Source organism: Acinetobacter towneri, from assembly GCF_001758345.1.
Classification (GTDB): Bacteria; Pseudomonadota; Gammaproteobacteria; order Pseudomonadales; family Moraxellaceae; genus Acinetobacter; species Acinetobacter towneri_A.
In genome coordinates, this window is record NZ_MKQS01000005.1 from 1 (window position 1) to 57,671 (window position 57,671).

The following is a 57,671-nucleotide window of genomic DNA, read 5'->3' on the forward strand; positions in this document are numbered from 1 at the left end:
TTTTAAATTTGGTACTCGACGGGATTTATTGATCAGTGCGTCAATATCACCAGACTTCACTAACTCTTGATAGCGATAAAATGTATCTCTTGAAACACCCATCACTTTGCATGCTCTGGATACATTCTGAAGCTCTTCAGCTAAATTGAGCAGACCTACTTTGTGTTTAATGATTTGATTGTTAGTATGCAACATAAGAAAGTTACCTTTGTTTGATTAAGATTTCGACACCTTTATCAAAACGGGTAACTTTCTCTTTTTCAAGAAGAATGTACGATCAAGTCTGAACTAATACAGTTCAAACAAGTGGGACCACCTCTGACTATAGTTTCTGACTATTATCCTCATCTTAGTAAAGCCGAAGCATTGAGAAAGGCGAATAATCAAGAATTCCCTTTCTCTGTATTTAAAATAGATCAGAGTAAACGTGCACCATTTCTAGTACACGTAAAAGATTTAGCAGATATTTTAGACAAAAAGTATTCAGAAGCTTCTAAAGACTATGCTACGTTTCATCGATGAGGCGTAGCACCTCTTCAAATTGAATAACATCTCTTCTTGCCTTCACTGATACATATCGCTGTAAACTACTCCAAGAATCATGCAAACTTACTTTCTGAATTTCGGGAATAGTCATGCTCTGCTCAGCTAATCGAGTACAGCCTTCATGCCTCAAGTCATGAAATCGTAAATCTTCAATCCCCAACATTTTACAAGCTTCTCTAAACTCTTTGCCTAAACTTTTAGGGTTTAACGGTAATAGTAAATTTTCATCATGTCCAAGTTTTAACATCCGTTCTCGAACTTCTGAATGCTTTAATCTTTTGATCAGTTCCTTACAAGGATCAAGTACATCAAATGACTTATGATTACCTTTAGAACCATTAGGATTTTTTAAATCATGCACTTTCCACGTTGAATGATGTGGGTCATAATCTCGAAGATACAATCGTGTTAATTCAGCTTCACGTCTGCATGAGAAAATTGCAAACCACATAATCAAATGCATTGGGTATTTAGAGCCATAACGATTTAGCTTCCATCGTTCTGCAAAATACTTCGTCAATGCAATCAATTCATCTCTCGAAGGCAGTCGGTCTCTTTTTTGACTGGAGGATATTTGACGTGTTTTTCTTAACTGAGCAGTAGCCTTATCAAAGCTATTTAAATCAATATCCATTTCCCACATAACAGCAGCATGAGAAAGAACACCTCTGATATGTAAAAGCTCATGTTGCAGTGTACTAGTCGCAATAGGTTCAAGATCGAGGTACGGAATTCCACCCTTCCTTAAAGCCACATGCTCGGCCAAATGTACTGATTTTATTTTTGTGATAATATTGCGCGCAATTGGTAGCTTCTTAATTAAGAGCAGAGAATAGCGTTTCGTCCTTCCGTACTCGCTCCCGACTTCATCCAAATATTTATCTATGGCATCTGATAAGGTCAGATCAATCAACTTTTCTTTGCCAAGCAAAATATCAGGATTTTCTTGAATTTCGACTTCTCGTTTCTTAATCCAGTTTTCAGCTAATTTCTTTGAGTGAAATGTTTTACTTTCAGAAAAAGCAGGAAAGCCCTTTCGAGTGATTCGAATCGCAGCACGATAGTTAACTTTACCATCTGCACCTTTCCTTGCTGTAATTGAACCCATAATTTACACCAAAAGCTATTTTTTCTATTATGGTGTAAAATTTGGTGTAAATACAAACGGATTCACCCACCTAAACACAGGTTCAAACAAATTCTCGCAGGTTGCAGAATATAGATTAAAGGTATGATTTTTAATGACTATTAACAAAAACATTGAAAACACTCAATCTCCGAGAATCAGCGTAGCCCCGATGATGGATTGGACTACCCGTGATTACCGTTTTTTTGCACGTTTATTTAACCCCAATATCATTCTGTATACCGAAATGGTGACCACAGGCGCGATTTTATTTGGTGATGCTAAGCGTCATTTAGATTACAGTAAGGAAGAACATCCTATTGTCTTGCAGCTTGGTGGTTCAAATCCAAAAGACCTTGCGACCTGCAGCAAAATGGCACAAGACTGGGGTTATGATGAAATCAACTTGAACGTTGGCTGCCCAAGTGATCGAGTACAAAACAATAAAATTGGCGCGTGTTTAATGGCAGAGCCAGACTTGGTGGCAGAATGTATTGCCGCCATGCGTCAAGCTGTTGATATTCCTGTAACCGTAAAACATCGAATCGGGATTGACGACATGCACTCTTATGCAGAGATGCTCCATTTTGTGGATTCCGTGGCTCAAACAGGTTGCAACAACTTTATCGTGCATGCCCGAATTGCCTTATTACAAGGTTTATCACCTAAAGAAAACCGTGAAGTACCACCGCTGCGTTATGAAGATGTGTATCGTCTAAAACAAGACCGCCCTGAATTGTTAATTGAAATTAATGGTGGAATTAAAACGTTTGCCGAAACCCAACAACACCTCAAGCATGTCGATGGGGTAATGATTGGTCGCGAAGCCTATCACAACCCTTATTTACTGGCAGAGCTTGGACAATTATGGGGATTAGAATTGCCTGATCGTTTTGAAATTATGCAGCGCATGTTGCCGTATATTGAACAACGTCTACAACAAGGTGCACCACTTTCTGTCATCACCCGCCATATTTTAGGTTTATTCCAAAACCTGCCTGGGGCACGTAAATGGCGTCAAGCACTAAGTGGCGGCAATGCCAAAACATTTGCCGATGTAGAGCAAGCACTGGTGAATATTCAAGCAGCAATGCAACGTACAGAAGACTATTTAAAAGAGCAGCAGCTACAACGACCTAATGAGTAAACTCATTGGAGATAAGAAAAATCAAAGAGAATTTTTCTAAGCCATGCCTTGCATGGCTTTGATTTATGAATTTTTAGCTTGTAAAGCATCTAACTTTTTTAGCACTTCTGCCACCGCCACCATCGCAAAACTGGAGGTAACCACGACTGACGAACCATAACCGCCACAGCGCAAGCCTGCACTAGGGCAAACATTTGCACTGGAAAATGGATTGTCGATAGAGTACACACAAGTAATCCCAAACTTTTCTTTTGGTTTTTTACAAATACCTTTGCTGCGTAATTGAGCACGTAATTTTGCCAACATCGGGTCTTGTTCAGTTTTAGATAAATCTGCCACTCGAATTTTCAGCGGATCTAGCTTGCCACCTGCACCACCCGACACAATCAAAGGAATCTTGTTAAAACGGCAATGCAGCATTAAAGCCAGTTTGGCTTTTACATCATCAATGCAATCTAAAATCAAATCTGGTGCCGTCGCCAATAAGACTTTGACATTGTCTGGACTGAGGTAATCATCGACCAAATTAATTTTGATACGTGGATTAATAGAACGACAACGTTCTGCCATGACATCAATTTTTTCACATCCCAAAGTTGAACTCATGGCAGGTAATTGACGGTTAATATTAGATGCAGCGACCACATCCATATCCACCAGTGTCAGCTCGCCTATACCTGTACGTGCCAATGCCTCAACAGCCCAAGAGCCGACACCGCCAATTCCAATCACCATGACATGACTTTGGGCATAATGCTGAAAAGCACTGTCGCCATAAATTTTGGCCACACCTGCAAAACGGCGTTCATATTCATCATCTTGAAGAAGGTCTGTCATGCTGCAATCTAATCTAATTTCAAATTGTGGGCATTTTACTGCGTTTCGCAGACTTCGTGTTGTTTCATCTAGAGTTTCGGCAAGTCTAATACTTGAACACTATTCTGCCAAAGCTGTGCGGCTAAAGTCTGCGGTGCAATTTCTAAACAATCCGCTAAACCTTCAAGCACATAAATTAGATTCGCAGGGGTATTACGGGTGCGTGATTGGGCATCCGTCTGACAACATAAAGGCGTCATATCGGGGCAGTCGGTTTCCAAAACCAAATGTTTAGCACCAATTTCCTGCACAACACGGCGCAGTTTTTTTGCATTCGGATTGGTAATCTGACCTGTCACACCAATTTTAAAACCCAATTTGATCAGTGTTTTGGCTTCTTGCACCCCACCACTAAAAGCATGTGCGATGCCACCAAACTGAAATTGTTGCTGTTTGAGTATTTTTAAGGTTTCGGCATGAGCCTTACGAATATGTAGCAGTACAGGTTTATGTTGCTGACGAGCGATTTCCAATTGCGCGGCAAAAAAATCTTGCTGCTTTTGAAACGCTTCGGGCTGTTTATGTTCAGCTAAAAAAGTATCTAAGCCAATTTCGCCCACAGCGACACAATGCTGTTGTTGCAAAAACTGCTCTAAATCTTGTAGATGTTGGCTTTGATGCTGTTCAATATAAAAAGGATGCAAGCCTGGTGCAAGATGACTTTGTGGCACCTGCTCAAGTTGATTTAAAAACTGTTGTGTGGCGATTAAATCCTGAAAACGGGATTGTACAAAGCCAATCAGCACCAAATGTTCTACGCCTGCTGCATTCGCCGCATACGCCAATTGCTCCCGATCTGAGTCAAAATCAGGTACATCAAAATGGGTATGCGTATCAAACAGCGCAATGCTCATATTAAGATTTCGCTTTGGTTGTTGCCGTTGTAGCACTGGCTTCGGCAGGTTGTGCTGATGCTTCAGAGGCTGCTTCTGTTTCAGGCAAATATGCAGCTTTTAAAATTCCCTGTAGTTCTGCATACGGAATGGTTAAACGCGGCAAACCAACAACATAAGGACCAATTTCATATTCTGCATATTGCAAAATTAATCCTTGTTGACCCAAATAGTAATTTTCCGATAGCTTAAATTTCCACGCTTGCTCATATTCTTCCACATTGGTAGAAAGTTCAGATGCAATGACCCATTGTTTAAACGCTTCATAAGCTTTACGCTCTAATTGTGGGCGCTGCTTCTCTAACAAAATGTCATTTAACAATACTAATTTTTTCTTCTCTAAATCAAAATTATAGTATTGCTGTGCCGATGCACCATGTGCTCCGCCCAAATAACTACTGCTATTTAGTACTACTGTTGCCAAAGGCTGATCTGCATTTAAAATTTTAGGCTTAATCATCAAACTGATTTTATGATTTGAGCTTAAAGCTTTCAGTTCCTGATCAAGTGCCAAAAAGCTTTGCACATAAGGCACAGTTTGTTTTTCTAATTTTTGCGCCAAAGTTTCCACTTGTGCAATGGCTGCGATAGTAGGGTTACTGGCAGGTGTATCTGCAGCACTAGCTGCTGTATTTTCACTGGCTGCATGGTCAATTGCAGCAGCTTCAGAAGCCGCCTGCTGTGGTGCAATTTCTAAAATTTGTGCCAATTCTTGAATAATTTTCTGATCAATAAAATGGTCGATAAAGGCCTGATTGCTATTCAAACGTTCAATTGAGATTTCAGGGCAGTTTTTTCCATCACATTTAGGCAACGATAAATTCAGTTTTTCAATATCGCCGACCAGTTTTAGGCTTTGCTGTTCTGTCTGCGTTTGCTTAGCCTCGACCGCTTCAGGTTCTGTTTTCTTTGGCTGACATGCAGTGATCCCTAAAGTTGTAATTAAAATACTAATCGCCAAAATACTTCTATTTTTCAACATGGATACAACCTTGATTTCATCAATTTTTGCTTATCATCGTACTCATCTACTAAAACATAGATGGATAGATCTCTGCTTTTAAAACTTGTTGTGTTTGTGCTTTGCTTAGGTAAATGTCTAACTGCGTGCCATTTTTGACAATTTCATGGGTGCGGTAATGCAATCCTAAACCCTGATCATCAAAAAACCAATCTGCCTGCCCCCAGTATAATTTGGCAGGTGCTACTTTTTTCACGTCACTGCTTTGTGTTTTGAGCCAATCCTGATAGGCCTGCTGTACAAAAGTATTCATACGGGTTTGTTGTTTGGCATCAATCACATCTAAAACAGACAAGGCTTTTTGCTGCTTCCGATCTGCGACAAAGAAATAATAGCGTTCTTTGACCTGGGTGTCTTCCTGTTTGCTATCCACCCCGACTTGCAACAAGACATATTGATTGCGTTGATATGCTATACGGGTATATATCGCTAGTTCATAAGCTTTGTTTTGATCTAATTGCGCCTGCCAAGCATCGGATTTTTTCACATAGGCATCTACGGCTTGCTGCAAACTCATGTTTTGTTTTAAGCCGATTTGGTCTTGAATCACCATAGCCTGATTTTTAGCAATCCAACTGTTGAGCCATGCGTCTTGGGTATTTAAAGTTTGCACCTCTAATTCAATACAATTTTTATTTTCACAAAAAGGCAAGGCAATATCTGCCGCCTGTTGTTTGATATTTAAATAAGGTAAAACTTCAGCCTGATCTTTCTTAAAAATAGAGGTTTGCTCATCTGCATTTTTATTTTGTTGAGATGAGTCACAGGCGCTAAGCAAAAACATCCCGCTTAAAATTGCACCTAGATAAACCATTTTTAGCTGCATGATTTCCCCAATTCATTTATTTAAATGAATTTTAACTTTTATCACCCATAATAAAACAGCTTCGTGATGAAGCTGTTTTATTTTTGAAAGCTTGAACTTAGTGCTCACGCGTATTTCTAAACTCAATATCAGGATAACGCTCTTGCATTAACTGTAAATTCACGCGGCTTGGTGCGAGATAAGTTAAGTGGCCACCCCCATCGACAGACAATTGGTCGTGGGCTTTTTTCTTAAACTCGTTAAATTTTTTCTCATCAGCACAAGACACCCAACGCACAGTATTGATGCTGACAGGCTCATACATACAATCAACCTTATATTCTTCTTTCAGGCGATAGGCGACTACTTCAAACTGCAGCACACCCACAGCACCTACGATTAAATCATTGCTGTTTTGTGGCATAAAGACTTGCGTTGCACCTTCTTCTGAAAGCTCCTTAAGACCTTTTTGCAGCTGTTTGGACTTCAATGGGTCTTTCAAACGCACACGACGAAACATTTCAGGTGCGAAGTGAGGAATACCTGTAAATTGTAGCTTCTCACCCGAAGTGAATGTATCGCCAATTTGAATAGTGCCGTGGTTATGCAAACCAATAATATCGCCTGGCCAAGCTTCTTCTAAATGTTGGCGGTCACCTGCCAAGAAAGTTAAAGCATCACTAATACGCACATCTTTATCAATGCGTACATGTTTCATTTTCATGCCTTTTTCATACTTCCCTGAACAAATTCGCATGAATGCAATACGGTCACGGTGTTTCGGATCCATATTGGCCTGAATCTTAAATACAAATCCACTAAAGCCTTCTTCATCGGCTTCTACAACACGCTCTTGAGTTGGATGTGCTTTTGGTGGCGGCGCATATTCACTAAAAGCATTCAGTACATGATCTACACCGAAGTTACCCAAAGCAGTACCAAATAATACAGGGGTTTGACGACCTGCCAAGAATTCTTCACGGTCTAATGGCTCATTCGCCATTTGTACCAATTCAAGTGACTCTTCAAATGCTGCCCATGCCAATTCACCGACTTTTTCACGTAAGTCTGCATGGTTATAGCCATCACGTACTTCTATCTCGGGAATGATTGAACCGAAGCCTGATTTATACACATAAAATTTTTCTTCGATGAGGTTAAACACCCCTGCGAAATCACGGCCTGTACCCATTGGCCAAGTAATTGGCACGCACTTAATTTTGAGGACATTTTCAATTTCATCCAACAACTCTAGTGGCTCACGAATTTCCCGGTCCATTTTATTAACAAATGAAATGATAGGTGTGTCACGCATACGACACACGTCCATTAATTTAATGGTACGGTCTTCGACMCCTTTCGCACCATCAATCMCCATCAGTGCGGAATCTACCGCCGTTAAAGTACGGTAAGTATCTTCAGAGAAGTCTTCATGCCCCGGGGTGTCGAGTAGGTTAATCATTTTGTCTTTATATGGGAATTGCATCACCGAAGTCGTAATGGAAATACCACGTTCTTTTTCCATTTCCATCCAGTCAGATGTAGCACCACGATCAGACTTACGGCTTTTCACCATCCCTGCAACCTGAATAGCCTGTCCCCATAACAGCAGTTTTTCTGTCATAGTGGTTTTACCAGCATCAGGGTGGGAAATAATCGCGAAAGTACGTCGCTGTGCGACCTGCGCCGCTAACTCATCTTTAAAACTCATGCAAGACACCTACTGCAGAACCGCAGTGTATAAGATCAAAATAATCAATATGAAAAATTGGCGTAATTGTAGCAGATTTAAATCAATTTTATTGATTGTTGATATGTTCTAATTTATGCACAATTGAAAGTATTGTTATCTTTTTAATCTATATCTTTGCTTCGGACTTTTCGGCTTATCAGGAATGGTACGTTTAATCAGACCAGCTTCTAATGCAGGATTTTACTAATTCTTTTGGAACGTTGCTCGATGAGTTAATCCGACCAATTGCATCAACTCAGCGAAAGTACTGTCTCCTTGCTTCATTGCTGAAATTAACCTTTGAACTTGATCGCTCACTTGAACGGTAGCATGATTGCTAACTTAAGCCGAATGTTTAAACAACTCTTCTAAACGCTCAACATCCATAGGCAAGCCTAATAAATAACCCTGTAATTGCTGACAGCCTAAACGGGTTAAAATTTCTGCTTGCAATGGTCTTTCCACCCCTTCAGCAGTCACAGTTAAACCTAGTTTAATCGCCAATTGAATAATACTTTCTAAAATTAATTCTTCTTTACTGTCCGAACACAAATCTAAAATAAAAGCACGGTCAATTTTCAACTCATCGACTGGCAATTTTTTCAAATATAAGAAGCTCGAATGTCCTGTACCAAAATCATCAATCGCCAATTGAATCCCCATTTGACGCAAACGCTCAAAACTACGAATACTCGATTCAATATGATGCATTGCCGTGCTTTCAGTCACTTCAATCATCAGGTGTTGGGGTTGAATCTCATAGCGTTTAAACAAGTTTTCTAAAGTCGAAAATAAATGCTTATGTTCAAACTGCACTGCCGATAAATTCACAGCCACAGGGAATAACGGTGCGCCCGATCTTTCCCAAATTTGAATTTGTTTAAAGGCTTCTTCTAGCGTCCAATAGCCAATTTGAATAATCAACCCCGTCTTTTCAGCCCCTTTAATAAACATATTTGGTGTAAGTAAACCATGCACGGGATGATACCAACGAATTAAAGCTTCTACGCCACAAACTTTATGGTCAGTGGCTTTAAACTTTGGCTGATAGAACAGCTTCAATTGTTGTTGTTCAGCTGCTTTATATAAATCATTAATCAACTTACTTTGGCTTTTGGTCTCAAGTAACTCTAGATCATAATTAAAGACTGAACTGGTGTTACGCCCCTGATATTTAGAGGTCAGCATCGCCGCATCGGCATTCATTAAAATATCTTGCAAATTGGTGCCATGCTCTGGATACATCGCTATGCCAATACTGCCTGAGATATTAATGACCTTATCCTCAATTATGAAACTTTGCTGAATCAATTCCAATATTTTTTCAGAAATAACGGTGGCTTCGGCAATATCGGTATGTTCTATCACTAAAAGAAATTCATCGTCACCAATTCTTATTAACTGGGTATTTTCACCTAAGTGGGATTGCACTCGTTTAGACAACTGAATCAGCAATTGATCGCCAACATGGTGCCCAAATACATCATTCACCGCTTTAAAGCGGTCTAAGTCGATATATAAAAACGCAATTTTAGTATTTTTTTGCCTATGCTCAGAAAAAAGCAATTGTGCATATTCAGCTAAATATAAACGGTTGGGCAATTTGGTCAGATTATCTTTGAGTGCCTGATCGGCTAATTCTCGATTAGCCAAAGACAATTGTTTGCTTTTTTCTTCTAAGCGCAGCTCCAGCAGAGATACGCCCACCGCAGCAGCAAAAATCAGACTGGTCACTAAAATAACCACCAACAGGGCTGGTTCTTGCTCGATCTGGAAATGACTTGATTGAGGCAAATCGGCTGTAGAGTAAAAATGCAGTGCTTCCATGCCTATATAGTGCATGGCAACAATGCTCAGACTCATGAGCACCGCGATGAAAATTTTATATTGTGCCTGACGCTCCATTCTGCACTTGGAGCGAAACATAAACCAAAAGGTAAGTATTGCTCCACCAATCGCTACTAATACAGATAGCAAAACAATCGTGGGATCATAATAACTACGGTAACCTTCTACCTGAATTCCCATCATGCCCGTATAGTGCATGCCTGAAATGCCCAACCCCATCAAAATGCCGCTAAGGATCAAACGCGCCACAGGCAAGGTCGATTGTGTGGTCAGCCAAACCGCACACGTAGAGGCGATAAATGCAATAACAAAAGACAGGGTCGAAAAGCTAAGATCAAACTGATACGGCGCAGGTAATTGGCAGGCTAACATGCCCACAAAGTGCATACTCCACACTGCCGCACCTAGCAGCAAACCACTCATGATTAATGCTATTTTTTTTAGTTGTTGTTGTACATTTTGAAAGAGCATTTGCTCAACAGACACTGCAAAATAACAGGCCAATACTGAGATTGCTACCGAGCCAATTACCAAGCTTAGATCATAATGTACATGCATTATTAGATGTGTCCATCTCTGTCATATTTTATTGTTTTTTGGTTACTCAATCTCACACTCTCTTATAAATAATAACTAAAAAGCAACCTGAACGGCGGATTGATCTAGCAAAGACCGCATTGATTTTAGAATCTAATACTATTCTGCTTTGGTCAATAGTCAAATAAATAATATATCGTCATGAAATAATGGCAATTTAAAACTGCGTATAGCTGTCTAACTCAAAACTATAAGCAGTTTGCCATTTTACTTTTAGCTTGAGGATAAAAAACCAGCAACTTTTAGTTGCTGGTTCTATTTTATTAAGATTGTAGCATTTTTTTATGGTTGATTCGGCTCAGATACACCTTTTTGTAACATGGCATAATCTTGCAACACCTGCGCTGCTTCAATCACAAAAGCTTCTTCCTCAGGCAAGGCAGGACGTTGTGCCGCCTTCATTTTGGCACGCGCTTCTGCCAAAGCATCAATGGATGCCTGATAGCTCTCCCAATTGGCAAATGGTTTCAAACCTGTTGCCTGACGGCGTTTGTTTTCCGCAGTCAGTGTTTGTTGTTCCAAAGCCAGCAACTCTGCTCTGCGTTGTTCAATATCTAACACAATGCTTTTGCGATCTTCAGTTTGTTTGGCAATTTGCTTACGTTGTTCCAAATATTGAAATTGCGGATCAAGCGTGACACGTTGCTGTGACAATTGACCCAACTTGGTGATGTACGGCTGTACTGAACCTTCACGCTTAAATGGCGCAGTTGGAATGGTATCCCACTTCAAGGCATTTTTAGCTTTACGCTCACCAAACTCCTCATTGTAAATATCCACCAGTTTAATATCTGGAATCACACCTTTGTTTTGGGTACTTCCACCTGTAATACGGTAGAACTTACGTTGAGTTAAGGTCGCCTGCCCATAAGCTAAGGTGTCGAGWTGTACCTGCGCTGTACCTTTACCTGTGGTGGTGCTACCAATCACAATCCCGCGCTGATAGTCCTGAATTGCAGCAGAGTAAATTTCACTGGCCGAAGCAGAAGCAAGGTTAATCATCACTGCCAATGGGCCTGCATAAGTCTGTGCACCACCATCGTCATCTTCAAATACGCTCACGTTGCCATTGCCATCACGAATTTGCACCACAGGGCCTGATTTGATTACTTGCCCAAGCATACGTGCCACTTCTTCCAATGAACCGCCAGGGTTGTTACGTAAATCAATAATAATCCCTGCGACATTTTTGGCCGCCAAACTTTTCAGGGCATTGTTGGTATCTTCCGACACCGAGCGATATTCATTACCTGCACGACGCGCACGGTAATTCAAATAAAACGATGGAATTTCAATCACACCATAGGTATAAGTTTGACCATCACGTTTGATGTCAATCGTTCGTGAGCGAACTCCCGCATCTTCTTCCTGAATCACATCACGCACAATGGTCACATTACGCGCCTGATTCATCGCCGCACCCGCACCCAACAAACGCACAGTGACTTTGGTGCCACGTTTACCGCGAATCAGCCCCACAATTTCATTGCTCGGCCAACCCACAACATCCACCATTTTTTCGCCATCTTGCGCCACACCAATAATGCGGTCACCCGATTTCACCTGCCCTGTTTTACTGGCAGGGCCACCTTCAACAATGGTTTCAATTTTGGTGTAGTCTTCATTGCCTCGTTCAGGACGAATCGATACCCCAATCCCCTCAAGCTGCAAAGTCGTTTGACGATTCAGCTCCATCGCATCGACAGGTGGGAAATAATTGCTGTGCGGATCATAAGTCAGCATCATCGCATTCAAAGTTTTATCCAGCACATCATCGCTCTTTAAACGATCCATACGCTCTAACTGGCGGGTATAACGCTTAGTTAGAGTCTGAACTGGAGTCAAATCTTCTGGACTTGCCAAATCCTGACCATTGGTCAATTCAGGGTTGTCTTTAATGGCTTTTTGTTTTGCCAATTCTTCTTCTTTGCTAATGGTCAGATTAATGAGCTGCGACACCAGCATTTTTTGCCAATGTGTACGCATTTCTGCTTCAGTATTAAAGAACGGTGCTTTTTCACGATCTGTTTCAATCGTGACATTTGGCTGTTTTAAATTTTGTGGTTTTTTCAGCTCTGCCAACATGAAATGATAAAACTGTTTTAAGCGTTCACGATACTGGGCATGAATTTGATACGGCCCCGCCAAGTTGCCTGCTTTTAAAGAAGCACCAAAAGTTGAGGCATATTGTTTGCGGTATTGCTCAACTTCTTTAGCCAAAAACAAAGTATGATCAGGGTCTAAACTGTCGATATAAAAATCAAAAATGCGCTGCGACGTCGCGGCATCTAAACGCTGATTTAAATAATGCTGACGATCGACCAAAGTCGCCAATTGACGCGAAACCAAAGCTTGTTCCTGCGTCGGCACAATACTGTTAGCAACAACAGCAGTATTATTGGCTGCAATTGCCTCGTTAATGGCGTGAGAAAAGAAAAAACCGCCAGTTGCTATTGCAACCGCACAAGCGATGGTTTGAAGTTTCATAAAAATATTTACGTCCTTGGTTTTTGACCAATCTCTGCTTTTCACAATGAATTGAGCAGATTCAAAATCTTATACAACTTAATTTGGGTCTGTCGTGTAGTTTTATCATAATCTGTGCTGTCAAAATGTAGCAAATCATTGCAGAATTCAGGTATTGTTTTTTTAATTGATAAAAATCGAATACGGACACCCAATATGATTGGCGCATTGATGCTCGACATCGCTGGCACAGAACTTACTCAAGAAGATATTGAACTATTAAGCGCTCCGCAAGTCGGTGGAGTTATTTTATTTGCCCGAAATATCCAATCTCCTGCGCAAGTACGCGCCCTGACTGATCACATGCGTCAGGTGCGCCCTGATATTTTAATTGCAGTCGATCAGGAAGGCGGACGCGTACAACGCTTAAAACAAGGTTTTACCCTATTGCCTGCTATGGGTAGATTTGGCGAGTTATACCAAAACGAACCTGAACGTGCCTTAGATTTAGCCGAAGAATGTGGCTGGTTGATGGCCACCGAAGTATTAGCCGTAGGCATTGATTTTAGTTTTGCACCTGTTTTAGATCTAAATGGTGTCAGTGATGTGATTGGAGATCGTGCTTTTGCTACGTGTCCTACCAATATTATTGCTTTGGCAGAGGCTTTTTTACGTGGAATGCATCGTGCGGGAATGGCAACGACAGGCAAGCACTTTCCTGGACACGGCTCAGTTAAAGCTGACTCTCACGTTGCTGCTGCAATAGATTCACGTTCTTTTGCTGAAATTCAGCAACAGGATATGCAAACCTTTATCCAACTGCAAAATCAACTGGATGCCCTCATGCCTGCACATGTTATTTATGATCAGGTCGACCCGAACCCTGCAGGTTTTTCTGAATTTTGGCTACAGCAAGTGCTTCGCAAAGATTTGGGCTATGATGGTGTACTCTTTTCGGACGATTTAAGCATGCAGGCGGCTTGTGTAGCAGGCGATGCCGATGCGCGTATTCAAGCCGCTTTGCTCGCAGGATGTGACATGGGGCTGGTCTGCAACAACCGTGCAGCACAACGATTGGCTTTAAGTGCGATTGCCGATTTACCCTTGCCGAATCAGGCACGTTTAGAACGCATGCGCGGTAAAATCCCTAAACTTAATGCGGAGTTTAAGATTACTGAAGTTTTGGATTTAGGCGATGAATGGCGAAGCGTCCGTGATCGTATCTTGGCATTTAAAGAACAAAGTGCCGCGCTACTCGCAGCGCAAACCAGTCACGACCCGACCAATTATTCAAGTGCCACTAAAAACGCTGCAACTTGAGATCACCATAAACTAACCACACGCCTTCACTTTTTCAACAGCATTTATACGACAAAGGAACACGACAGCGTGTTCCTTTTTGATTATGATGAATTTATTCTATTTTAAGTATATGCCTGACACCGCAGCTTGAGTGTCAAAGCATGCCTAAAAAGACAACGACCACCATACAAACAATTAAGGTCTATACGAAAATGACAAAAACATTGCTGAACAGCAAAATCACGACAGAAAAAAGGACTGAAATGCACAACTCAGATGCCAAGCCAACTCACTCAGACACGACTGCATTGTCCAAACATCGGCATATTTCTTTTACCGCACATTATACGGGGTACATCTGGTATCAAATGGGGATTTCACATCCTGTATTTGCGACCCGAAAAGGCAAGTTTTTAGCCACATTGGTACATCCTTTAGAAAACTGGGCAGAACGGCACGTGGGCGGCAGTATGCGCAGCACCCTCAAACAACGTCATCAAATGATTGATGCTCACTTAACCGCACTAATTCAACAACATCCGCAATTACAAGTGCTCGAAATTGCTTCAGGACTGTCACCACGTAGCTGGAATTTTCGACAAAAATATCCTGAACTGAATTACCGTGAATTGGATTTGCCCGATATGGCGCAAATTAAAACCCAAGCGTTACGAGAAATTGACCACGATGCACCCGCAGTGCTCACCGCCGATATTTTTAGTGACTCCTTTCAACAAGTCTTTGAATATTTTGACCACTCGCAGCCCTTAGTAATTATTAGCGAAGGTTTAATTAACTATTTTACCAAAGACATGTTAAAACAGCTGTTAAATGGCATGTGTAACTACACCCAAGACTTTCCAGAACTGCATTATTTAACTGACATTTACCCTGAACCCGTCAAGAACAAGCTCGCCAGCTTTATTTGGAACTGCAGCCGTTTATTGAAATTGATGTCACGCAGTGCTTTCACTTTCCACTTTCAAACTCCGCAGGAATTAACTCATTTTTTTCAAAGCGCAGGTTTTGAGCAAGTGCAGCTACAACAACCACAACTGTATTTTTCAAATACCTCTTTAGAAAAAACAACGACAGAACATTTAGGCGATTTAGTTTGGATGATTCATGCCTCCAAAAAAAATAGCGTGGTTTAACACGCTATTTTGATTCTATTTACTGTGAAAAATTTCAAAATCACCCAACTATTGCTCCGACTCATAACAGGCGTATTGCAAATTTTGCGCAGCCACTTTTTGACGTTCCACATAACGCACCAAACGCTCTGCCACCTCAAAACTACCATGCTTAAATAATGCACGTAGTTGTTGCCCATCGCTTTCAAAAATTAAGCATTCAATGCTAAAACTACCTTCTTCATCCTGTAACTCTATGGCCAGATCTCGTTCATACTGTGCTGCTTGTGCCGCCAACGCTAGATTTTCAAAATTAAGCAATACACCAAAGAAGTTTAAATCCACAATGTTTGTAGCAATCTTCAAATCAGAATGACGATATTGCAAATGGCATTGCGGATTTTGCACCCGAATACGCGCCTCACCACGACGTTCCATCGTCAACAACTGCGCACGTGTCAGAGGAATGATGCCATCTAAGTCCTGAATAGATTCATCGCTTAAAAAGGTCGCAAACAAATTCATGGTTTCTTTACGGCGCTGTAGTTGCGGCACATGATCTGCATTGGCAATCATGGCAAACTCCATATTCGGGCACTGTAAAGCGAAATTGGCATTTTCATGCGGTAAGGTAAAACTGTCATATTGCCCACACGCCACCAGAACCTTACATTGTGGAATAGGCACATTAGTTAAACGCAATAAACGGTTGCAGTTCACATCGTAGCGATCTTGCTCTGTGGCGGTAAAGTCGACCATTTGTCGGTAAAACAAACGCTTTGCAGTCGGAGACATGCGCGTTTGTTCCATTTTGGCATGATTGACCAAGTACAAAATCACCGCCTGACCAAACTCATCCATGCGCTGCTCTTTCATTAAATGCAGCGATTCTTCAAGCAACATGCGCCAACTTTTACGGGTCTTTTGCATAACCCCCATTAAAATCATGCGGTCAATCAATTCAGGACGCTGATCTGCCAGACACGATGCCACCACCGAACCCAATGACATGCCCATGACGGACACTTTATCTAAGCCGACAATCTCTAGCCAGTCACCCAACATCTGACCTAAGTCGTGCAGTTCCAACTTTCCTGCCGACTCACCTGTTTCCACATTGGTCATTTGCTGATTGGCGCCCATAGATGGCATATCAATTAAAATAATTGGCCCAGCACGAAAGAGCTGTTCCACACAATATTTATATGAATTAAAGTTTTGGAATGCACCGCCAATAATCACAATTGGGGTTAAATGTGCGGTTTCTGGCTGAGCAATTGCCATGTATTCCACTTTCCAACCATTGATCCAAGTGGTACGAGCGGGTTGTTTAAAGCTGTGCTTATCGTAAATATCAAAAAAACAGACATGCGAACTTGCGTCCTGTACATCCGTGTCCATCTGGATCATGGAATTCATATTCCTTACCTCCATGCGCATTTTATTTTTATTGTGCAAGTGTTCGTAATTGAACGATTACCCACTTATCTGAATTAAAGTGGCATCCTGCTTATTGTTGTAAATGACATCAATGTCGTTATCGCATCATTCTATACAGGTGCTGATTTTATACGCAAGATTTTCTATGACCGCTCATCTACTTTTAAATCATAAAGCATTTCAAAATATTTATTTTAAAGATGAAAGCATTGAAAAATATGTAAAGATTGAACAATTTAGTCGATTTTCTGCCGAGATACTTCATTGTGCAGGCACAGACTGCTAATATCGAGATGAAATTTCTAAGTGATCAAACCGCTATGCAAGAGTCAATTGAACAATATATGCAAACGGTAGGACAACAAGCACGCCAAGCCTCTCGTGTCTTAGCAAGCGCTTCTACCCAATCTAAAAACAATGCGTTATCGGCTATTTATACGGCATTGGAAAATAGCGAGTCCGCTATTTTAGCTGCCAACCAAATTGATATGACCAAAGGTCGTAACAACAACTTGGATAGCGCACTGCTTGATCGCTTAGAACTTACCCCCGCACGCTTTAAAGGCATGCTACAAGGTCTAAAAGATGTGATTGGTCTCATGGATCCAATTGGTGAAATTACTGATATGGCTTACCGTCCATCAGGTATTCAATTGGGTAAAATGCGGGTGCCACTAGGTGTGGTGGGTATGATTTACGAATCACGTCCCAACGTGACCCTAGAAGCGGCGTCTTTAGCGTTAAAGTCAGGCAATGCGATTATTTTACGTGGTGGTTCTGAAGCTCTGGAATCGAACCAAGCGATTGCTGCTGCAATTCAACACGGTTTAAAAACTTCGGGTTTGCCAGAAACATCAGTGCAAGTGATTAACACTTCAGATCGTGCTGCTGTTGGGCAATTAATTACCATGTCTGAATATGTAGATGTGATTGTGCCACGCGGCGGTAAAAGCCTGATTGAACGCATCAGCAATGAAGCACGTATTCCAGTGATTAAACATTTGGATGGTAACTGTCACGTATTTGTAGAAGCACAGGCCGATTTACAAAAGGCCCTGCCTATTGCGCTGAATGCTAAAACTCACCGTTATGGTGTTTGCAATGCGATGGAAACCTTGTTGGTTGACGAAGCTGTTGCTACACAATTCTTGCCACGCATTGCCGAACTGTATGCAGAAAAACAAGTCGAATTACGCGGCTGCCCTGCAACCCAAAAGATTTTGGGCACAAGTGTCAAAACAGCAACCGAAGAAGATTGGTACACCGAATATTTAGGCCCAATTTTGGCAATTAAAGTGGTTGCAGGAATTGATGAGGCAATTGACCATATCAATAAATATGGTTCACATCATACCGATGCCATCATTACTGAAAACTTTAGTTTAGCGCGTCAATTCTTGGCTGCAGTAGATTCAAGTTCAGTCATGATTAACGCTTCTACCCGCTTTGCTGATGGTTTTGAATATGGTTTAGGCGCTGAAATTGGAATCTCTACCGATAAAATTCATACCCGTGGCCCTGTTGGTTTAGAAGGTTTAACCTCACAAAAATGGGTGGTGTTTGGTGATGGTCAAATCCGCCAATAAAATCAATCTGTAATTTTGTAATAGCCAAACATAATGTTCAGTTTTACAGAAAGCTGAACATTATTCCATTCTTTTGAACACACTATTTTAAGACACAGTTCCACTACACATTTCTATCTCGCGCTCACTTAAAATAAAAAACACCATCAAGATTAAAAAAATCATCAAAAAGAGTGGCGATGCTTATGTTTTATTATTTGATTATTAGTACCTTTGCTTTGGCTCTGCTGGTGTCATTCATTGTCATGCGTTTGTTTTCTAACTCCATCAATGCAATTTTGGCGCGTATCATTCACGACCCAATTCATGAAGCATGGGCAAAGTACACTAAATTTGCAGGCATGGTGGTCGGTACATCTTCAGGCATTCGTATTTACGATATGGAAAAATACATTACGCCACTTACTTATGCCGAAAATGACAAAAAAATTGTGATTGAGCTGACGCAAGAACGCTGGGTACTGGAAATTTACCGCACGATTATTGAAACCTTACAAGGCTTGGCGTGGATGATGTTGGTGTTTTTTATGGTGGCGCTGATTGCTTATGTGATTGTCCGTTGGTCAGAAATTAAATACGCTGCCAAATCAAAATAAACTGAGAAAAATTGAGGAAATAATTTAAAACAGTTTGCCACACGCTTAAAGAAAGAAGTGTGCTATGTTAAGAGAATACAACAGAAATTAAGCAGTAATTAAAACCATCATTTCATGAAAAAATGAAAGTTTCGGACTGATAAATTTTAATTATTTCTGATTTCATGGTCGATAATGCTTAAGTCTAATCTCCTAAAGTCTATCTAGGAGCAATAAAAAACCCATGATAAAACATACGTCATGATCAAGTTTACAGCGTATTAGATTGCTATTTGCATAACTTGCAATGCAGCTTGATTGACTAGGGATAACTTCAATTAGAATTCGGGTACATAAAAGTGACTACATCAGTATTAGTGATTAACTGCGGATCTTCTTCTATCAAATATGCGCTTGTATCTGAAAGCGTTGGAGATCGTATCTTTGGTTTGGCAGAAAATCTGGGTTCTGCTGATGCGCGCATTAAAGGTATTACTGCAGGTGGTGAGCCGCTCGAACTCTCCATTCCACATGCTGACCACGAAAAAGCACTGGAAACTATTCTTGGTCGCTTATCTCAATATAAGCCTGAAGCCATTGGTCACCGCGTTGTACACGGCGGTACTTTAACTAAAGCAGAATTATTAACCGAAGAAATCGTGCAACGTATTCGTGAAGCAACTCCGCTTGCACCCTTACACAACCCTGCACACTTGGTAGGTATTGAGGCAACAATGCGTTTGTTCCCTGAACTTCCGCAAGTGGCTGTATTTGATACTGCATTCCACCAAACCATGCCTGCACGTGCATACCGTTATGCAGTACCTAAATTCTTATATACCGACCACAACGTACGTCGTTATGGCTTCCACGGCACAAGCCATGCTTACGTTTCAGAGCGTGGTTCAGAGTTGGCTGGCAGCTTTAAACAAGGTGGTTGGTTAACTGCTCACTTAGGTAACGGTAGCTCGACTTGTGCAATTTGGAATGGTCAAAGTGTAGATACGTCTATGGGCTTAACCCCACTTGAAGGCTTGGTGATGGGTACGCGTAGTGGCGATGTAGACCCAAGCTTGCACAGCTTCCTTGCAAGCAACTTAGGTTGGGATATTTACAAAATTGACAAAATGCTGAACAGCCAAAGTGGTTTACTTGGTTTGTCAGGCTTATCAAACGACATGCGCACCCTCATTGAAGCATCTGAACAAGGTAACGAAGATGCAACGCTTGCCATTGAAGTATTCTGCTACCGTTTAGCTAAATCTTTAGCTGCACTTAGCTGTGGTTTACCACGCTTAGATGGCTTGTTCTTCACAGGCGGTATTGGCGAAAACTCTGCTTACATCCGTGAAAAAACGGTATCTTACTTGCCACACTTCGGCTTTAATTTCAGTAAAGAACGCAATGACAGCTTAAAACGCGGTACTGAAGGTCGTATTGATGCAGGTACGGGCGGCCCACAAATTTGGGTTGTACCAACTGACGAAGAAGGCCGTATTGCGAAAGAAACTGCGCAAGTTGCAGAGGAGCTAAAGTTAGCTGCAAAAAAGTCTGAATGTGACGCTGCGATTGCTTAAGCAATCGTAGTGCTCAGCCACTTTCAATCAGTCCCTTTACGATTTAGAAAAAATTATGAAAACAATACTTTTGGTTCCTACAGAAATTGGTGTTGGTTTAACATCGGCATGTTTAGGTTTAATTTACGCTTTGGAATGCCAAGGCGTAAAAGCAGGTTTCTTAAAACCTTTTTCACAAGAATTACAACCTGAAGCAGACCGCACGACTGCGTTGTATCGTCACCTGTTCAAGCATGAAACAGTTGAACCGATTTCTTATGCTGCACTGACTGAGCGTTTAAAAAATGATGAAAATGACGAATTGCTTGAAGATGCAGTTCGTTTACATCGTGAAATTTCTAAACATCACGATATTATTATTGTCGAAGGCGTGTTGCCAAACGGACGTGATCCATTTGCAACTGAATTGAATGCAAATTTGGCCAAAGCACTGGATGCAAAAGTCATTATTGTGAGCAATGCCGACATCAACAATCCTGTTAAAACAGCGTCAAAAGTAGACAATCAATTCCGTTTCTTTGGTGGTGCGTCTGGTGAACGTACTGCGGGCGTATTGTTCATGCGCACCAAAGGTTTGCCTGAAGGTTCTGCACAAATTCCTGTTACGCTAGATCCAAATTTACGTTTAATTAGCGACACCAACCAATTTGTCAGCAAAATTCAKACCACACATCCAATGATTGGTAAAGACTGCATGCCAGTGATTGGCTTAGTGCCTTTTAGCAACACTTTAAGTGTGCCACGCATGTCTGACTTAGCTGCGCACATTTCAGCAGAATGGATCAACCAAGGTGAAGCAACACAGCGTCGTGTATTACACAGCAGCTTAATTGCATCAAATATTGAACACGAAATGCATAAATTTGTGGCAGGCGAACTCATTGTTAGTGGTGCTGATCGTGTCGATGTATTGCTTGCCAGCAGTTTAGCTAGCAGCAATGGCATTCCACTTGCAGGTTTGGTGTTAACTGAACAAAAAGCGCCAAGCGCAGCAGCATTAGAATTCTGCCAAGCAGCTATGAAAAATGGCTTGCCAATTTTACATACTAAATTAAGCACATTTGAAACAGCGCAACAGTTGTTAAATCTTAGCAACGAAATTCCTGTAGATGATACTGAACGAGCAGAACAAGTTACACGTTTTGTAGCTAGCCACATCAATCAAGAGTGGTTGTCTCATTTAATTAGCGATTCGTACAAACCACGTTTATCACCTTCTGCATTCCGTCATGAATTGGTGCAAAAATCAATCGCAGCTAAAAAACGTATCGTGCTTCCAGAGGGTGATGAGCCACGTACCGTTCAAGCCGCAGCGATTTGTCAATCACGTGGTATTGCTCACTGCATATTATTAGCAAAACCAGAAGCGGTAGTTGATGTTGCCAAAGCACGTGGTATAGAGCTTCCACACGACTTAGAAATCATTGATCCTGACTTGATTCGTGAAAATTATGTCGAAAAAATGGTGGAAATGCGTAAAGGCAAACTTACTGAAGATCAAGCACGTGAACAACTGCAAGACACCGTCGTATTAGGTACGATGATGTTAGCACTTGATCAGGTTGATGGCTTGGTGTCTGGTGCTGTACATACTACAGCCAATACAGTTCGCCCTGCGTTCCAGCTCATTAAAACTGCACCTGATTATTCATTGGTATCTTCAGTATTCTTTATGCTGTTACCTGATGAAGTCTATGTGTACGGTGACTGTGCGATTAACCCAGACCCAGATGCAGAACAATTGGCTGAAATTGCGATTCAGTCTGCAGACTCTGCAAAAGCGTTTGGTATTGACCCACGTATTGCCATGATTTCTTACTCAACGGGTACTTCAGGTGCAGGTGCTGACGTCGAAAAAGTAGCGAAAGCGACTGAAATTGCAAAACAGCGTCGTCCTGACTTACTGATTGATGGTCCATTACAGTACGATGCGGCATCGGTTGAAAGTGTTGGTCGCTCTAAAGCACCGAACTCTCAAGTTGCAGGTCGCGCCAATGTGTTCATTTTCCCTGACTTGAACACAGGTAACACGACATATAAAGCAGTACAGCGTTCTGCCAATGTGGTGAGTGTTGGTCCAATGCTACAAGGCTTGAATAAGCCAGTGAATGACTTATCCCGCGGTGCATTGGTAGATGACATTGTGTTTACCATTGCATTGACTGCGATTCAGGCAGAGCAACAAGCAGCTCAATAATTCGTAAAGTTAAGTTTTACAAACCACCTGATTGAAAAATTGGGTGGTTTTTTTATCCCTCTCTGTAGATTCATAGATCACTACAAATAAATCGCTACAAAAATTGATTAACGCCATCCAATGAATTTTTCAAAACCTCTGCGCCAACCACACCGTATGTCCTGCACAATCCTGATCTTCCGCGAGCATTTTCACAACTTTAAAGCCATGATCTTTTAACAATTGTCGATACTCATCCTGCGACAAACTGGCATGATAAAGTGCCTCACCAAACATTTCCCCAATCGCCTCGCCCGCAGCAGGTCCACTGCTAAACATTAATACTGTATTGCTGGTAGACCACAGCGCAAATTTCTCGACCATGCAGCGCTGATCGTTTGGCGTTAAATGAAAAAAGCTATCCCACGCCAAAATACCATCAAAGCACTGATTCAAATTCACTGAGCGCATATCGGCTTCAATCCAACACTGTGTAGGAAAATGTTCACGTGCCATTTCCAGCATGGTGTCTGAACTATCTACCCCTGTAAGTTGATGCCCATGTTGCAATAGATACGCAGCAATTGGACGCCCCGAACCACAGCCTAAATCTAAAATTTTGGCCTGCGCAGGCAAAAGGCCAAGAAAACGATCTAGCCAAGTTTTTTCATATAACAACTGACCACGCAAGTCCGTCCAAGATTTTGCATACCGTCGATAAATAGAGATAATCTGAGCAGCTAAATACGAGGAATCATTCATATTTACCTCAATCACTATTGTAAAAAAGTCCTTTAAATAGCTGAATTTGCACAAACAAAACAACAAAATCATAGTGCGTTTGAGCGATATGAATTGATGGATATTTCACAAATACTTTGAAGCTGATCAGTGTTATTAAACTTTCGCCCAAAGCTTGATCAAAGTGCCCACAATTGCTGCATTTTGTCTTATAATTTAGCCCGCTAGCTATCCGCCCGCTCAAGAGATTTTTGATATGACAACTATTATCAAGCAAGATGACTTGATCACTTCGATTAAAGACGCGCTTCAGTTCATTTCCTATTATCATCCACAAGACTTCATCCAAGCGATGAGCCGTGCTTATGATCGTGAAGAAAACAAAGCTGCGAAAGATGCGATTGCACAGATCTTAATTAACTCACGTATGTGTGCAGAAGGTCATCGTCCAATCTGTCAAGATACTGGTATCGTAAACGTATTCCTTGAAGTGGGTTTAGACGTTAAATTTGATTTAACCATGAGCTTGGACGATGCGATCAACGAAGGTGTACGTCAAGGTTACCTAGAAAACTCAAACGTACTTCGTGCATCGGTATTGGCTGATCCTGCATTTGGTCGTAAAAACACCAAAGACAACACCCCTGCAGTAATTCACTACAAACTCGTTCCGGGTAACAAAGTAGATATTACAGTTGCTGCCAAAGGTGGCGGTTCAGAAAACAAATCTAAATTGGCGATGTTGAACCCATCTGACTCAATTGTAGATTGGGTACTTAAAACTGTTCCGACTATGGGCGCAGGCTGGTGTCCACCGGGTATGCTTGGTATTGGTATTGGTGGTACTGCCGAAAAAGCCATGATGCTTGCAAAAGAAGCACTCATGGAAGAAATCAACATGGACGAATTATTACGTCGCGGTCCACAAAACAAAATGGAAGAACTCCGTATCGAGATCTTCGAGAAAGTGAACGCACTTGGTATTGGTGCACAAGGTTTAGGTGGTTTAACCACAGTTCTTGATATTAAAATCAAAGACTACCCTTGCCACGCTGCAGGCAAACCAGTGGGTATGATTCCAAACTGTGCGGCAACTCGTCACGCACACTTCCAGTTAGATGGTTCAGGTGTAGCGCATATTCAAGCGCCTAAACTTGAGGACTACCCAGAAGTAACTTGGGATTCATCTAAATCTAAACGTGTAGATTTAGACAACATTACCCAAGAAGAAATGAACTCTTGGCAGCCGGGCGACACGTTGTTATTAAACGGTACGATTTACACAGGTCGTGATGCTGCACATAAGCGCATGGTCGACATGATCAACAATGGTGAAGAATTACCAGTCGACTTAAAAGGCAAATTCATTTACTACGTTGGCCCTGTCGATCCTGTTGGTGATGAGGTCGTTGGCCCTGCAGGTCCAACAACGGCAACCCGTATGGACAAATTCACCCGCCAAGTCTTAGAACACACTGGTTTGTTCGGTATGATTGGTAAGGCAGATCGTGGTCCTGCAGCAATTGAAGCCATCAAAGATCACAAAGCGACTTACCTCATGGCTGTAGGTGGTGCGGCTTACCTCGTATCTAAAGCAGTACGTGAAGCAGAAGTGGTTGCTTTTGAAGACTTAGGTATGGAAGCAATCTACAAATTCAAAGTTGAAGATATGCCTGTATCTGTTGCGGTAGATGTCAATGGTACATCTATCCACGCGATTGCACCAAAAATCTGGCAAGCTAAAATTGGCAAGATTCCCGTTGTAGATGCTGCAGCAGAATAATATTCCAATTTAGTAATAAGCGAAAAAGCACCCAACATTGGGTGCTTTTTTATGCTTACTGGAAATAAATAAAAGCAATGCATGAGATAAAGATGCAAAACCTTACCACGTTCTCGGATCCCACAATTTAAAGGGTTGGGTTAAGTGCACATCTTCCGCAGGGTCATATTTCTCATGCTTGATTTTTTGTGGCTTTTTACGCAACTTACCTGTGGTTTGATCTTCCGCGACAAAGTTATAGCTTTCGGTTTTCAATTGAGTAAACGCTATTTCCTGTTGTGCCGTACTTGAAGGCATAAGAATTAAAGGCCCTGAAACCTCTTTGCGGGTACTCAAGTTTTCTTCATCATATTTAATAAAATACGACTGCCCTGCCTGTACCTGAAAATCCAAATACTTTGGTTTTTGGAAATGTAATGCACCCAAAGGACGACTCACACTCAGACGATACGCGCCCGGTGCCAGTTCAACCCAGTAATAATGATTGTGCAATAAACTTGGAATCCGATGTTTGTTGATAAACATACTAGCCGCGACAATTTCCTGTCTATTCCATTTAGAATCTGGACGATATAAATACACGATGGCAGCATCGGCATGTTGTGCCTGAACAGGTTTAAAATTTTGCCCTAGTTTTTGATTGACCCAACCACCAATGGTCATCATGCCCAAACGGTGTTGTTCTACAAAACCAGGTTTTTGTTCTAAATCTAAAACTTTTAAGGTACTAGGTGGTTGCGTTTGTTGCACCACGTTTTTTTTGCCATGACATCCCAGCAACATTAAACTGGTCACGACCAAGATTGCGACACCACGCATGTCTATCCCTCACTGCGTTTCTTATTTTTGTAAATCACGTTTTTGAAATCACGCTGCAAATTCATTTTGCAATTGTTGTTTTGAATAATGGGCATCCACGCCTAGGTCTAAGATTAACACTGCCTTGATTTTTTTGACAATAAAAAACGTGCCGAAACCTAGCGTTTCGGCACGTTTCAGACGAATAGCGTATTAAGCAGTTTTGCTGTCTAATACTTTTAAGTCAATTTTTTCTGCTGCAGGTTCTTCTGTTTGAGGCTGACGTTCGGTCTGAAATTCAGGTTTAGCACCTTCTTCAATCACCGCTTCAGTCACTACCACTGTGCCAACATCGGTACGGCTTGGCAAGTCGTACATGGTTTCGAGCAAGGCATTTTCCAGAATTGAACGCAAACCACGCGCACCTGTATTACGTTCAAGGGCTTTTTTCGCCACTGCACGTAATGCTGCATCTTCAAAGACTAAATCGACATTTTCCATCTCGAATAAGTATTGATATTGACGGGTTAAGGCATTTTTCGGCTCGGTCAGAATTTGCATCAATGCATCTTCATCTAGCTCGTCTAGCGTTGCAATTACAGGCAAACGACCAATGAACTCTGGAATTAAGCCAAATTTCACCAAATCGGTTGCTTCTACCTGACGAAATAAATCAGACAATTTCTTGCCTTCATCTTTTTTCTTCACGTCTGCCGTAAAACCAATGCCGCCTTTTTCTTGGCGTTGCTGCACAATTTTCTCTAAACCAGAGAATGCGCCACCGCAAATAAACAAGATATTTGAAGTATCAATTTGAATGAATTCTTGCTGCGGATGCTTACGTCCACCTTGAGGCGGAATAGAAGCCACCGTGCCTTCAATCATTTTGAGCAAGGCTTGCTGAACACCTTCACCAGACACATCACGAGTAATTGATGGGTTTTCAGACTTACGCGTGATCTTGTCAATTTCATCAATGTAGATAATGCCTTTTTGTGCTTTTTCTACATCGTAATCGGCTTTTTGCAACAGCTTTTGCACGATGTTTTCGACATCTTCACCCACATAACCCGCTTCGGTTAAAGTCGTGGCATCTGCCATTGCAAAAGGCACATCTAATAGACGTGCTAAGGTCTGTGCAAGTAAGGTTTTACCCGAACCCGTTGGACCTACCAACATGATGTTACTTTTTGAGATTTCGACAGCATCGCCTGCTTTATGCGCCTGATTGCTCACTTTTAGGCGTTTGTAATGGTTATATACTGCAACCGATAAGGTTTTTTTCGCAGTATCTTGACCAATTACATACTGATCAAGCGCAGCACGAATTTCATGTGGTTTTGGCAATGGACGTGTTGCCCAATCACCCGACTCAACTTGTTGACTGGTCTGAACCAAGTCTAAGCATACGTCCACACATTCATTACAGATGTATGCGTCCTCGCCTGCAATCAGCTTCCCGACTTCAGACTGCGTTTTACCGCAAAATGAACAATGTTTTTGTCCCTGAGGATGTTCGGACATAGTCACTCCAATATCTCAATCTTTAAAACTTATGGACGTTTTGTTAAAACTTCATCCACAAGACCGTATTCCTTCGCTGCCTGCGCAGTCATGAAGTTGTCACGGTCGGTATCTCTTGCGACAGTTTCATAGTCCTGACCACTATGTTCTGCCATTAAACGGTTCAAACGCTCTTTAATGAATAGAATTTCACGCGCATGAATTTCAATATCTGATGCCTGACCACGGAAACCACCCAATGGTTGGTGAATCATAACGCGGGCATTCTCAAGACAGTAACGCTTACCTTTTGCGCCTGCATTTAACAGGAATGCACCCATAGATGCTGCTTGTCCCATACAGTAAGTCACGACGTCTGGTTTAATAAATTGCATGGTATCGTAAATTGCCATACCTGCAGTCACTGAACCACCTGGTGAGTTAATGTAAAGGTGAATATCTTTATCTGGGTTCTCAGCTTCTAAAAACAACATCTGCGCCACAATTAAGTTGGCCATATTATCTTCGACTTCACCCGTTAAGAAAATGACACGTTCACGTAAAAGACGTGAATAAATATCAAAAGAACGCTCACCACGAGATGATTGTTCGACCACCATGGGTACTAAAGCATTTTCAATTGTTGGAACATACATAATGGTTATTTATTCCTAAATTCTTGTGACACGACTCATGTTCACAATATGAGGGATAATTGTCTAAATTGCAAAATATTCACGGCTTAAATCGTAGATATTTTGAGTTAAATGCGATCAATCTCTGAAAAACTGAAAACCGCGATGCAATAAAAAAGGCGCACGAAGCGCCTTTTTGTATCAAAGCAAATTAGCCTTGTTGACGAGCTTGCTGCTCTTTCAATAAGTCTTCATAGCTTACAGTTGTATCTGTAACTTTTGCAGAAGCTAAGATGTGATCTACAACCTGGTCTTCTAAAACAACAGCTTCAATTTGTGAACGTTGTTGTTTGTCGTTTTTGAAGTATTCAATCACTTCGCTTGGATCTTCATAAGAAGAAGCCATGTCTTCGATGTAAGCATCTACACGCGCTTGATCTACTTCAAGTTTAGCATTTTCTAATACTTTGCTAACCAATACGCCAAGTTTTACAGATTTTTCAGCTTGTTCTTTGAACAATTCATCTGGAAGCATGCTTGAGTCAAATGCTTTTGCACCTTGCGCACCAAACTGCTGTGTGAATTGCTGAATCATTTGTTGACGTTGACGGTCAATTTCTTGAGCAACCATTGCAGACGGAATTTCAACTTCGTTTGCCGCAACGAGTGCATCAAAAGTTGCACCTTTTACTTGGTTACGTAAACCGTTTTTCACTTCACGTTCCATGTTTTTACGAACGTCAGCTTTTAACTTTTCTACGCCTTCTTCTTCAGAAATACCGAAGATTTGTAGGAATTCAGCATCAATTTCTGGAAGTTTTTGCTTTTCAACCAGCTTCAATGTGATTTTGAATTGTGCTGCTTTACCTGCAAGGTTCGCTGCTTGGTAGTCTTCAGGGAAAGTTACATCAATCACTTTCTCTTCGCCTTTTTTCATGCCCACGATACCATCTTCAAAACCAGGAATCATGCGACCAGAACCAAGTACCAGTTTAAAGTCTTCAGCTTCACCGCCTTCAAACTTCTCGCCATCTACAGTGCCTTCAAAGTCAAAAGTCACTTGCATGTCTTTTTTCGCCATGCCTTTGGTTTCAACCCAAGAAGCACGTTGCTTTTGAAGGTTTTCAAGCATTTGTTCAACATCGCTATCATTTACTTCAGAAGACTTGCGTTCAACTTCCAAACCGTCAAATTTCACTTCAACTTCTGGATAAACTTCAACAGTCGCTTCATATACTAAAGCGTCGTCTTTCATTTCAGTTTTTTCGATGTTTGGCATACCCACAGCATTGATTTTTTCTTGTTGGATTGCTTCAAACACGGTGTCACGAATAATGTCGTTGACCACTTCTTGATAAATACCCGCACCGTATTCACGACGAACAACGTTTAGAGGCACTTTACCTGGACGGAAGCCGTTGATCTTCACAGTTTTGGCAGTGCGTTTCAAGCGAGCTTCAAACTGCTCGTTAATACGGCTCGTCGGTACAGATACATTTAAACGACGGGCAACGCCCGAAACCGCTTCAGAAGTTACTTGCATGGCTTCCTCGATATAGTTAGTAATAACAGTTTATAAAAAAGTGCCACATTATATGACAACATTAAAGGATATACAAAATACGTTCTGATCTCGACTGAATTTTTTTAATCGTCACGCTATTTTCTGTAAATTTTCAACTTTGTGTATATTTCTTGTTGTAAATAAGAATCCTTATCATTATTATTAACCAACTCCTTCATGAATGATTCTAATTACCATATAGGTCTGAATTAGGATCATTGATTCATATTAGAGATATAATTTTATGGCTAAGTTCAACCTACACCCGCTGTGTCTTGCATTACTTGGGGCAACCTCTACTGCTGTTTTCGCAAATACCTCTACCGATTCGACTTCAACCCACCAACTTTCCACAATTGTGGTTTCAGCGGCAGGTTTTGAACAAAAAATTAAGGATGCGCCTGCATCAATTACGGTCATTAGCGCAGAAGATTTAAAAAATAAACGTATCAACTCCATTGCTGATGCCTTAGTTGATGTGGAAGGGGTTGATATTAGTCCAACAGCAGGAAAAACAGGCGGACTAAATATTCGTATTCGCGGGATGGATGCTGAATACACGTTGGTACTGATTGATGGCCGCCGCCAAAACAGTACAGGTGATATTACCCCTAATGGTTTTGGTGAATCGAATAACAGTTTCATTCCGCCAATTTCTGCAGTTGAGCGAATTGAAATTATCCGAGGACCCGCTTCTACCCTTTATGGCTCAGATGCCATTGGCGGTGTCGTTAATATTATCACCAAAAAAGTTTCACCAGAATGGACAGGTGCTGTCACACTCGAAGGGACAATTAACCCAAACTATTCAGATTTTGGCAATCAACGCTCAGTAGATGCCTACGTTACTGGTCCATTAATTCAAAATTTACTTGGTATTCAATTACGTGGCCGTAAAGCGGAGCGTGATCAATCTCATATAACCCCAGATGCCAATTCAGATACCGAGTTATCTCAAGGTAACAGCCCAACCAAATCTGATTTAGAAACTCTTGGTGTTCGCCTAACACTAACACCTAATGATAATCATGATATTTCTGCTGAATATGAGCAAACCGAACAATGGTATGACAATAGTAAAGGGCAATTGGGTACTTTAGGTGCAGATGGAGGATATAACTCCTCTCAAGAATATAATCGTGAAAAAGTAGTTCTAGCTCATACTTGGCGTACCGATATTGGTACTTTGGATTCAAGTATTAGCAATACTCAGACCGAAACTGTAGGACGTTTAATTCCAGCACGTGCTCAGAATTTGTCAAAAACTGTCACACCTCGCTTACTTGAGAGTGAAGATACTATTTTTGATACAAAGTTCACCACACAACACTTTAGTGGGCACAACATAACACTAGGCGGTCAATGGTGGGATGCAAGCATTAAAGACGGCTTACGTGTGAATAAAGAAGTTTCTTTTGATCAACTCGGTTTGTTTGCAGAAGATACTTGGGCATTAACGGATAGCTTAGCTCTGACTTTAGGTCTACGTTTTGATGATCACAGCACTTTTGGTGATTTTTGGACACCTCGTGCGTACCTCGTTTGGAATGCAAATGACAATTGGACATTTAAAGGCGGATATTCTGAAGGATATAAAGCACCACGTTTAGAACGCTTAACCAATGGTATTTATAATGTCAGCGGCCAGGGACGTAACCCAGTTTTTGGTAATCCTAATTTAAAGCCAGAAACGAGCAACAACTTTGAGTTAGCTGCATATTTCAATAATAACGATAATTTTGATGCCAACATTACTGCCTTCTATAGTCAGGTAGAAGATAAAATTGTAAATGGTAATGCTGAACTAAAATGTGACACAGATACCAATAAAGCAGCTTGTGAAGCATTTATGGACTCCATTGGAACACCGTGGACCATGGATTATTATAAAAGCAAAGGGCAAACACGAGCAGACTCATGGAATGTTACTCGTCCAACTAACGCAGAAGAAGCCGAGGTTTATGGAATCGAAACTGGTTTCAATTGGGAGTTTATCCCTGCTTGGAAATTTGGTCTAAATTACACTTGGACAGAAACCGAAATTAAAGATTCCAAGTTGGGTAATCCACCTTTAAACGATACTCCTGAACATATTGTAAATGCTTCTTTAAAATGGCAAGCAGCTGATTACGTGAATCTATGGGCTCGTGGTGAATACCGAAGTGAGCGTGCTCGTTTTACATCAACTTATGAAAACTTAACTGCTGCCAACCAAAAGGTTTATGATGAATTAGGTGACTTTAAATCTTATGCCTTATTCCATATTGGCTCTAATTTTACCGTAAACGATAATTGGGATATTGGTGTCGCACTGTACAATGTTTTTGATAAAGACTTTACCGATTACGAACTAATTGATGGCAGTTATTACAACCGCCACAGCAACACCCAAGAAGGTCGCCGTGTTCAATTGAGTACAACCTTTAAATTCTAAACTCGCTTTATATTTCTCAAACCCTGCTTCGGCAGGGTTTTCTGTCTTTATTCCCAAGCCTTTCACGTTTACATCGTTTTATTAAATAAAAATATTGATAATGATTATTATTTTCAAATAAGAATCAAAAGAAAGTGTCATCCCACACATTGTTGTTGATAATGATTCTCAATACAATTAGCAACACTTGTTATAGACGTCATAACAACAACTTCACACTTTATTCATCTTGAACTAAAAACGCTGAATAAAGCGTGGCCTCCTGTTGGTTTACATTTAGGGAACTACCATAAATGGCACAGATCAAAAGCCGCAAACACAATCGCTCTGCGCAACTGATGGCTTTAGCCGCCTCTCTTCCACTACTTGCACATGCCGCAAGCCCTGAAGATGACGTCACCCACTTACCCACCATTACGGTTAAATCAGAAGCCGAAAGCAAATACAAGGCAGACCGTTTAAGTTCTGCAAAATATACACAGCCGTTGTTGGATACCCCACAAACAATTTCTGTGATTAAAAAAGAAATGCTACAAGAACAAGGCGCAACGTCCTTAGTTGAAGCCTTACGCAATACACCAGGCATTACTCTACAATTGGGAGAAAATGGCAATACTAGTGCTGGCGATGCCTTTCAAATGCGTGGTTTTTCCACCCAAACCTCGACCTATGTTGATGGTGTCCGAGATTTAGGCGCAATCAGCCGTGATGTATTTAACATTGATCAAATTGAAGTTGTCAAAGGCCCATCGGGTTCAGAAGCGGGTCGTGGTGCAGCATCGGGTTATATCAATTTAGTCAGCAAATCACCGCAAAGTGAAAGCAGTCAGGAAATTTCTGCAACTTACAACACAGCACAACATACAAGACTTTCTGCAGATATTAACCAGGCCATCAATCCAAATACCGCATTTCGTCTAAATGTAATGGGGCAAGAAGGCGGCATAGAAGGACGTGACTATATTGAAAACAATAGTTATGCCATCGCCCCTTCTATTGCCTTTGGATTAAACACTGCCACACGCCTTTATTTATATTCTCAACACATCAGACAACGCAATATTCCAGATGGTGGCATTCCAACTGTGGGCATGCAAGGCTTTTACAATACCGATTCACTGTTAGCCACTGCGCCTAAAGTTAATCGGGAGAATTTTTATGGTCATGTCAATGACTATGAAGATGTCGATGCTGATATGTTCACCGCAAAAATTGAAAGTGATTTAACCGATCAACTCAAACTGACCAATATCACCCGTGTAGCGAAAACCCACATGAATCGGGTTTTAACAGGCATCAATACAGGTGCAAATGGTCTTCGAACCAATGGTTCATCAAACCCTGCCGAATGGGAAGTGAACCGCTCCCGCCAAGGCGTCGATCAAGAAAATAAAATTCTGGCCAATCAAAGCACTTTAAACTGGAGTGTCAAAACGGGGGCAGTACAGCATGATGTTGTTGCAGGCATGGAGTTTTTAAAAGAACAGCAATCTAGCAAACTCATGGCAACCCAGATGCCTGGCGAAGCCACTGCCGATACACCGTGGGCCAATCTTTATCACCCAGACCGCAATCAAGCCATGCCAGCGCTTATTTATAATGGCGGTTATACCGATGGTGAAACCCAAACGGCAGCCGCATATTTATTTGATACTCTAAAATTTGGGGAGCGTTTTCAACTGAATGGTGGCGTACGGGTCGATTATTATGAAACAGATTATCAAGGGCTTACTCTGCCACGTGGGGGAAATGCTTTGGTGGCCACAGATCTGAGCACCCACGATACGCTGTTCAGTTGGAAACTTGGCGCTGTGTATAAGCCTACGTTAAATAGCAGCATTTACGCTGCGTATGCAAAATCGCTGACTCCGCCCGGCAGCGCCAACTTTAGCCTGTCTGAATCGGGCAATGACGCAATCAATGCCAAGCCTCAAAAAACCCATCATTATGAAGTAGGCAGCAAATGGGAGTTACTACAAGGCAAGCTGGCTTTGGCTGCTGCAGCGTATCGTACAGAAAATGAAAATCAATCGACTATAGATCCAATTTCTCAGCTTGCTGTACAAGAGGGTAAAAAACGGGTCGATGGCATTGAGTTGAGTGCCGTTGGTCAAATGACCGAAAACTGGAATTTGTCTGCAGGCGTTGCGCACATGAAAGTGAAACAACTCAATCAACGTTCAACGAGTGCCACAACCTTATCGGAACGTTGGTCGCCTGAATGGACTGCAAGTTTATGGTCAACCTACGACTGGGCGGGCTTTAAATTAGGTTTGGGCGCGCGTTATGTCGATGAACAAAAACGTGTTGTGACTGACAGCAACGCACCAGCCAACATGCCAAATATTCCAGGCTATGTCGTGTTTGATGCATTGGCAGGCTACAACTTCAACAAAAATGCCTCGTTAAATTTAAACCTTTATAACCTTGCCGATAAAGAATACATCAGCACGCTAAACAATGGTGGTGGTCGCGTCGTGCTTGGGCAGCCACGCTCGGCAGCAATCAGCTTAAACTACAAGTTCTAAGTTATAGCAAATCTGTAGTAGCCCGCTTAAAACAGGCTACAGATTTAGATTCGAGCGATAGATTATTTTTCATACCATCTATTGCTCGAACTTTGCATGCCGAACAACGCTGTAGAATGTTCAGCAGTTTGAATTCAAACTTTTTCAGGAAGAATCGGTATGATGCTTCACATTCCAGAGGTCCTCAGCAAAATTCAAGTCCAACGAATTCGTGCTGAATTGGACACCGCAGATGCATGGCAAAATGGTCAACTCAGTGCAGGGGCTCAAGCACAGAAAATTAAACAGAATTTGCAGTTTGACCTGCAACATCCGAGCTGTGCAACACTGTCACAAGACATCCTCAGCGCACTGAAACAGCAGACTTTAATACAGTCGTTCGCGCTCCCTTTGCATATCCTCCAGCCGATGTTCAATTGTTATCAAAACACAGGAACTTATGGCAATCATGTCGATAATGCCGTGCAATATTGCGCACAGGTACAACGTCCGATTCGCACCGATGTATCCATGTCCCTATTTTTAAGTGAKCCTGAAGAATATCAGGGCGGTGAACTGATCATTGAAGATAGTTACGGTAGCCATKCGGTTAAACTCAATGCAGGCGATGCCATCGTGTACCCTGCTACCAGTTTACATCGGGTCGAACCTGTTACAGCAGGTCAACGAATTGCAGCGTTTACATGGTGTCAAAGTATGGTAAAAGATGACTGGCAACGCAGTATGCTGTTCAATTTAGATATGACTATTTTGCAATTGCGTCAACAACTTGGAGATACAGCAGAAGTATTGGCACTAACCGCACATTATCACAATCTGATTCGTCAATGGAGTCAGTTATGAATACCACGCCATTGGCAGCTTTGAATCACATCCCGCCACATTTACACACCATTGCCGACTATCAAAAACAGGCGCAATTACATTTAGATGCAGCCACTTGGGCCAATTTAGAAGGCGCTGCGGGTGATGAATATAGTCTAAAAAACAATCTACGTGCGTTTGCCGATATTCAATTACTGCCCCGCCATTTAAATTCTTTTGCAGAGGCAAATACGCAAATTCAGCTCTTAGGTGAACACTATCCCCACCCAATTTTTTTAGCTCCCGTAGCTTATCAACAACTGTTTCATCCGCAGGGGGAAATTGCCACAGCGCAAGCAGCATCTGCCCTACAAGCGCCTATGATTCTCAGCCATTTAAGCACCACCTCAATGAGCGCACTGAATCAGGTTTCAGCCGCAGCAAAATGGTTTCAACTGTATTGGCAAGGCAGTCGTAAAGCCGCTTTGGATTTGATTTTTCAAGCTCAATATCATGCTTTTCAAGCCATTGTACTCACGGTTGATGCACCACACATGGGCATTCGGGATCGTGAACGTCGCGCTTATTTTCAATTACCTGCACATATTCGGGCAGTATATCAAACACCTGTAAACACCTCTCATCTCAAGGAAAATCAGCATCCTCTTTTTGATGGATTGATGCAGCAGGCTGCCACATGGGAAGATATTGTGTGGTTGTTACAACACAGCCCGCTGCCTATTTTACTCAAAGGTATTCTACATCCTGCCGATGCGCAGCAGGCGTATCAGTACGGTGCACACGGTATTATTGTGTCTAATCATGGTGGTCGAATCTTAGATACCGCAGTCAGCCCAATTCAAATTTTAGGCACGCTGCGAAAAATTTTACCGCAAGATTTCCCCATTTTATTGGACAGTGGTATTCGTCGTGGCACAGATATTTTTAAAGCACTGGCCTTGGGAGCAAATGCAGTTTTGGTCGGTCGTCCATATATTTATGGCTTGGCAGTTGCAGGCGCGCTAGGGGCAGCGCATACTATCAAGTTGTTAAAAGAAGAATTTGAAGTCTCAATGGCACTTATGGGAACAAACTGCATCGAACTAATCAACAGCAGTTATATTTATCACCAAAACAACCAATAGCCGAAAAATATTTCACAGCACATGCCGTATATGTAAAAAACAGGGAATTATTACCCTTGCAGATCAATTAAGATACAGATATTGGTTTACAAGTGCCATGATTCTACTTTTAGCGATAGCCTCCTGAAAACAGCTTGTAAATTGATAGAATAGACACAATCTATATTTATAGTAAGTTGCCGTTATCCACGCGATGCAACCGCTACTATTCAAGGAGTTTTCACATGATGTTGGCAGATCCAAGCAAAAAATACCGTCGTATGTACCAGCGTGTCGATTTACCAGACCGCCAATGGCCAAATAACGAAATTACCAAAGCGCCAATTTGGATGAGTACCGACCTACGTGACGGTAACCAAGCGATCTTTGAGCCAATGAACATTGAACAAAAATTCAAAATGTTCCAAATGCTTGTGAAAATTGGTTTTAAACACATCGAAATTGGTTTCCCATCGGCATCTCAAGTTGACTTCGATTTCACGCGTAAATTGATTGAGGAAGGTCATATTCCAGATGACGTGTATATTGAAGTCTTGGTACAAGCGCGTGACCATTTAATCGCACGTACTTTTGAATCTTTACAAGGTGCTAAACGTGCGATTGTGCATATTTATAATGCCAACTCGCCAACCTTCCGCAACAAAGTCTTGAATGTTGATGTTGCGGGTGCCAAACAATTGGCGATCAATGCAGCTAGCAAAGTAAAAGAATACGCAGCGAAGCAACCTGAAACAGAATGGGTATTCCAGTACAGCCCAGAATGTTTTACTGCAACTGAGTTGGAAGTGGCTAAAGATGTTTGTGATGCCGTGACTGAAATTTGGGAAGCATCGCCAACCAATAAAGTGATTTTAAACTTGCCTGCAACGGTAGAAGTGTCTACACCAAACGTGTATGCCGACCAAGTGGAATGGATGCACCGCAACATTGCGCGTCGTGATGGCGTGATCATTTCAGTACACTGTCACAATGACCGTGGTTGTGGTATTGCTGCGTCTGAATTGGCAATTATGGCAGGTGCAGACCGTGTAGAAGGCTGTGTATTTGGTAATGGTGAACGTACCGGTAACGTAGACGTTGCTGCAATTGCCTTGAACATGTACACCCAAGGTGTTGCACCAGAGTTAGATTTCTCGAACATCAACGAAATTATTGCTACAGTTGAAGAATGTACAGGATTACCAGTGCATCCACGTCATCCGTATGCAGGTGATTTGGTGTTTACAGCATTCTCTGGTTCACACCAAGACGCGATTAAGAAAGGTTTTGAATTCCAGAAAAACGAAGAAATTTGGGATATGCCTTACTTGCCAATCGACCCGAAAGACTTAGGTCGTGACTATGATGCGGTGATTCGTGTCAACTCACAATCGGGTAAAGGCGGGATTGCTTACTTGTTAGAATCGAACTACAACGTGACTTTACCACGTCGTTTACAAATCGAATTCTCGCAAATTGTGCAACAACGTACCGATGAGCAAGGCACTGAAATTAGCGCAAGCGAAATCTGGAACTTGTTTAAAGACACTTATGTTGCAGTAAAAGATGCGCACTATGCGACGAAAAACTACAAACTATCTGATGAAAATGGCAATCAAGTCATTGAGTTAGATGTGGTCATGAACGGAGAAACGCAACGCTTACGCGGTGAAGGCAATGGCCCAATTTCAGCAATTTTGAATGCACTTCAATTACCAATTGATGTCTTGAATTATGAAGAACGCAGCATTAGCTCTGGCGCACATGCAAAAGCGTTGGCATTGATTGAGTTGCAAGTCAAAGGCACAGGTAAATCTGCCTTTGGTGCAGGGGTACATGACAACATCGTGACCTCATCTATTGATGCAATTATTGCCTGCACCAACCGCTTGATTGAGCAAGGCGTGTTAAGCACAGATCAAGTGGTTGCAGCAGCAGTATAATCTTGCGCTAACATGTAAAAGCATTTTGAAAAGGATACCCCAAGTGGTATCCTTTTACTTATTCATCCTCAGGATTTAAGGCGAATTATTCCCGTGTCTTTCCCAGCTGACTCAGTAGGCATTGTTGTTCCAAAAAAATTCCAATTTGAAGAACCTTTAGAACTTGAATGTGGTCGTGTTCTGCCCCGCTTTGAACTCATGGTCGAAACTTATGGCACACTCAATGCCGATAAATCCAATGCGATTCTAATCTGTCACGCACTATCAGGCCATCATCACGCTGCAGGTTATCATCATGCAGATGATAAAAAAGCAGGCTGGTGGGATGCCTGTATTGGCCCGGGAAAAGCCATTGATACCAACCACTTTTTTGTGGTGGCCTTAAATAATATTGGTGGCTGCAACGGTTCTACGGGGCCCACATCACCCAACCCTGAAAATGACAACCGTCCTTATGGTCCTGACTTCCCTTTAGTGACGGTGCGAGATTGGGTCAAAACCCAAGCCATGCTGTCTGACCGTTTAGGCATTGAGGTTTGGTATTCAATTATTGGCGGCTCTTTAGGTGGCATGCAGGCTTTGCAATGGTCGGTAGATTATCCTGATCGTCTTAAAAAATGCGTCATTATTGCCAGTGCACCAAAACTCTCCGCACAAAATATTGCTTTTAACGAAGTCGCGCGTCAGTCGATTTTATCTGACCCAGATTTTCATCATGGACGTTATTTGGAACATGATAGCTATCCAAAACGTGGATTGATTTTGGCGCGCATGGTCGGCCACATCACCTATTTGTCTGAAGAAGCCATGAAACAGAAATTTGGTCGTGACTTAAAGTCTGGCAAGTTTATGTATGGTTTTGATGTTGAGTTTCAGGTCGAAAGCTATTTACGCTATCAAGGCGAACAATTTAGCCGTAATTTTGATGCCAATACCTATTTAATTATGACTAAGGCACTGGATTATTTTGATCCTGCACGTGAATACGAACAATCCTTACAAAAAGCCATGGCGAATACAAAATGCAAATTTTTAGTGGTGTCTTTTACCACTGACTGGCGTTTTAGCCCTGCCCGTTCGCAGGAAATTGTAGATGCTTTAATCAGCAATCATAAGCCTGTCAGCTATTTGGATATTGATGCCGAACAAGGACACGACTCGTTCTTGTTCCCAATTCCACTGTACGTGAAAGCCATGCGTGCATTCTTGGGTGGAACAGAACATCTTCAAGCAACCCCACAGGAGGCCGTGTAATGCGTCTTGATCAGCAACTTGCCGAAAAGTGGATTAAACCCGATTCTAAAGTACTCGATTTGGGGTGTGGCGATGGTGAACTGTTGGCACACATGAGCAAACAGCACAATATTCGTGCATACGGATTAGAAATTGATCAAGAAAAGATTGCAATTGCGATCAGTCGCGGGTTAAATATCATCCAACAAGACTTGAATTTGGGGCTTAGCCGCTTTGCCGACCAGTCTTTTGACTATGTGGTCATGGCACAAGCCTTGCAAGCAGTAGATGCACCTGACGTATTATTAAGAGATATGGTGCGTGTGGCTAAACAGGCGATTATTACCTTTCCAAACTTTGCGCATTGGAAGACTCGCTCTTTTCTTGCCTTAAAAGGAAAAATGCCTGTTTCAGATGCATTACCTTATATGTGGTACAACACCCCAAATATTCATTTATGTACATTTCGTGATTTTGAGGCACTTTGTGCTGAAAATAACATTCGTATCATTAACCGACTTGCCGTGAATGGGAATCAACAAGATAGTTTACTCAGTAAGCATCTACCTAATTTGTTTGGTGAAGTCGCAATTTATCGAGTGAGCGCTCTATGAAAAAATTATTATTAAGCACCACGCTATTGGTTGGACTGTTGAGCATTCAAGCCCATGCAGATTATGTTTCACCATCATCTTCTGTAGCGAGCCAAGCGGCTCAATATTCAACCATGGATATTAATGGCTTGATCAAGGCAGCCAAAGCAGGTCAGGCAGGCGCACAATTTTACTTAGCAACAAAATATCAACAAGGTAAAGACGTTCAGCAAGACAGTCGTCAAGCGTTTGCTTGGTACAAAGCAGCTGCAGATCAAGGTTTATCTGCTGCGCAACTCAATGTAGGTCGTATGCTGGCGGATGGTATTGGCACGAAAAAAGACGAAGTCTTGGCACGTCAATATTTTGAAAAGGCAGCTAGCCGTGGTGATAACCGTGCTAGCTTTAACCTTGCCATGATGGAAGAACAAAAGAAAAACTATATGGGCGCGTATCAGTGGTATGAGTTATCTACCAGAGATGGCATGCTCGACAATAAAGTCATTTCTTTGTCTGAAGGTAAGAAAACTGCATTGGCAGCGAACTTGACCCAAGAACAAATTCGTCAAGCACGTGACCGTGCTGACCAATGGATTCAAGCACAATAAATTTAATTGCGCTTAAATTAACTCAATGCACCTTCGGGTGCTTTTTGTTTTATCCGAAATAAACCGCCTGCATAGCCTGTAGCAATTCAGGGCTGAATTCTTCTACTGCAGCAGAACCCAATACTGCATCTATACCACAATACGGACAAATTGCGGTTTGCTCATTATCACACCAATCTTCAATTTCGCTATAAGCAAAAGTTTCCAGACAGTAAAAACAACCACAGCGCTCACTTTGCTGCAGGAATGCACGGTGCTGACTCGAATAATGGTAGATCTCTGAAATTTTGCTCATCATGATTCCCCTACTTTTTATATCTCAGCAAGATTGGCAGGTATTAAAACAAATCTGTGCAAGATTAAACGTTTAAGTCTGCAAAATCCGTTAAAATATCCAATATTATTTTGAATTAAGATCTGAATTATGGCTGCAACTGATTGGCGCGCTCAAGGTACTTTGGTTTTAGCAAGCAACAATAAGGGAAAAATTGCAGAATTTGAAACCCTGTTTGCGCAATTAGACTTGCCTGTGCAAGTGATTCCGCAGGGTCAACTAAATATTGAAGATGCGGTTGAAGATGGTTTGAGCTTTGTTGAAAATGCCATTTTAAAAGCGCGCCATGCCGCGAAAATTTCAGGAAAGCCCGCAATTGCCGATGACTCTGGTTTATGTGTGCCTATTTTAGGCGGCGCACCGGGGATTTACTCTGCACGTTTTGCAGGTGAACATGGCAATGATGCAGCCAACAATGAAAAACTTCTGAATAAACTCAAACTACTACGTCAAGATAACGAAACCATTGAAGCTATGTTTGTTTGTGTCTTAGCTTTGGTTGAACATGCCGATGATCCATTACCACAAATTTTCCAAGGTATTTGGAAAGGCGAGATTTTAGCAGAAGCTCGTGGTGAAAATGGTTTTGGCTATGACCCGCTCTTTTGGTTGCCTGAACTGGGAGTGTCGAGCGCGGAAATGTCGAAAGTAGAAAAGAATAAAATCAGTCACCGTGGTCAGGCGATGCAACTGTTTAAGGCAAGTTTACAAGCTTAGATTTAACAGATGTGATTGATCTTACAGCCCGTTTTCAAACACGGGCTGTTTTATTTTTAATCTTTACAAATCAGGTCAAACATCCCTTGTCGTCAAATCGCAACACATTCGTCACCGCATTGTCATACAGACCTGTTGAGATAGGCTCAATTATTGAGAGGTCTATATCATGGCAGGATTATCTATTTGGCACGTACTGATTTTTGCAATTGTGGTCATTTTATTATTTGGTACATCTAAACTCAAAAACTTAGGTAAAGATGTCGGCGGTGCGGTGAAAGATTTTAAAAAGTCAATTAAAGATGATGAGGCTGAAACTGCACAACTGAAAGAACCTCGTACGATTGAACATCAAGCCAATAGCAGTGATGTAACAACTGATTCTAAAAGCCATATCAAAAGCTAACAGTTTGAATTGATCATGCTTGAGGATAAATCATGTTAAATCTTGGCATGAGCGAACTGCTGGTTTTTTCTATAATTGCAGTCATCGTTTTAGGACCAGATAAATTACCGACAGCAATTCGCTCTGTCATTAAGTGGTATCGTCAAATTAAAATGCTGATTACTAATGTCCAGCGGGATATTGAGCGTGAACTAGAAATCACTGAAATTAGAGAAACAATGGAAAAAGAAATTGCCCGCTTTAAAGATATTGAAAAAAATATGCAGGCTCAATTGGATCAAATTCAGCAAGAAGTTAATCAACAACATCAAGAACTCGAAAAAGCAATATCACCCGATATTAAAGAACTTGATAACAAAACAAAAATGGGAAATTCTGGACTGCATACAGCTGAATCGGATATGACTCAAACTAAAACCTGTATTCAATCTGAAGAACCATCTGGTCTGATAATACAAACTCAGCAAACATCAAACACTCCTTTACAAAAACAAGAGCAAAAGGTCGTAACCACATGACCAGTACCACTAATCAAACTGAACAATTCAATCAAACAACAACTGAAGAGAATGAAGCACTTGAACAGCTTCCTTTTACTGTACATTTAATTGAGTTACGTCGCCGTCTAATAAAATGTGTAGGGCTTATTATCGCTCTGTTTTTTATTATGCTACCTTTTGCAAATCAACTCTATGAAATGCTATCTTCTCCATTACGTGGTCGCTTACCTGAACATGCAAATATGATTGCGACTGACGTAACAGCAACATTTATGGCTCCCTTTAAACTGAACTTTTATGTGGCGTTTATTATTGCCATGCCATTTATTTTGTATCAAATATGGCAATTTTTAGCACCCGCACTTTATAAAACAGAAAAAAAAATCGCACTACCTATTTTATTTTCAAGTATCGTATTATTTTATGCAGGGATTGCCTTTGCTTATTTCATTACCTTACCCGCAGTCCTAACATTCTTTATGCAGGCATCACCTGATTCTGTTGCACCAATGACAGATATTAATAGTTATTTAAGTTTTTGTTTAAAACTCTTTTTGGTGTTTGGTATTACTTTTGAGATACCTGTTGCAACTGTCATGCTAATTTTAGCCCATATTGTTACGATTGAATCTTTGGTTACAAAGCGACGCTATATTATTGTTGGTTGTTTTTTTATTGCGATGTTTGTTACACCACCAGATGCGCTTAGCATGTTAATGCTTGCCGTTCCAATGTGGTTATTATTTGAATTAGGTATTCTTTTAGGGCGTATTTTATTAAAAAAACAAACTAAAACTAGCTGATCCTATTTGGGATCAGCACTACATATCAACATATAAAAAGTTAAATATTTCTCATTCATTACAAATAGTTAGACCTTATTATTTTATCAATCATAACGATACTGTCATGATTAGTTCACCCGAATGTCACAACTGAACTCTAGTATGTGCATAGCTTTAACAAAGTTCTGCAAAATTGCTAGGAATAAAAATGAATTTAGAAAATCAGTTAATTGAGCATGTGGAAGATTCAAACACATCAGATAACCCACATTTTCAAGAAATTTTAAATGCACGCGTAAGCCGTCGTAGTGTAGTGCGCGGTGGCATTGGCATGACTGCCGCCATGATGTTGGGGGGAGCGGGTTTAGTTGGCTGTTCAGATGAGAATGATGATCCAATTATTACCCCGCCTACAAAACAACCAGAGCTAAAAGCACCTGAAACAATTAATTTCACTCCAGTACCGCATAGTAAAAAAGATCAGGTTGTTGTACCTGAACAGTATCAAGTTGAAGCATTTCTTCCTGTAGGTACGCCATTAATCAGTGGTTTATCTGATTGGAGTGATACTCAACAACGTGCTGGTGAATCTTTTGAACTTCGTGTAGGCGATAACCATGATGGTTTATGGTTCTATGGCTTAAAAGATGGCAAATTAGACAACACTGTTTCTGATCATGGTTTATTGGTGATTAACCATGAATATGTAGAAGTAGAACGTTTACACTTACTTGGTGGGTATACACGCAAAATTGCCAACCCTGTAGATAAGATTTATGAAAATCAACGTTTGTCAGACGACGTACGCCGTGAAGTAAATGCACATGGCGTGGGCGTTTATGAAGTTAAACGTAAAAAAGACCTTGCTACATTTGAATTAGTGAAAGATTCTAAATTTAACCGTCGTTTTACCAGTGCAACAGAAGTAGATTTCAGCGGTCCAGCTGCAGGTCATGATTTATTAAAAACTAAGTTTGATCCTACAGGAAAATCAACCCGCGGTATCAACAACCAATGCGGTAGTGGCCCATCACCATGGGGAACCTATTTAACTGTTGAAGAAAACTTTACTGGTGTTTTTGCACGTCGAACGGATGATGCTGCTAAAGTTCCTGCACACACCGATTTTGCTTTAACACGTTATGGGCAAAAAGCAGGAAGCACAGGTTTTGACTATTTATGGCATACTCCTGCATTAGAAGAGCAAATCATTCCAGATGAATTCTCACGCTGGGATGTAAGTAGTATTGGTGCAACTGCACTTGATGACTACCGCAATGCACTCAATACCTTTGGTTGGATTGTCGAGGTTGATCCTTTTGACCCAACTTCACGTGCTGTTAAACGTACAGCATTAGGTCGCTTTGCACATGAAAACTGTGGCTATGCTCCAGTAGAAGCAGGCAAACCTGTTGTACTGTATATGGGTGATGATGCTCGTGGTGAGTACGTTTATAAATTCGTATCAAAAGCTGTCTGGAACCCTGCTGATGCAAACGGTGGCTTAAAAGCAGGTACAAAATACTTAGATGAAGGTACATTATACGTTGCTAAATTTAGCGCAAATGGTACAGAAGCATATGGTTTAGGTGAGTGGGTAGAGCTTACTTACGGTATCAACGGTTTAAATTCAAGTAATACCAAATATCCTTTCAGCAGCCAAGCAGATGTAATGGTGTTTACCCGTCTTGCAGCAGACAGTGTTGGTGCAACCAAAATGGATCGCCCAGAATGGGTCAATGCAAGCCCGATCACTGGTGAAGTTTATTTAACCTTAACCAACAGTAATGCAGCAAACCGCGGTGGTAAAACTGATCCAGCAAACCCACGTGACTATGATAACAATGGCGATGGCAAGCTAGACGGTAACCCGAATGGCCATGTTATCCGCTGGAGAGAAGACAATGGCAACCACGCTGCATTGAAATTCCAATGGGATGTCTACGCATTTGGTGCACCATTCGACCTTGCAGCTGCAAACTTGTCTGGCTTAACTGCAGAGAATGACTTCTCAAGCCCAGATGGTTTGGTATTTGACCCTCGCGGTGTAATGTGGATTCAAACAGATGATGGTGCTTATTTAAAACGCACTAACTGTATGATGTTAGTTGCACTACCTGGTCAAGTTGGTGATGGTGCATCTCAACAAGTTGGTGCTGTTACGACACACATTGGCGCGAAGCCAACTACAAATAACTTGGCGCGTTTCTTAACTGGACCACTTGAAGCTGAAATTACAGGGGTTGCGTTTACACCTGACTTGAAAACATTCTTCGTCAGTATCCAACACCCTGGTGAAAATGGTAATCGTAAAGATGGCTTTAACAGCCACTGGCCAGACAGCCAAACCAACCCAAGTTCAAAAGCTTTACCACGCTCTGCACTCGCAGTGATTACTCGTAAAGATGGTGGTGTTGTTTTAGGCTAAACCCAAGCAATCAAAAAATGCCGACATTTCGTCGGCATTTTTTTACGCCTCAATATTCAGCTGTTGTTGCACAATATTTCCCTTTTGCTCACCATATTGGGTTTTTTCCAGCCATGTAAATTGCTGTCCCTGCATCCGTAAAAAATTGGAGCAACGTGTCCCGTACATTGGACTTTGAATAAAGGTCGATGACAACAATATTTCCATCTCCAAGGCAATGCCCGTTTGCGGTAGCAACTCATTCGCAACCTTGCGTTCATCTTCTAAAATATCCCACGCTGCAGCATTTAGCTCTGCCGATGCAAGATTAGGGAATTGCAGCATCGGTAAAAACTCCTGCGTAAAGCGTTTGCGTAAACGTGCAGTTTTTTCCCAAGGGTCACTCATCAACCCATTTGACACCACATAAACGCCTTTAGCTAGAACTTGCGGAGCTTCGCCACGGTTACTCATATACACCGCTTGAGTGGTATCGCCCACAAATAAATTAAAACCTGCGTATTCACATTGCTGTTTTTCTAAGGCTTGGGCAAAACGGATAGGCGTTTGCTCAGATTCTAAAAAAGCCTGAATAATATGCCCACGTGAAGTTGGATATTCACGAACATCATTCGCATCACGATAATTGGTAATTACTGCCCAGCGTCCAGACTGAGTGATCCCCATCCACGTACCACCCGATTCTAAATCTTGCCCAGCAACAATTGGACTTTGGGGCCATGCTGCCAGTGCTGCTGTCGGACGCCGATAGAACTCATCTCGATTTGAAAGCAAACACAGGGGTGTGTCTGCCAAGACCTGCCAAGCCAATGCAACAATACACATAATTTAAACTCTTGATCTTTACACATTGAATGTACAACATTTTTCATCACATTCAGCTAAAATCTGTGCAAAACAGAATCACAAGGAACAGGAATGCTCACCTATCCAAATATTGACCCCGTTGCTATTTCGCTCGGGCCTTTACAAGTCCATTGGTATGGCTTGATGTATTTACTGGCATTTTTATTTGCATGGGGTTTGGCAACTTACCGTGCCAAACAACGTGGCTGGACACCAGACATGGTTTCCGACCTGATCTTTTACGGCGCTTTGGGCGTGGTGATTGGTGGACGTGTCGGTTATGTGTTTTTCTACGGCTTTGAACAATTTTTGGAAAATCCACTGTGGTTATTCCAAGTCTGGACAGGCGGCATGAGTTTCCATGGCGGCTTTCTGGGCGTGATTTTAGCCATGCTGTTCTGGTGTAAAAAATACAAAATGACGTGGTTTCAAACTTTGGATTTTATTGCCCCATGTGTACCTACAGGTCTGATGTTTGGTCGTATTGGTAATTTTATTGGTGGTGAGTTATATGGTCGCCCTGTGACCGATCCTGACTTTGCCTTGGGGATGATTTTCCCGACCGATCCTTTGCAATTGGTACGGCATCCATCTCAGTTGTATCAAGCCTTATGCGAAGGTTTAATTCTATTTATTGTACTGTGGTGGTTTAGCTCCAAGCCACGTCCACGCATGGCAGTGTCTGCCCTGTTCCTGATTGGTTATGGTTTGGCACGCTTTGTTGTCGAATTTTTCCGCGAACCCGATCATGGTCAGCTCTTTATTGCATGGATGAGTAAGGGGCAATTCCTGAGCTTGCCAATGATTTTGGTCGGTATCTGGATGATGTGGCATGCCTATCAAAAGAAAATTTATGATTGGGGTCCGCAGAAAAACAGCTAAGCTACTACCCATTTAAATGCAGGTTTCATCCATTCAGGCGAAGTCAATCTTCGCCTTTTTTATGCTACAGTGCTATCTATTACTTACACTTTTCAGACATCAATCTCTCACATGCTTGAATTTTGGTTTAACCCACAGATTACCATCACAAAGAAAATTGCCCTGCTGCTGGTGATCATGCTGGTCACTGCAGCGGTATACTTCTTAGAACCCTTAAAGCTCGATGCGATTTTAATGTTTCTGGCCACAGGTATTGTTTTTTTAATTTGTCGTTACTGCAAAATTCATTTTACTGCACAACATCCCACAGGTTGGTTGGCACGACTATTGACTTGGATTCCACTGGCGTTGTTACTCGCAATAATTTTCATGCAGATTCAACACGGTGAAATTTTACTGTCGGGCGCTCAAGGCATTGGCTTTACCGCTTTGGCTATTTGCCTGTTTTCACCACTGTCATTGCTGCATCAACATCACACTTCCGACACACAATAAAGTCACAACTTTAAAAACTCTGCTATTATTCTTTGTGATTTACTGGGCATCGAATCGCCCAACCAAAAATATTCACTTTTGCTTGACCAGAGAACGCTATGCGCCAGTATTTAGACCTACTCCAACATATTCTTGACCATGGTGGCGACAAAGGTGACCGTACCGGAACAGGTACGCGTTCTGTATTTGGGCATCAAATGCGTTTTAACCTTGCGCAAGGTTTTCCACTGCTGACCACCAAAAAAGTGCATTTCCGCTCTATCGTGATTGAGCTGTTATGGTTTTTAAAAGGCGATACCAACGTCAAATATCTACAAGAACATAAAGTCAGTATTTGGGATGAATGGTCTACTGCAGAACAAACCGCGCGCTTTGGCCGTCCTGACGGTGAACTTGGCCCTGTGTACGGACATCAATGGCGTAATTTTGGTGCAACACAAAAAGCCGATGGTCTGTATGAGCAAGATGGTTTTGACCAAATTGCATGGTTAATCAATGAAATTAAAACCAATCCAAATTCACGTCGTTTAATCGTGTCAGGCTGGAACCCGAAAGAAGCAGGTCAAGTTGCTTTACCGCCTTGCCATACTTTATTCCAGTTTTTTGTGCACAACGGCAAACTCTCATGCCAGCTATATCAACGCAGTGCCGATGTGTTTTTAGGCGTGCCTTTTAATATTGCCAGCTATGCTTTACTAACCCACATGATCGCGCAAGTCTGTGATTTAGAAGTCGGAGATTTTGTCTGGACAGGTGGCGATACGCATTTATATGCCAACCACTTTGAACAGGCACAGTTACAGCTAAGCCGTGAACCACTGGCGTTATGTCAGTTAAAACTCAATCCTGAAATCAAAGATATTTTCGATTTTAAATTTGAAGATATTGAAATTGTAGGCTATGAGTCACATCCTGCAATTAAAGCACCTGTCGCTGTTTAATTGCCTGTTGCTAGATTTATCATCTCAACATTTAAATTGCCCCAACGTCCCCAAAACATGCTTGGCAGACTAAGAAAATACGAGCCTAATTATGTCATTTCAAAATTTAGAAGTTGTACACGTAGTCGCTATGGATCAACAACGCTGCATTGGTCAGGGTAACCAATTGCCGTGGCATATTTCGGCAGACTTAAAACACTTCAAAGAAATCACCCAAGGTGGCGTGGTGATTATGGGACGCAAAACCTTGGAGTCGATGGGACGCACCCTGCCTAAACGTGTCAATTGGGTGATTACCCGCGACCCAAACTGGGCATTTGAAGGCACAAAAGTGGCGCATAGCATTGAAGATGCCTTGCAACAAGCCGTTGCCGATGTTCAAGCCTCAGAAAAACCAAACACTTTATTTATTATTGGTGGTGGTGAAATTTTTAGCCAAACTATGCCGATTGCTGACCGTTTGGAACTGACACATATTGAACTAGATGTTCAGGGAGATGCGCATTATCCTGCCATTCCTGCCGAGTTTAAAAAAGTGGCCTCAGAACAGCATGTCGATGAAAAATCAGGGATTGCCTTTGAGTTTGCCCGCTATCAAAAATAATGCTGACAGCCTTGGCAATATTTGATTATGATGACTTAAACGGAATTTAACTTTGCCTCAGGAATGGCGGATGCTGCATTTCATATTCAGTTTAGGTGTCGTTCTTTCTTCTATTTGGCTCAGTATGGCCTTGTGGATTCATCAGCCTTTGGGTTGGTTAATGAGCCGTGTGCTGATTGGGACTTGGCTAGCCTTCACCCTCAGCATTTTGGGCATTTATATCACTCAGCATTTGCTCAGTCGCAATCAGGATATTTTGGTTTATCTTTTGGGTTTTACCTTGGGGCTGTTTTGGTATTTTGGGATGGATGCCAAGCAAGACCGTGACTGGAACCCTGAAGTAGCCCGTATGCTGCATTATGAACAAGTACAAGATCAGGTCACGCTGCACAATGTCCGCAATTTTGACTGGCATGCCGATGGTCGCTATACCGAACATTGGGAAACCCGACAATTTAATCTGAAACAGATCACTGGGGTGAATATCATCACCTCATACTGGATGGGGCCTAAAATTGCGCATACCTTGGTTAGTTTTGACTTTGCCGATCAAGCGCCTCTGACTTTTTCCATTGAAATACGCAAAGAAAGACATGAAGAGTTTTCTGCGATTGGTGGCTTCTTTCGGAAATATGAGTTGAGCCTTGTTGCTGCCGATGAAAAAGATATCATTTACACTCGCAGTAATATTCGGGGTGAACAAGTTTATTTTTTCCCAATTCAAATGAATCCTCAAGAAGCACAAGCACTGTTTCAGGAATATCTGCATAAAGCCGATGCTTTGGCGGCCAAGCCACGTTGGTACAACACTTTAACCAGTAATTGCACCACATTGTTGTTTGATATGATTCAGTCTGTATCACAAAAACGCTTCACTGCAGACTATCGCCTGTTTGCTTCGGGTTATTTACCCAATTATTTATATGATTTGCATGCGCTGGATCATCGTTGGGATATGCAAACTTGGTATCAACGCGCCCACATTAACCCACGTGTGGAAAACTTAAAAGATATCCACAGTCAGGACTTTTCCAGACTTATTCGACAAGGGGTACAGCTCGATTCCTCAGCAAAAATCAGCACGCCTTACTCGCACCCAACCGATCAAAACAAAGTGCTGCCTTGAGCTATTTTGGTCATTTTGTCCAGATACAATTCATTGAAATAGCAAACTACACCCATTCTTGAAAAAGTTGCAGCAAACATACAAATTCAACTAGAGCCACGGCGCATAATTTGTTTAGATAGCAACAAGTTCAAAAAATTAGAGATCATTTCATGTTTAAAAAATCTTTTGTTTTCGCAATATTTGCTTCAGTCATGCTTTTCTCTGGATGTGAAAATATGCCAACTCAAACGAGCACCAGCCAAATTACCGCAATCAATCAAGCTAACTTGGTACAACGTACATGGACGGCTACTCAATTGGGCAACAGTATGTTAAATACTGCAGCAAACCGCCAAAACTTGCCATATTTAAACTTTGATGCCACCACACAAATAGTCTCAGGTTCAGATAGTTGTAACCGAATCAACGCTAGCTATACCGCAGGACGTGACACCCTACAATTGGGTCAATTGGCGACCACGCGAATGGCTTGCTTAAATAACAATAACTTAGATCAGAAATTTCATGAAGCCCTGAACAAAGTCACACATTATCAGGTCTATGGTAAAACCCTGAAATTGCTAGATCGTCATGGAAATTTACTCATTCAATTTGAAACACCAACGGCTGTACGTTAATGGCTAAGTCTAACCATAAATAGGCTTAAAATGGTTGATTCATAAAATATAAGGACAAAATCATGCAACAAGCATTGTTTGGTGGCGGATGTTTCTGGTGTGTCGAAGCTGTATTTTTACAACTGCAGGGCGTAGAAAAAGTCACCAGCGGTTATGCAGGTGGACACACCTTAAACCCAAGCTATGAAGATATTTGCCGTGGCGACAGCGGACATGCAGAAGTCATTTTGATTGATTTTGATGAGCAGCAGATCAGCTATTCACAATTACTTGAGGTATTTTTTGCCACACACGACCCAACCACATTAAACCGTCAGGGCAATGATGTCGGCACACAATACCGCTCTGTGATTTATTATTTAGATGCTACACAGCAACAAGCTGCCACCGAGATGATTGCAGCATTACAAGCTGAAGGTGTGAATGTTGTGACTGAACTCAGTGCAGCACCTGAATTTTACCCTGCAGAAGACTATCATCAGAATTTTTTTGCCAAAAATCCAAATCAGGGCTACTGCAATTTTTCCATTCCACCGAAACTGAATAAATTACGCAGTAAATTTCAGCATTTACTGAAAGTATAACCATTGGATTTAAAAGCAAGTACAAAACGGTGATACTCATCTTTTGATGACATCACCGTTTACACCACTATTTATTTTACAAAAGTCGTCCAGACAAATGCCTGAGTACGTCCTTGTAAGGTCATCTTCAACTGATCGCCCGACTGTAATGCTGCCACTCCTGCAGGCGTACCAGTCATGACCACATCACCAGGTTCTAAACTAAATACTTGGCTAATATCTGCCAACAATGCCGCAATATCAAAAATCAATAAACTGGTATCGCCTTGCTGACGTAATTCATCATTAATGACCAAACGATAGTGCACGTTTTTCCAGTCCTGAATTTCCGATACATCCACCCAATCTGCCAACACACAAGAACCATCAAATGCTTTGGCTCGTTCCCATGGTTGCCCTTTTTTCTTGAGTTCGTCCTGCAACTCACGCAAAGTTAAATCCAGACCTAAAGTCACTGCACCTACAGCATCCAACACTTTGGCAGGATCTGTGTCTGCATTTAAGGGTTGGTCAATGCGTAAACTCAGTTCACATTCATAATGACAATTGCCCCAGACTTTATTCCACGTAATCCCATCATTTAAACTGCGTAAACTACTTGGCGGTTTAATAAATAACACAGGATGATCAGGTACAGCATTACCTAATTCTTTGGCATGGTCTGCATAACTTCGACCGACACAGACAATTTTAGATGGACGTGTACTCATGATCATCCTCAAATAATTCGTAAATTGGGAAAATTAGAACTTACTTTTTAAAGGTATTTTCAAAAACCGTTTGTTCTGCAGGCAGATTAAATGCACGTTTCGGCACAATCACCACTGTACGGTTTTTCAATTCCAGCATATAGGTGAGTTTACCCACAGCGAAATTTTGCACCTCGTTATAATGAAATACCTGTTTACGACCATTGGCATACAGCTCGGCATAGTCCTGAAATAAATCAATGCCTTGCTCGCTTTTTCCAAATTGGTATTTTACAAACTGGCGTTTAAACATCATTGGCAAAAACCAATAACGCATTAAGGTTTGCAAGATTAAAAAGAACGCACCGAGTGCAACATAATAGCGACCTACCCCATCGAAGCCCAAATAAAAGCCCCAAGCGATAATCGCCACACTCATCAGTGGTGTAATAAAACGGGTGAATTGTTTTTTACCAAAAGTCGCAAGGGCAAAGCCGTCTTGAGATTCTTCTAAATTTAAAATATAGCGCAAAGACAATGCTGGCTGCGTGTCAGACATAAGCTCATCATCAAGTCATTCAAATTGAGCTAAATCTTACACTAGATTGAGCACATTCCTTATTTTTTTAGTGTTTATTCGCTCAAAGCCAGATGTAAAACAATAGTCATACTTTTGACACAGAAATTTCATCATTTTTAGATAGTGTAGATGCAAAAAAACCGCATCAAAAGTGCGGTTTTTTATTTCAAGTTGGTGCGCTCAGAGAGATTCGAACTCCCGACCCCTTAGTTCGTAGCCAAGTGCTCTATCCAGCTGAGCTATGAGCGCGACGACTTGATGGGGTGCATTATACGTGTTTTTGTCTGGCTGTTAAGTATTAATTCATCATTTTGCAATCAAATGCACAGATATTCGACGATTCAAAAAATTTTACCGAAATACAATTATTGCATTGGCTTAGCTTCGGGTAAATGCAGATACCCACTGTATCAGCAAATTTCAGGCACAAAAAAACCGCATTTAAGCGGTTGATTGTTCAAGTTGGTGCGCTCAGAGAGATTCGAACTCCCGACCCCTTAGTTCGTAGCCAAGTGCTCTATCCAGCTGAGCTATGAGCGCATTACTTGTTTGCCAATTTAGGCGATACGTTACTGTTCAGTTTACTTATTGGTGCGCTCAGAGAGATTCGAACTCCCGACCCCTTAGTTCGTAGCCAAGTGCTCTATCCAGCTGAGCTATGAGCGCGACATAAGTAAAGCGTGGCGGTGAGAGAGGGATTCGAACCCTCGATACAGTTACCCGTATGCGTCCTTAGCAGGGACGTGGTTTCAGCCACTCACCCATCTCACCGTAACGTGCCGCCATAATACAAATTAAGTGCTAGCACTGCAAGCTTAGACACCACAATTTTTGCATATTTTTGCTCAATTAAATATTTTTTAAACAATTTTCAGGATTCATCACCAGAATTGCGCCTGAACTTTTGGCAATCACTACACAAAAACCAGAAACATCGTAAAATAACGACAGAAAACACATTATTGCAATCATTTACGTGCAGTCTTCACGTACATGACTTATGCTAAACCTACCTTCTGACATGAAGTTTATTCCATGATGAAAAATTGGGTCGATCCTGAAGCGAAAGCTGAAGCCGAACGTTACGAAAATCCTATTCCAAGCCGTACCTTAATCTTAGAAACCATTGAAACACTGCAAGCGGCACAGTCACATGCAGACTTGGTTGAGCATTTCGCCATTGCCGATCAAAAAAGTATTGATGCGTTAAGCCATCGTTTAATTGCCATGGTGCGTGATGGTCAGCTTATGAAAGATGGATTCAAGTTCCAGCTGGCTGCAGAACAACCGACTCATGACGCCACGGTGTACATCAACAGTAAAGGTTTAGGCACAGCCAATATTGCAGGTCATGAAGATATTTTATTGACTGAACGTGAACTACGTTTGGTGTTTAATGGCGATCAAGTCAAAGTTCGCCAGACTTCGGTAGATCGTAAAGGCAAGGCATGGGGCTTTATTACCGAAGTCACTCAGCGTCGTGTCAAACAAATCATTGGTAAATTATCAGAATACGATGGTGAATATTTTATTCAGCCTGCCCAACCAAATAGCCATCAACCCATTACCCTTGAAAAAGAATTGATTGAACATGCCCAAGTTAAACTGGGCGATTCTGTTCGCATTGCGATTGACGACTATCCAACCCGTGAAGAATTTGCCACAGGACATATTATTCAGTCGATGGCAGACAAAGCTGATACTGAAATTATTATCCCGCAAACCATTTTAGAATTTGGTCTGCCATATGAATTTCCTGAAGATGTCATTCAGGAAGCTGAAAGCTTTCAGGAACCGACTGCCCAAGATCGTGAAGGACGTATTGATTTACGCGATTTACCCTTAGTCACCATTGATGGTGAAGATGCCCGCGACTTTGACGATGCTGTGTACGCCGAAAAACGTCCAGGCGGTGGCTACCGAGTCGTTGTCGCCATTGCCGATGTCAGCCATTATGTCCGCTCAGGCAAACCATTAGATAATGAAGCTCAGGAACGTGGGACATCAGTCTATTTCCCACATTTTGTATTGCCAATGTTGCCTGAAGCTTTATCGAATGGCTTATGTTCACTCAATCCGCAGGTAGACCGTTTATGTATGGTCTGCGATTTAAAACTGTCACGCGCAGGTCGAGTCACAGGTTTTGAATTCTATCCATCGGTCATGCATTCAAAAGCACGTCTAACCTATACCCAAGTGGCACAATATTTTGAGGGTGATAGTGCGGCAATTCCAGAAGATCGGGAGGTGCGGAAATCATTAAATACTCTGTTCCAACTGTATCAAGTGCTGAAAGGCTTACGTGCCGAACGTCATGCCATGGAGTTTGAAACCGTTGAAACCTACATGACCTTTGATGAGTTAGGTGGAATTAAAGAAATTTTGCCCCGCACCCGTAACGATGCACATAAACTGATTGAAGAATGTATGTTACTCGCCAACGTCGCAGCAGCAGAATATGCACTCAAACATGATGTGCCGATGCTGTACCGTGTGCATGAACCGCCAGAGTTTTCACGTATTCAAAAAGTCCGTGATTTTGTCAAATTACTTGGGCTACATTTCCCAGAACAACCAACTCAGGCCGACTATCAAGCGGTGATTGAAGCCACTAAAGATCGTATTGATGCGCCAAGTATTCACGCGGTGTTATTACGCTCCATGATGCAGGCCTATTATGGTGCCAACAATGCAGGACACTTTGGTTTAGCTTATGATGCCTACACGCATTTCACTTCACCAATTCGCCGCTACCCTGACCTGTTATTACACCGTGCCATTAAAGCACATTTACAACACAAGCCATCCCCACTTTCGGGCGCAGCTTTAGATGATGCAGGCGAGCATTATTCTGCAACCGAACGTCGTGCCGATGAAGCTTCGCGCTCTGTCACCACATGGCTAAAATGCCACTATATGCAGCAGCATTTAGGTGAAGAATTTGTGGGCATAATTTCTGCAGTGGCAGAATTCGGTCTATTTGTTACTCTCAAAGACCTTTATGTCGATGGTATGATTCATGTCAGCCAGTTAGGCGATGATTTCTTTGTATTTGATCAAGCTAGTCAAAGTCTAATTGGACAAGCACGTGGTCAAACCTTTAGCTTAGGCGATGAAGTCAAAATTAAAGTGGCGGCCGTGAATTTAGAAGACCGCAAAATTGATTTTGAACTTATGCAACAACTCACCCATGCAGGTCGTGCTATTCGTATGCGCGCACCGCGCGTGGCAAAACCATTCAACCGTGAAGCCACCGAAGAAGTTTTTTCTGAGCGTCCAAGCAAGGCGACTTTAAGTGAAAACGGTGAGCAACCTGTACCAAAGAAAAAGCAAAAAAACAAACCGAGTTCTTATGGTAAAAAAACCTCAGCGAAGTCGGAAATAAAACCGAAAGAAAAAACCAAGAAAAAGACCAAAGAGAAAAAGAAAAAAGCCAATGCCAAGTCTAAATTTGACTAGCATCGGCTTTTTTCCAACCACTTCAAAAAGAGCTACGGCTCTTTTTGTTTTTTGGGATCGCCTCAAACAGCCATATTCTGACAAAGTTATGACCTTGATTAGCTAAATCTGCCCTTTTGCCTTGATTTCAGCCCTCAAAAGCCCTACATCTATTAATCATGAAAGAAATTTAGATGGCACTCAAAAAATGAAATTACAGCAAGCAACTTTACCTGTTCCACAGTTTGATCAAATTACACTGGCAGATTTAAAAGAAAAAATTGAGCATGCTATTCAGCAGGGACAAAGCTTTTTAAATAAGCTGACTGCAGTACCTGAAAGTATTACGGCGCAATTAAATGTTTTAGAACAGATTGATCAGCTCGAAAATAATATGAGCGAAGCATGGGGCGTGCTGTCACATTTAAATGCGGTCATGAATAATACTGAAACCCGTGAAATGTATCAGGCGTTATTACCCAGTTTAAGTGACTACTATACTCAGCTTGGTCAGCACACAGTGTTATATCAAACTTATCAACATATTCACGATGCCAAC

The 57,671-nt window shown here is 41.7% G+C and carries 50 protein-coding genes, 4 tRNA genes and 1 pseudogene (1 of these 55 running past the window's edge); 31 read left to right on the forward strand and 24 right to left on the reverse strand.

Annotation, left to right across the window (positions count from 1 at the left end; translation table 11 throughout):
• Positions 1-195: helix-turn-helix domain-containing protein (locus BJN41_RS03165; protein ID WP_034683890.1), on the reverse strand; the 195-nt coding region annotated here is incomplete at its 3' end.
• An 81-nt stretch (positions 196-276) separates the two neighbouring features.
• On the opposite strand from BJN41_RS03165, the gene BJN41_RS14615 reads away from it, so the two are divergent.
• A complete protein-coding gene (locus BJN41_RS14615) occupies positions 277-522 on the forward strand; it encodes a pyocin activator PrtN family protein (RefSeq protein ID WP_074964447.1) in 246 nt (81 codons plus the stop codon).
• Here the strand turns inward: BJN41_RS14615 and xerC are convergent.
• Positions 506-1,654: a tyrosine recombinase XerC gene (gene xerC / locus BJN41_RS03170; protein WP_034681950.1), complete on the reverse strand. Its 1,149-nt coding sequence runs from the start codon at positions 1,652-1,654 to the stop codon at positions 506-508. The two genes, BJN41_RS14615 and xerC, sit on opposite strands and share 17 nt — an antisense overlap.
• A gap of 133 nt (positions 1,655-1,787) precedes the next feature.
• Between xerC and dusA the strand changes: the two genes are divergently transcribed.
• Positions 1,788-2,819, forward strand: coding sequence for a tRNA dihydrouridine(20/20a) synthase DusA (dusA, locus tag BJN41_RS03175; RefSeq protein WP_070153198.1), 1,032 nt, complete (start codon positions 1,788-1,790; stop codon positions 2,817-2,819).
• 63 nt (positions 2,820-2,882) lie between these two features.
• Here the strand turns inward: dusA and BJN41_RS03180 are convergent, their stop codons facing one another.
• From BJN41_RS03180 to BJN41_RS03210, 8 genes and pseudogenes are all read right to left on the reverse strand, one after another.
• The gene (locus BJN41_RS03180; RefSeq protein ID WP_070153201.1) at positions 2,883-3,656 is read right to left on the reverse strand and encodes a ThiF family adenylyltransferase; all 774 of its coding nucleotides are present in this window, start codon (positions 3,654-3,656) and stop codon (positions 2,883-2,885) included.
• 68 nt (positions 3,657-3,724) lie between these two features.
• Complete coding sequence (locus BJN41_RS03185; protein ID WP_019838413.1) at positions 3,725-4,549, reverse strand: TatD family hydrolase; 825 nt, start codon at positions 4,547-4,549, stop codon at positions 3,725-3,727.
• 1 nt (position 4,550) lies between these two features.
• A complete protein-coding gene (locus tag BJN41_RS03190; RefSeq protein WP_070153205.1) occupies positions 4,551-5,570 on the reverse strand; it encodes an RsiV family protein in 1,020 nt (339 codons plus the stop codon).
• A 49-nt stretch (positions 5,571-5,619) separates the two neighbouring features.
• Entirely contained in the window at positions 5,620-6,435 is an 816-nt protein-coding gene (locus tag BJN41_RS03195; RefSeq protein ID WP_070153208.1) for a hypothetical protein, read from the reverse strand.
• A 97-nt stretch (positions 6,436-6,532) separates the two neighbouring features.
• Positions 6,533-8,125 (reverse strand): peptide chain release factor 3, encoded by a 1,593-nt coding sequence (locus tag BJN41_RS03200; RefSeq protein ID WP_070153211.1) that lies wholly within the window; start codon positions 8,123-8,125, stop codon positions 6,533-6,535.
• A 135-nt stretch (positions 8,126-8,260) separates the two neighbouring features.
• Positions 8,261-8,464: pseudogene (locus BJN41_RS15810) on the reverse strand (Fic family protein).
• Between the two features lie 24 nt (positions 8,465-8,488).
• Positions 8,489-10,555 carry a putative bifunctional diguanylate cyclase/phosphodiesterase gene (locus tag BJN41_RS03205; protein WP_026438067.1) on the reverse strand — a complete coding sequence of 689 codons (2,067 nt, stop codon included), beginning with the start codon at positions 10,553-10,555 and terminating at the stop codon, positions 8,489-8,491.
• Positions 10,556-10,873: 318 nt separating this feature from the next.
• Complete coding sequence (locus BJN41_RS03210) at positions 10,874-13,078, reverse strand: carboxy terminal-processing peptidase (protein ID WP_070153214.1); 2,205 nt, start codon at positions 13,076-13,078, stop codon at positions 10,874-10,876.
• A gap of 195 nt (positions 13,079-13,273) precedes the next feature.
• On the opposite strand from BJN41_RS03210, the gene nagZ reads away from it, so the two are divergent.
• Entirely contained in the window at positions 13,274-14,377 is a 1,104-nt protein-coding gene (nagZ, locus tag BJN41_RS03215; RefSeq protein WP_070153217.1) for a beta-N-acetylhexosaminidase, read from the forward strand.
• A gap of 245 nt (positions 14,378-14,622) precedes the next feature.
• Positions 14,623-15,513, forward strand: coding sequence for a class I SAM-dependent methyltransferase (locus tag BJN41_RS03220; protein ID WP_070153787.1), 891 nt, complete (start codon positions 14,623-14,625; stop codon positions 15,511-15,513).
• A gap of 48 nt (positions 15,514-15,561) precedes the next feature.
• On the opposite strand, the gene BJN41_RS03225 is transcribed toward BJN41_RS03220, so the two are convergent.
• Entirely contained in the window at positions 15,562-16,911 is a 1,350-nt protein-coding gene (locus BJN41_RS03225) for an alpha/beta fold hydrolase (protein ID WP_070153220.1), read from the reverse strand.
• Between the two features lie 341 nt (positions 16,912-17,252).
• On the opposite strand from BJN41_RS03225, the gene BJN41_RS03230 reads away from it, so the two are divergent.
• The 4 genes from BJN41_RS03230 (at position 17,253) to pta (ending at position 22,867) form a co-directional block, all read left to right on the forward strand.
• Entirely contained in the window at positions 17,253-18,518 is a 1,266-nt protein-coding gene (locus BJN41_RS03230) for a glutamate-5-semialdehyde dehydrogenase (protein ID WP_070153790.1), read from the forward strand.
• A gap of 185 nt (positions 18,519-18,703) precedes the next feature.
• Positions 18,704-19,114: a hypothetical protein gene (locus BJN41_RS03235; protein ID WP_070153222.1), complete on the forward strand. Its 411-nt coding sequence runs from the start codon at positions 18,704-18,706 to the stop codon at positions 19,112-19,114.
• Between the two features lie 338 nt (positions 19,115-19,452).
• Positions 19,453-20,670, forward strand: coding sequence for an acetate/propionate family kinase (locus tag BJN41_RS03240; RefSeq protein WP_070153225.1), 1,218 nt, complete (start codon positions 19,453-19,455; stop codon positions 20,668-20,670).
• Positions 20,671-20,725: 55 nt separating this feature from the next.
• On the forward strand, positions 20,726-22,867 hold the full coding sequence (pta, locus tag BJN41_RS03245) for a phosphate acetyltransferase (RefSeq protein ID WP_070153228.1): 2,142 nt from the start codon (positions 20,726-20,728) through the stop codon (positions 22,865-22,867).
• Positions 22,868-22,996: 129 nt separating this feature from the next.
• On the opposite strand, the gene BJN41_RS03250 is transcribed toward pta, so the two are convergent.
• Complete coding sequence (locus tag BJN41_RS03250) at positions 22,997-23,608, reverse strand: class I SAM-dependent DNA methyltransferase (RefSeq protein ID WP_070153231.1); 612 nt, start codon at positions 23,606-23,608, stop codon at positions 22,997-22,999.
• Between the two features lie 235 nt (positions 23,609-23,843).
• On the opposite strand from BJN41_RS03250, the gene BJN41_RS03255 reads away from it, so the two are divergent.
• The gene (locus tag BJN41_RS03255; protein ID WP_004974861.1) at positions 23,844-25,370 is read left to right on the forward strand and encodes a fumarate hydratase; all 1,527 of its coding nucleotides are present in this window, start codon (positions 23,844-23,846) and stop codon (positions 25,368-25,370) included.
• A gap of 102 nt (positions 25,371-25,472) precedes the next feature.
• On the opposite strand, the gene BJN41_RS03260 is transcribed toward BJN41_RS03255, so the two are convergent.
• The 4 genes from BJN41_RS03260 to tig form a co-directional block, all read right to left on the reverse strand.
• Positions 25,473-26,189 carry a DUF2846 domain-containing protein gene (locus BJN41_RS03260; protein ID WP_070153234.1) on the reverse strand — a complete coding sequence of 239 codons (717 nt, stop codon included), beginning with the start codon at positions 26,187-26,189 and terminating at the stop codon, positions 25,473-25,475.
• A 192-nt stretch (positions 26,190-26,381) separates the two neighbouring features.
• Entirely contained in the window at positions 26,382-27,692 is a 1,311-nt protein-coding gene (gene clpX, locus BJN41_RS03265; protein ID WP_004974856.1) for an ATP-dependent protease ATP-binding subunit ClpX, read from the reverse strand.
• Between the two features lie 29 nt (positions 27,693-27,721).
• Positions 27,722-28,327, reverse strand: a complete 606-nt coding sequence (clpP, locus tag BJN41_RS03270; protein WP_004974855.1) for an ATP-dependent Clp endopeptidase proteolytic subunit ClpP — start codon at positions 28,325-28,327, stop codon at positions 27,722-27,724.
• A 190-nt stretch (positions 28,328-28,517) separates the two neighbouring features.
• On the reverse strand, positions 28,518-29,849 hold the full coding sequence (gene tig / locus BJN41_RS03275) for a trigger factor (protein WP_004974853.1): 1,332 nt from the start codon (positions 29,847-29,849) through the stop codon (positions 28,518-28,520).
• A 265-nt stretch (positions 29,850-30,114) separates the two neighbouring features.
• On the opposite strand from tig, the gene BJN41_RS03280 reads away from it, so the two are divergent.
• The 8 genes from BJN41_RS03280 (at position 30,115) to BJN41_RS03315 (ending at position 41,137) form a co-directional block, all read left to right on the forward strand.
• Complete coding sequence (locus BJN41_RS03280; protein ID WP_070153237.1) at positions 30,115-32,304, forward strand: TonB-dependent receptor domain-containing protein; 2,190 nt, start codon at positions 30,115-30,117, stop codon at positions 32,302-32,304.
• A gap of 293 nt (positions 32,305-32,597) precedes the next feature.
• On the forward strand, positions 32,598-34,832 hold the full coding sequence (locus BJN41_RS03285; protein WP_070153240.1) for a catecholate siderophore receptor Fiu: 2,235 nt from the start codon (positions 32,598-32,600) through the stop codon (positions 34,830-34,832).
• A 159-nt stretch (positions 34,833-34,991) separates the two neighbouring features.
• Positions 34,992-35,675, forward strand: a complete 684-nt coding sequence (locus BJN41_RS03290; RefSeq protein WP_070153243.1) for a Fe2+-dependent dioxygenase — start codon at positions 34,992-34,994, stop codon at positions 35,673-35,675.
• Positions 35,672-36,781: an alpha-hydroxy acid oxidase gene (locus tag BJN41_RS03295; protein ID WP_070153246.1), complete on the forward strand. Its 1,110-nt coding sequence runs from the start codon at positions 35,672-35,674 to the stop codon at positions 36,779-36,781. Before BJN41_RS03290 ends, BJN41_RS03295 begins: the two co-directional genes overlap by 4 nt.
• A 224-nt stretch (positions 36,782-37,005) precedes the next feature.
• On the forward strand, positions 37,006-38,703 hold the full coding sequence (gene leuA, locus BJN41_RS03300; protein WP_070153249.1) for a 2-isopropylmalate synthase: 1,698 nt from the start codon (positions 37,006-37,008) through the stop codon (positions 38,701-38,703).
• Positions 38,704-38,796: 93 nt separating this feature from the next.
• Positions 38,797-39,957 (forward strand): homoserine O-succinyltransferase MetX, encoded by a 1,161-nt coding sequence (gene metX / locus BJN41_RS03305; RefSeq protein ID WP_070153252.1) that lies wholly within the window; start codon positions 38,797-38,799, stop codon positions 39,955-39,957.
• Entirely contained in the window at positions 39,957-40,550 is a 594-nt protein-coding gene (gene metW, locus BJN41_RS03310; protein WP_019836833.1) for a methionine biosynthesis protein MetW, read from the forward strand. The genes metX and metW overlap by 1 nt, the downstream gene beginning before the upstream one ends.
• Positions 40,547-41,137 carry a tetratricopeptide repeat protein gene (locus BJN41_RS03315; protein ID WP_070153255.1) on the forward strand — a complete coding sequence of 197 codons (591 nt, stop codon included), beginning with the start codon at positions 40,547-40,549 and terminating at the stop codon, positions 41,135-41,137. Before metW ends, BJN41_RS03315 begins: the two co-directional genes overlap by 4 nt.
• Positions 41,138-41,186: 49 nt before the next feature.
• Here BJN41_RS03315 and BJN41_RS03320 read toward each other — a convergent pair whose 3' ends face one another.
• Complete coding sequence (locus BJN41_RS03320) at positions 41,187-41,432, reverse strand: cytoplasmic protein (protein WP_070153258.1); 246 nt, start codon at positions 41,430-41,432, stop codon at positions 41,187-41,189.
• A gap of 129 nt (positions 41,433-41,561) precedes the next feature.
• Between BJN41_RS03320 and rdgB the strand changes: the two genes are divergently transcribed.
• The 5 genes from rdgB (at position 41,562) to BJN41_RS03345 (ending at position 46,307) form a co-directional block, all read left to right on the forward strand.
• Positions 41,562-42,188: an RdgB/HAM1 family non-canonical purine NTP pyrophosphatase gene (gene rdgB, locus BJN41_RS03325; RefSeq protein ID WP_070153261.1), complete on the forward strand. Its 627-nt coding sequence runs from the start codon at positions 41,562-41,564 to the stop codon at positions 42,186-42,188.
• Positions 42,189-42,357: 169 nt separating this feature from the next.
• The gene (gene tatA, locus BJN41_RS03330) at positions 42,358-42,594 is read left to right on the forward strand and encodes a Sec-independent protein translocase subunit TatA (RefSeq protein WP_070153263.1); all 237 of its coding nucleotides are present in this window, start codon (positions 42,358-42,360) and stop codon (positions 42,592-42,594) included.
• Positions 42,595-42,626: 32 nt separating this feature from the next.
• Positions 42,627-43,112, forward strand: a complete 486-nt coding sequence (gene tatB / locus BJN41_RS03335) for a Sec-independent protein translocase protein TatB (RefSeq protein WP_070153266.1) — start codon at positions 42,627-42,629, stop codon at positions 43,110-43,112.
• The gene (tatC, locus tag BJN41_RS03340; RefSeq protein ID WP_070153269.1) at positions 43,109-43,897 is read left to right on the forward strand and encodes a twin-arginine translocase subunit TatC; all 789 of its coding nucleotides are present in this window, start codon (positions 43,109-43,111) and stop codon (positions 43,895-43,897) included. Before tatB ends, tatC begins: the two co-directional genes overlap by 4 nt.
• A gap of 190 nt (positions 43,898-44,087) precedes the next feature.
• Positions 44,088-46,307, forward strand: a complete 2,220-nt coding sequence (locus BJN41_RS03345; protein ID WP_070153272.1) for a PhoX family protein — start codon at positions 44,088-44,090, stop codon at positions 46,305-46,307.
• A 42-nt stretch (positions 46,308-46,349) separates the two neighbouring features.
• Here the strand turns inward: BJN41_RS03345 and BJN41_RS03350 are convergent, their stop codons facing one another.
• Positions 46,350-47,132 (reverse strand): NRDE family protein, encoded by a 783-nt coding sequence (locus tag BJN41_RS03350; RefSeq protein WP_070153276.1) that lies wholly within the window; start codon positions 47,130-47,132, stop codon positions 46,350-46,352.
• 93 nt (positions 47,133-47,225) lie between these two features.
• Here BJN41_RS03350 and lgt point away from each other — a divergent pair, with 93 nt between their 5' ends.
• The 7 genes from lgt (at position 47,226) to msrA (ending at position 52,405) form a co-directional block, all read left to right on the forward strand.
• Complete coding sequence (lgt, locus tag BJN41_RS03355; RefSeq protein WP_070153278.1) at positions 47,226-48,035, forward strand: prolipoprotein diacylglyceryl transferase; 810 nt, start codon at positions 47,226-47,228, stop codon at positions 48,033-48,035.
• 111 nt (positions 48,036-48,146) lie between these two features.
• Entirely contained in the window at positions 48,147-48,530 is a 384-nt protein-coding gene (locus tag BJN41_RS03360) for an AzlD domain-containing protein (protein ID WP_070153281.1), read from the forward strand.
• Between the two features lie 98 nt (positions 48,531-48,628).
• Positions 48,629-49,471 (forward strand): thymidylate synthase, encoded by an 843-nt coding sequence (thyA, locus tag BJN41_RS03365; protein ID WP_070153284.1) that lies wholly within the window; start codon positions 48,629-48,631, stop codon positions 49,469-49,471.
• Positions 49,472-49,562: 91 nt separating this feature from the next.
• On the forward strand, positions 49,563-50,075 hold the full coding sequence (locus tag BJN41_RS03370) for a dihydrofolate reductase (RefSeq protein WP_004974792.1): 513 nt from the start codon (positions 49,563-49,565) through the stop codon (positions 50,073-50,075).
• Between the two features lie 70 nt (positions 50,076-50,145).
• Entirely contained in the window at positions 50,146-51,201 is a 1,056-nt protein-coding gene (locus tag BJN41_RS03375) for a DUF4105 domain-containing protein (RefSeq protein WP_070153287.1), read from the forward strand.
• A 152-nt stretch (positions 51,202-51,353) separates the two neighbouring features.
• Complete coding sequence (locus BJN41_RS03380) at positions 51,354-51,821, forward strand: META domain-containing protein (protein WP_070153290.1); 468 nt, start codon at positions 51,354-51,356, stop codon at positions 51,819-51,821.
• Positions 51,822-51,883: 62 nt separating this feature from the next.
• Positions 51,884-52,405, forward strand: coding sequence for a peptide-methionine (S)-S-oxide reductase MsrA (gene msrA, locus BJN41_RS03385; protein ID WP_070153293.1), 522 nt, complete (start codon positions 51,884-51,886; stop codon positions 52,403-52,405).
• 71 nt (positions 52,406-52,476) lie between these two features.
• Here msrA and BJN41_RS03390 read toward each other — a convergent pair whose 3' ends face one another.
• The 6 genes from BJN41_RS03390 to BJN41_RS03415 form a co-directional block, all read right to left on the reverse strand.
• Positions 52,477-53,121 carry a fumarylacetoacetate hydrolase family protein gene (locus BJN41_RS03390; protein WP_319822803.1) on the reverse strand — a complete coding sequence of 215 codons (645 nt, stop codon included), beginning with the start codon at positions 53,119-53,121 and terminating at the stop codon, positions 52,477-52,479.
• Positions 53,122-53,155: 34 nt separating this feature from the next.
• The gene (locus tag BJN41_RS03395) at positions 53,156-53,653 is read right to left on the reverse strand and encodes a YcxB family protein (RefSeq protein ID WP_019836845.1); all 498 of its coding nucleotides are present in this window, start codon (positions 53,651-53,653) and stop codon (positions 53,156-53,158) included.
• 193 nt (positions 53,654-53,846) lie between these two features.
• A tRNA-Arg gene (locus BJN41_RS03400) sits at positions 53,847-53,923 on the reverse strand.
• Positions 53,924-54,137: 214 nt separating this feature from the next.
• Positions 54,138-54,214, reverse strand: a tRNA-Arg gene (locus tag BJN41_RS03405).
• A gap of 49 nt (positions 54,215-54,263) precedes the next feature.
• A tRNA-Arg gene (locus tag BJN41_RS03410) sits at positions 54,264-54,340 on the reverse strand.
• 15 nt (positions 54,341-54,355) lie between these two features.
• Positions 54,356-54,445: transfer RNA gene (locus BJN41_RS03415), tRNA-Ser, on the reverse strand.
• Positions 54,446-54,709: 264 nt separating this feature from the next.
• Between BJN41_RS03415 and rnr the strand changes: the two genes are divergently transcribed.
• Together rnr and BJN41_RS03425 are read left to right on the forward strand one after the other, a co-directional pair.
• Positions 54,710-57,133 (forward strand): ribonuclease R, encoded by a 2,424-nt coding sequence (gene rnr / locus BJN41_RS03420; RefSeq protein ID WP_070153298.1) that lies wholly within the window; start codon positions 54,710-54,712, stop codon positions 57,131-57,133.
• A gap of 187 nt (positions 57,134-57,320) precedes the next feature.
• Positions 57,321-57,671: the beginning of a M3 family metallopeptidase gene (locus BJN41_RS03425; protein WP_070153300.1), read on the forward strand. 1,689 nt of this gene lie beyond the right edge of the window; the window shows 351 of its 2,040 coding nt (coding positions 1-351); the start codon lies at positions 57,321-57,323; its stop codon lies beyond the right edge, outside the window.

Coding starts and splice junctions, on each gene's coding strand:
- xerC (WP_034681950.1), bottom strand. CDS start 1,654: ATGGGTTCAATTACAGCAAGGAAAGGTGCAGATGGTAAAGTTAACTAT.
- dusA (WP_070153198.1), top strand. CDS start 1,788: ATGACTATTAACAAAAACATTGAAAACACTCAATCTCCGAGAATCAGC.
- BJN41_RS03180 (WP_070153201.1), bottom strand. CDS start 3,656: ATGACAGACCTTCTTCAAGATGATGAATATGAACGCCGTTTTGCAGGT.
- BJN41_RS03185 (WP_019838413.1), bottom strand. CDS start 4,549: ATGAGCATTGCGCTGTTTGATACGCATACCCATTTTGATGTACCTGAT.
- BJN41_RS03190 (WP_070153205.1), bottom strand. CDS start 5,570: ATGTTGAAAAATAGAAGTATTTTGGCGATTAGTATTTTAATTACAACT.
- BJN41_RS03195 (WP_070153208.1), bottom strand. CDS start 6,435: ATGCAGCTAAAAATGGTTTATCTAGGTGCAATTTTAAGCGGGATGTTT.
- nagZ (WP_070153217.1), top strand. CDS start 13,274: ATGATTGGCGCATTGATGCTCGACATCGCTGGCACAGAACTTACTCAA.
- BJN41_RS03220 (WP_070153787.1), top strand. CDS start 14,623: ATGCACAACTCAGATGCCAAGCCAACTCACTCAGACACGACTGCATTG.
- BJN41_RS03225 (WP_070153220.1), bottom strand. CDS start 16,911: ATGAATTCCATGATCCAGATGGACACGGATGTACAGGACGCAAGTTCG.
- BJN41_RS03230 (WP_070153790.1), top strand. CDS start 17,253: ATGCAAGAGTCAATTGAACAATATATGCAAACGGTAGGACAACAAGCA.
- BJN41_RS03235 (WP_070153222.1), top strand. CDS start 18,704: ATGTTTTATTATTTGATTATTAGTACCTTTGCTTTGGCTCTGCTGGTG.
- BJN41_RS03250 (WP_070153231.1), bottom strand. CDS start 23,608: ATGAATGATTCCTCGTATTTAGCTGCTCAGATTATCTCTATTTATCGA.
- BJN41_RS03255 (WP_004974861.1), top strand. CDS start 23,844: ATGACAACTATTATCAAGCAAGATGACTTGATCACTTCGATTAAAGAC.
- BJN41_RS03260 (WP_070153234.1), bottom strand. CDS start 26,189: ATGCGTGGTGTCGCAATCTTGGTCGTGACCAGTTTAATGTTGCTGGGA.
- clpX (WP_004974856.1), bottom strand. CDS start 27,692: ATGTCCGAACATCCTCAGGGACAAAAACATTGTTCATTTTGCGGTAAA.
- clpP (WP_004974855.1), bottom strand. CDS start 28,327: ATGTATGTTCCAACAATTGAAAATGCTTTAGTACCCATGGTGGTCGAA.
- tig (WP_004974853.1), bottom strand. CDS start 29,849: ATGCAAGTAACTTCTGAAGCGGTTTCGGGCGTTGCCCGTCGTTTAAAT.
- BJN41_RS03280 (WP_070153237.1), top strand. CDS start 30,115: ATGGCTAAGTTCAACCTACACCCGCTGTGTCTTGCATTACTTGGGGCA.
- BJN41_RS03285 (WP_070153240.1), top strand. CDS start 32,598: ATGGCACAGATCAAAAGCCGCAAACACAATCGCTCTGCGCAACTGATG.
- BJN41_RS03295 (WP_070153246.1), top strand. CDS start 35,672: ATGAATACCACGCCATTGGCAGCTTTGAATCACATCCCGCCACATTTA.
- leuA (WP_070153249.1), top strand. CDS start 37,006: ATGATGTTGGCAGATCCAAGCAAAAAATACCGTCGTATGTACCAGCGT.
- metW (WP_019836833.1), top strand. CDS start 39,957: ATGCGTCTTGATCAGCAACTTGCCGAAAAGTGGATTAAACCCGATTCT.
- BJN41_RS03315 (WP_070153255.1), top strand. CDS start 40,547: ATGAAAAAATTATTATTAAGCACCACGCTATTGGTTGGACTGTTGAGC.
- BJN41_RS03320 (WP_070153258.1), bottom strand. CDS start 41,432: ATGAGCAAAATTTCAGAGATCTACCATTATTCGAGTCAGCACCGTGCA.
- rdgB (WP_070153261.1), top strand. CDS start 41,562: ATGGCTGCAACTGATTGGCGCGCTCAAGGTACTTTGGTTTTAGCAAGC.
- tatA (WP_070153263.1), top strand. CDS start 42,358: ATGGCAGGATTATCTATTTGGCACGTACTGATTTTTGCAATTGTGGTC.
- tatB (WP_070153266.1), top strand. CDS start 42,627: ATGTTAAATCTTGGCATGAGCGAACTGCTGGTTTTTTCTATAATTGCA.
- tatC (WP_070153269.1), top strand. CDS start 43,109: ATGACCAGTACCACTAATCAAACTGAACAATTCAATCAAACAACAACT.
- BJN41_RS03345 (WP_070153272.1), top strand. CDS start 44,088: ATGAATTTAGAAAATCAGTTAATTGAGCATGTGGAAGATTCAAACACA.
- BJN41_RS03350 (WP_070153276.1), bottom strand. CDS start 47,132: ATGTGTATTGTTGCATTGGCTTGGCAGGTCTTGGCAGACACACCCCTG.
- lgt (WP_070153278.1), top strand. CDS start 47,226: ATGCTCACCTATCCAAATATTGACCCCGTTGCTATTTCGCTCGGGCCT.
- BJN41_RS03360 (WP_070153281.1), top strand. CDS start 48,147: ATGCTTGAATTTTGGTTTAACCCACAGATTACCATCACAAAGAAAATT.
- thyA (WP_070153284.1), top strand. CDS start 48,629: ATGCGCCAGTATTTAGACCTACTCCAACATATTCTTGACCATGGTGGC.
- BJN41_RS03370 (WP_004974792.1), top strand. CDS start 49,563: ATGTCATTTCAAAATTTAGAAGTTGTACACGTAGTCGCTATGGATCAA.
- BJN41_RS03375 (WP_070153287.1), top strand. CDS start 50,146: ATGCTGCATTTCATATTCAGTTTAGGTGTCGTTCTTTCTTCTATTTGG.
- BJN41_RS03380 (WP_070153290.1), top strand. CDS start 51,354: ATGTTTAAAAAATCTTTTGTTTTCGCAATATTTGCTTCAGTCATGCTT.
- msrA (WP_070153293.1), top strand. CDS start 51,884: ATGCAACAAGCATTGTTTGGTGGCGGATGTTTCTGGTGTGTCGAAGCT.
- BJN41_RS03390 (WP_319822803.1), bottom strand. CDS start 53,121: ATGATCATGAGTACACGTCCATCTAAAATTGTCTGTGTCGGTCGAAGT.
- BJN41_RS03395 (WP_019836845.1), bottom strand. CDS start 53,653: ATGTCTGACACGCAGCCAGCATTGTCTTTGCGCTATATTTTAAATTTA.
- rnr (WP_070153298.1), top strand. CDS start 54,710: ATGATGAAAAATTGGGTCGATCCTGAAGCGAAAGCTGAAGCCGAACGT.